Source organism: Herbaspirillum sp. (assembly GCF_035644555.1).
GTDB lineage: Bacteria > Pseudomonadota > Gammaproteobacteria > Burkholderiales > Burkholderiaceae_D > Herbaspirillum.
This window is the reverse complement of record NZ_DASQOH010000035.1, coordinates 1-48568: the sequence shown is the minus strand read 5'-3', so window position 1 is coordinate 48568 and position 48568 is coordinate 1. Positions and strand designations below refer to the sequence as shown.

At 64.6% G+C, this 48568-nt stretch carries 45 protein-coding genes; 18 read left to right on the top strand and 27 right to left on the bottom strand.

From position 1 onward, the window contains the following. Positions 1 to 606: 606 nt before the first annotated feature. The 5 genes from VE092_RS09240 to VE092_RS09220 all read right to left on the bottom strand — a co-directional run bounded on the left by VE092_RS09240 (position 607) and on the right by VE092_RS09220 (position 6015). A complete protein-coding gene (locus VE092_RS09240) occupies positions 607 to 951 on the bottom strand; it encodes a BON domain-containing protein (RefSeq protein ID WP_324875986.1) in 345 nt (114 codons plus the stop codon). A 241-nt stretch (positions 952 to 1192) separates the two neighbouring features. After that, on the bottom strand, positions 1193 to 2587 hold the full coding sequence (locus VE092_RS09235) for a sigma 54-interacting transcriptional regulator (RefSeq protein ID WP_324875984.1): 1395 nt from the start codon (positions 2585 to 2587) through the stop codon (positions 1193 to 1195). A 49-nt stretch (positions 2588 to 2636) separates the two neighbouring features. Continuing rightward, positions 2637 to 3137, bottom strand: a complete 501-nt coding sequence (locus tag VE092_RS09230) for a hypothetical protein (protein WP_324875982.1) — start codon at positions 3135 to 3137, stop codon at positions 2637 to 2639. Next, complete coding sequence (locus VE092_RS09225; protein ID WP_324875980.1) at positions 3127 to 4605, bottom strand: HAMP domain-containing sensor histidine kinase; 1479 nt, start codon at positions 4603 to 4605, stop codon at positions 3127 to 3129. Before VE092_RS09225 ends, VE092_RS09230 begins: the two co-directional genes overlap by 11 nt. A 159-nt stretch (positions 4606 to 4764) precedes the next feature. Next, positions 4765 to 6015, bottom strand: a complete 1251-nt coding sequence (locus VE092_RS09220; protein ID WP_324875978.1) for an ArgE/DapE family deacylase — start codon at positions 6013 to 6015, stop codon at positions 4765 to 4767. A gap of 236 nt (positions 6016 to 6251) precedes the next feature. On the opposite strand from VE092_RS09220, the gene VE092_RS09215 reads away from it, so the two are divergent. Continuing rightward, positions 6252 to 7679 carry an MFS transporter gene (locus VE092_RS09215; RefSeq protein WP_324875976.1) on the top strand — a complete coding sequence of 476 codons (1428 nt, stop codon included), beginning with the start codon at positions 6252 to 6254 and terminating at the stop codon, positions 7677 to 7679. Positions 7680 to 8010: 331 nt separating this feature from the next. After that, positions 8011 to 9240, top strand: coding sequence for an HD-GYP domain-containing protein (locus tag VE092_RS09210; protein WP_324875974.1), 1230 nt, complete (start codon positions 8011 to 8013; stop codon positions 9238 to 9240). Positions 9241 to 9322: 82 nt separating this feature from the next. Here VE092_RS09210 and VE092_RS09205 read toward each other — a convergent pair whose 3' ends face one another. Further along, on the bottom strand, positions 9323 to 9748 hold the full coding sequence (locus VE092_RS09205; protein ID WP_324875971.1) for a BLUF domain-containing protein: 426 nt from the start codon (positions 9746 to 9748) through the stop codon (positions 9323 to 9325). A 2-nt stretch (positions 9749 to 9750) separates the two neighbouring features. After that, complete coding sequence (gene folE / locus VE092_RS09200; protein WP_324875969.1) at positions 9751 to 10500, bottom strand: GTP cyclohydrolase I; 750 nt, start codon at positions 10498 to 10500, stop codon at positions 9751 to 9753. 289 nt (positions 10501 to 10789) lie between these two features. Here folE and VE092_RS09195 point away from each other — a divergent pair, with 289 nt between their 5' ends. Continuing rightward, positions 10790 to 11455: a flagellar basal body L-ring protein FlgH gene (locus VE092_RS09195; protein WP_324875967.1), complete on the top strand. Its 666-nt coding sequence runs from the start codon at positions 10790 to 10792 to the stop codon at positions 11453 to 11455. Between the two features lie 98 nt (positions 11456 to 11553). Here the strand turns inward: VE092_RS09195 and VE092_RS09190 are convergent, their stop codons facing one another. Further along, positions 11554 to 12129, bottom strand: a complete 576-nt coding sequence (locus VE092_RS09190) for a cell division protein FtsI (RefSeq protein WP_324875965.1) — start codon at positions 12127 to 12129, stop codon at positions 11554 to 11556. A gap of 264 nt (positions 12130 to 12393) precedes the next feature. On the opposite strand from VE092_RS09190, the gene VE092_RS09185 reads away from it, so the two are divergent. Further along, on the top strand, positions 12394 to 12834 hold the full coding sequence (locus VE092_RS09185) for a hypothetical protein (protein ID WP_324875963.1): 441 nt from the start codon (positions 12394 to 12396) through the stop codon (positions 12832 to 12834). A 22-nt stretch (positions 12835 to 12856) separates the two neighbouring features. On the opposite strand, the gene VE092_RS09180 is transcribed toward VE092_RS09185, so the two are convergent. Further along, positions 12857 to 14122: a D-amino acid dehydrogenase gene (locus tag VE092_RS09180; protein ID WP_324875961.1), complete on the bottom strand. Its 1266-nt coding sequence runs from the start codon at positions 14120 to 14122 to the stop codon at positions 12857 to 12859. 71 nt (positions 14123 to 14193) lie between these two features. Next, complete coding sequence (locus VE092_RS09175; protein WP_324875959.1) at positions 14194 to 14976, bottom strand: SDR family NAD(P)-dependent oxidoreductase; 783 nt, start codon at positions 14974 to 14976, stop codon at positions 14194 to 14196. 377 nt (positions 14977 to 15353) lie between these two features. Between VE092_RS09175 and VE092_RS09170 the strand changes: the two genes are divergently transcribed. The 4 genes from VE092_RS09170 to VE092_RS09155 all read left to right on the top strand — a co-directional run bounded on the left by VE092_RS09170 (position 15354) and on the right by VE092_RS09155 (position 17517). Beyond that, complete coding sequence (locus tag VE092_RS09170) at positions 15354 to 16019, top strand: amino acid ABC transporter permease (protein WP_234295106.1); 666 nt, start codon at positions 15354 to 15356, stop codon at positions 16017 to 16019. A gap of 10 nt (positions 16020 to 16029) precedes the next feature. Beyond that, a complete protein-coding gene (locus VE092_RS09165; RefSeq protein ID WP_006463392.1) occupies positions 16030 to 16812 on the top strand; it encodes an amino acid ABC transporter ATP-binding protein in 783 nt (260 codons plus the stop codon). Between the two features lie 217 nt (positions 16813 to 17029). Then, the gene (locus tag VE092_RS09160) at positions 17030 to 17326 is read left to right on the top strand and encodes a hypothetical protein (protein WP_324875956.1); all 297 of its coding nucleotides are present in this window, start codon (positions 17030 to 17032) and stop codon (positions 17324 to 17326) included. Further along, positions 17326 to 17517 (top strand): hypothetical protein, encoded by a 192-nt coding sequence (locus tag VE092_RS09155; RefSeq protein ID WP_324875955.1) that lies wholly within the window; start codon positions 17326 to 17328, stop codon positions 17515 to 17517. The genes VE092_RS09160 and VE092_RS09155 overlap by 1 nt, the downstream gene beginning before the upstream one ends. Before the next feature lie 142 nt (positions 17518 to 17659). Here VE092_RS09155 and VE092_RS09150 read toward each other — a convergent pair whose 3' ends face one another. Further along, a complete protein-coding gene (locus tag VE092_RS09150) occupies positions 17660 to 18505 on the bottom strand; it encodes a transporter substrate-binding domain-containing protein (RefSeq protein WP_324875954.1) in 846 nt (281 codons plus the stop codon). Positions 18506 to 18932: 427 nt separating this feature from the next. Between VE092_RS09150 and VE092_RS09145 the strand changes: the two genes are divergently transcribed. Further along, positions 18933 to 19256, top strand: coding sequence for a hypothetical protein (locus VE092_RS09145; protein ID WP_102664024.1), 324 nt, complete (start codon positions 18933 to 18935; stop codon positions 19254 to 19256). Here the strand turns inward: VE092_RS09145 and VE092_RS09140 are convergent. The 5 genes from VE092_RS09140 to VE092_RS09120 form a co-directional block, all read right to left on the bottom strand. Then, positions 19253 to 20596, bottom strand: coding sequence for a DUF2863 family protein (locus VE092_RS09140; RefSeq protein ID WP_324875951.1), 1344 nt, complete (start codon positions 20594 to 20596; stop codon positions 19253 to 19255). The two genes, VE092_RS09145 and VE092_RS09140, sit on opposite strands and share 4 nt — an antisense overlap. 11 nt (positions 20597 to 20607) lie before the next feature. Then, positions 20608 to 21543: a DMT family transporter gene (locus VE092_RS09135; RefSeq protein ID WP_324875949.1), complete on the bottom strand. Its 936-nt coding sequence runs from the start codon at positions 21541 to 21543 to the stop codon at positions 20608 to 20610. A gap of 125 nt (positions 21544 to 21668) precedes the next feature. Further along, positions 21669 to 22490 carry a MetQ/NlpA family ABC transporter substrate-binding protein gene (locus tag VE092_RS09130; protein ID WP_006463399.1) on the bottom strand — a complete coding sequence of 274 codons (822 nt, stop codon included), beginning with the start codon at positions 22488 to 22490 and terminating at the stop codon, positions 21669 to 21671. 121 nt (positions 22491 to 22611) lie between these two features. After that, positions 22612 to 23991, bottom strand: coding sequence for an LLM class flavin-dependent oxidoreductase (locus tag VE092_RS09125; RefSeq protein ID WP_324875946.1), 1380 nt, complete (start codon positions 23989 to 23991; stop codon positions 22612 to 22614). Between the two features lie 17 nt (positions 23992 to 24008). Continuing rightward, complete coding sequence (locus tag VE092_RS09120; RefSeq protein ID WP_324875944.1) at positions 24009 to 25265, bottom strand: SfnB family sulfur acquisition oxidoreductase; 1257 nt, start codon at positions 25263 to 25265, stop codon at positions 24009 to 24011. A gap of 309 nt (positions 25266 to 25574) precedes the next feature. Here VE092_RS09120 and VE092_RS09115 point away from each other — a divergent pair, with 309 nt between their 5' ends. The 3 genes from VE092_RS09115 (at position 25575) to phaP (ending at position 27912) form a co-directional block, all read left to right on the top strand. Continuing rightward, entirely contained in the window at positions 25575 to 25781 is a 207-nt protein-coding gene (locus VE092_RS09115) for a DUF3717 domain-containing protein (protein ID WP_324875942.1), read from the top strand. 109 nt (positions 25782 to 25890) lie between these two features. Then, positions 25891 to 27105 (top strand): patatin-like phospholipase family protein, encoded by a 1215-nt coding sequence (locus tag VE092_RS09110; protein ID WP_324875940.1) that lies wholly within the window; start codon positions 25891 to 25893, stop codon positions 27103 to 27105. Between the two features lie 237 nt (positions 27106 to 27342). Further along, positions 27343 to 27912 carry a TIGR01841 family phasin gene (gene phaP, locus VE092_RS09105; RefSeq protein ID WP_006463404.1) on the top strand — a complete coding sequence of 190 codons (570 nt, stop codon included), beginning with the start codon at positions 27343 to 27345 and terminating at the stop codon, positions 27910 to 27912. A gap of 100 nt (positions 27913 to 28012) precedes the next feature. Here phaP and VE092_RS09100 read toward each other — a convergent pair whose 3' ends face one another. Continuing rightward, entirely contained in the window at positions 28013 to 29620 is a 1608-nt protein-coding gene (locus VE092_RS09100; protein ID WP_324875938.1) for an NAD(P)/FAD-dependent oxidoreductase, read from the bottom strand. A 254-nt stretch (positions 29621 to 29874) separates the two neighbouring features. Here VE092_RS09100 and VE092_RS09095 point away from each other — a divergent pair, with 254 nt between their 5' ends. After that, complete coding sequence (locus tag VE092_RS09095; protein WP_324875936.1) at positions 29875 to 30879, top strand: helix-turn-helix domain-containing GNAT family N-acetyltransferase; 1005 nt, start codon at positions 29875 to 29877, stop codon at positions 30877 to 30879. Between the two features lie 224 nt (positions 30880 to 31103). Continuing rightward, positions 31104 to 31442 (top strand): YXWGXW repeat-containing protein, encoded by a 339-nt coding sequence (locus tag VE092_RS09090; RefSeq protein WP_324875934.1) that lies wholly within the window; start codon positions 31104 to 31106, stop codon positions 31440 to 31442. Here VE092_RS09090 and mnmC read toward each other — a convergent pair. Then, positions 31417 to 33306 (bottom strand): FAD-dependent 5-carboxymethylaminomethyl-2-thiouridine(34) oxidoreductase MnmC, encoded by a 1890-nt coding sequence (gene mnmC, locus VE092_RS09085; protein ID WP_324875932.1) that lies wholly within the window; start codon positions 33304 to 33306, stop codon positions 31417 to 31419. The two genes, VE092_RS09090 and mnmC, sit on opposite strands and share 26 nt — an antisense overlap. 135 nt (positions 33307 to 33441) lie before the next feature. On the opposite strand from mnmC, the gene VE092_RS09080 reads away from it, so the two are divergent. Both VE092_RS09080 and VE092_RS09075 read left to right on the top strand, forming a co-directional pair. Then, entirely contained in the window at positions 33442 to 34140 is a 699-nt protein-coding gene (locus VE092_RS09080) for a GntR family transcriptional regulator (protein ID WP_324875988.1), read from the top strand. A 54-nt stretch (positions 34141 to 34194) separates the two neighbouring features. Beyond that, positions 34195 to 35130, top strand: a complete 936-nt coding sequence (locus tag VE092_RS09075; RefSeq protein ID WP_324875930.1) for an AEC family transporter — start codon at positions 34195 to 34197, stop codon at positions 35128 to 35130. Between the two features lie 33 nt (positions 35131 to 35163). On the opposite strand, the gene VE092_RS09070 is transcribed toward VE092_RS09075, so the two are convergent. The 6 genes from VE092_RS09070 to VE092_RS09045 form a co-directional block, all read right to left on the bottom strand. Further along, positions 35164 to 38004 (bottom strand): bifunctional diguanylate cyclase/phosphodiesterase, encoded by a 2841-nt coding sequence (locus VE092_RS09070; protein ID WP_324875928.1) that lies wholly within the window; start codon positions 38002 to 38004, stop codon positions 35164 to 35166. Positions 38005 to 38176: 172 nt separating this feature from the next. After that, positions 38177 to 39376 carry a GTP-binding protein gene (locus VE092_RS09065; RefSeq protein WP_324875926.1) on the bottom strand — a complete coding sequence of 400 codons (1200 nt, stop codon included), beginning with the start codon at positions 39374 to 39376 and terminating at the stop codon, positions 38177 to 38179. A gap of 147 nt (positions 39377 to 39523) precedes the next feature. Beyond that, positions 39524 to 40216 carry a GTP cyclohydrolase II gene (ribA, locus tag VE092_RS09060; protein ID WP_324875925.1) on the bottom strand — a complete coding sequence of 231 codons (693 nt, stop codon included), beginning with the start codon at positions 40214 to 40216 and terminating at the stop codon, positions 39524 to 39526. A gap of 180 nt (positions 40217 to 40396) precedes the next feature. Next, a complete protein-coding gene (gene lipA, locus VE092_RS09055; protein WP_006463414.1) occupies positions 40397 to 41395 on the bottom strand; it encodes a lipoyl synthase in 999 nt (332 codons plus the stop codon). Positions 41396 to 41435: 40 nt separating this feature from the next. After that, positions 41436 to 42137 (bottom strand): lipoyl(octanoyl) transferase LipB, encoded by a 702-nt coding sequence (gene lipB, locus VE092_RS09050; RefSeq protein ID WP_324875922.1) that lies wholly within the window; start codon positions 42135 to 42137, stop codon positions 41436 to 41438. A 35-nt stretch (positions 42138 to 42172) separates the two neighbouring features. Beyond that, entirely contained in the window at positions 42173 to 42562 is a 390-nt protein-coding gene (locus tag VE092_RS09045) for a DUF2917 domain-containing protein (protein WP_324875921.1), read from the bottom strand. A 187-nt stretch (positions 42563 to 42749) separates the two neighbouring features. On the opposite strand from VE092_RS09045, the gene gcvA reads away from it, so the two are divergent. After that, complete coding sequence (gcvA, locus tag VE092_RS09040) at positions 42750 to 43718, top strand: transcriptional regulator GcvA (RefSeq protein ID WP_006463417.1); 969 nt, start codon at positions 42750 to 42752, stop codon at positions 43716 to 43718. Positions 43719 to 43782: 64 nt separating this feature from the next. On the opposite strand, the gene VE092_RS09035 is transcribed toward gcvA, so the two are convergent. From VE092_RS09035 to VE092_RS09025, 3 genes are all read right to left on the bottom strand, one after another. Beyond that, positions 43783 to 44064 carry an HP0495 family protein gene (locus VE092_RS09035; protein WP_039875317.1) on the bottom strand — a complete coding sequence of 94 codons (282 nt, stop codon included), beginning with the start codon at positions 44062 to 44064 and terminating at the stop codon, positions 43783 to 43785. A gap of 187 nt (positions 44065 to 44251) precedes the next feature. Further along, positions 44252 to 45100 carry a D-amino acid aminotransferase gene (locus VE092_RS09030; RefSeq protein WP_324875917.1) on the bottom strand — a complete coding sequence of 283 codons (849 nt, stop codon included), beginning with the start codon at positions 45098 to 45100 and terminating at the stop codon, positions 44252 to 44254. A 121-nt stretch (positions 45101 to 45221) separates the two neighbouring features. Next, entirely contained in the window at positions 45222 to 47021 is a 1800-nt protein-coding gene (locus VE092_RS09025; protein WP_324875915.1) for an ABC transporter ATP-binding protein/permease, read from the bottom strand. 311 nt (positions 47022 to 47332) lie between these two features. On the opposite strand from VE092_RS09025, the gene VE092_RS09020 reads away from it, so the two are divergent. Beyond that, positions 47333 to 48568, top strand: a 1236-nt coding sequence (locus tag VE092_RS09020; RefSeq protein ID WP_324875913.1) for a methyl-accepting chemotaxis protein, incomplete at its 3' end; no start/stop codon positions are given.

Here is a 48568-nt window from a genome sequence, read left to right as displayed (position 1 = left end):
CTTGTGAGCATTTAATATTTAAAGTTTCCAGAACCGAGGTTCTGTCGCACTTCATTAAACGCCCACGCTTATCGGCTGTTAATTTTTAAAGATCATCTGCATCAAACGCGCCTGGCGCTGTTTGCATCGCTGCGAATCGTTTTGTTCGTCAGCAGCAGAGAAACGAGATTATGTAGCAGTTAGTTCATCGCGTCAACTACTTTTTTGCGATTCGCTTTAAATTTTTTCGTCTTCGCTTTTGCTACCGCTTGACGACTTCCATTTAAAACGCCCTTCCAACTGCCTCACTACTCACCTGCTTCGCCCACTTTCGTCGCTCTGTTTTTCAACTTCGCTTCGTGTGTCGCGTCAGCAGGGGGCGAACTATAGCAACGCCCTCCTCACCGCGCAAGCACTTTTTGAAAAATATTCGAAAATAATTTAGCAACGGGACCGCTACGGTCTGCACAAGCTCCGGCAAACCCGCTACGCGCGCCGATTGCGTCGGATGCAGGGCAATCAGACCACCGCAAAAGCAAGAGGCCATCCCTCGCGGGATGGCCTCTTGCTTCCACTTTCCCATCCGTTCAGAGGAACCGGGCCGAGCCGGGTACCCTGACACTATTCTCAACCCGCCTTCACAGTAAGGTCGCTCTTCACATCGCGCACTCCGTCCACGCCCGCCACCAATTGCAATGCATGCTGGCCAAGTTCGGCGCTAGGAACCGAGCCCTTGAGTGTCACGACCCCATCCTTGGTGCTGACCTTGATCTTCAGCGACGAGATCTGCTTGTCCTCGACCAGCGCAGCCTTCACCTTGGCGGTGATGACGGAATCATCGATATAGGCGCCGGCCTTCTGCGCAGTAGGCATGTCGGCCCGGGTGGTGTCGGCGGCCTGGACCGCCGGCGCGGCGGCAGCGATCAGAAAGCTGGCAGCCAGCAGGCGGGCGGCAAAGATGGTCTTGTTCATGGCGTTCTCCTTATGAATCAGTCATTGTGGCACCGCTCTTCCTTCGACTCCTATATAGAGTGCGACAGAGCGGCATGTGTCACCGGTATCGCAAGGGCCATGCCAGACGGCATTTTTCCCATTGAAATCAATCACTTGGAAATAATGATAGACACGGCAGAGATCACCAGCCGGCGAAAAACGGCGATTTCTGTCGGGTGGCTGCGACTCCGTCCAGGCTAATTCACGCAAGTGCTTGATTTCAAACGGTTCCGTCCTGTCGCTCCATCGCGACAGGCAACGGGACAGGCTCGTCGCCGCCCCGGAAGCGGCGCGGGTCGAGGCCATTCTTCTGCAGCAGGCGATAGAACTCCGTGCGATTGCGATCGGCCAGGCGGGCCGCGTCCGATACATTGCCATCCGTCAGCTTCAGCAGCCGCACCAGGTAGTCCCGCTCGAACTTCTGCTTGGCCTCGGCATAGCGCAGCAGGTCCAGGGTGGGTACGCGCAGCGCGCGCTGCACCAGCGAGGCCGGGATCAATGGCGCGGTCGAAAGCGCACAGACCTGCTCGACCACGTTATAAAGCTGGCGCACATTGCCCGGCCAATGCGCCAGGCTCAGCACCTCCAGCGCATCCGGGGCGAACCCGGTCAGGCGCTTGGGATACCTGGCGGCAATGCTCTTGAGGAAATGATTGGCCAACAGAGCGATGTCCTCACGCCGCTCTTCCAGCGCAGGCAACTGCAGCGTCACCACGTTGAGCCGGTAATACAGGTCCTCGCGGAACTGGCCCTCGGTCATGGCCGCTTCCAGATCGCGATGGGTGGCGGAGATCACGCGCACGTCGACCTCCGTGGCCTGATTGGCACCAACCTGGCGCACGGTCTTTTCCTGTAGCACGCGCAGCAGCTTGACCTGCAGGGCCATGGGCATGTCGCCGATCTCGTCCAGGAACAGGGTCCCGCCATCGGCCGCCTGGAACAACCCCTCCCGATGCTCCACGGCCCCGGTGAAGGCGCCCTTCACATGGCCGAACAGTTCCGACTCCAGCAACTGCTCCGGAATGGCACCGCAATTGACGGCGATGAAAGGCTGGTGGGCGCGCGGACTGGCGCTGTGGATGGCACGGGCCAGCAGCTCCTTGCCGGTACCGCTGTCACCGCGAATCAAGATGCTGGCATCCGAGGCCGCCACCAGCCGGGCCTCGGCCAGCAATTCGTCCACCCGTTGGCTGCGGCTGATGATCCCGGCGCGCCAGGCTTCGTCCGGCGCCTCCTGGGCTGGCGCCGACAGGCTCAGGGCCTGGGCCACCTTATCCAGCAGGACATGGCCATCGAAGGGCTTGGTCAGATAAGCGAAGGCGCCCTTGGTGGTGGCATCCACCGCATCAGGGATGGTGCCGTGGGCGGTCAGCAGGATCACCGGCAAAGCCGGATAGCGACTGCGGATCTCGGCAAACAGCGCCAGGCCGTCCATGCCCGGCAGCCGCACATCGGTGATCACCAGCGCCGGCAATGCAATGGCCAGCTGGGCCAGCGCGGCTTCAGCGCTTTCCACGGCCAGGATGCGGTAACCACTGGCATTGAGCCGCAGCGTCAGCAGGCGCAGCAGGTCGGGATCGTCATCGACCAGCATGAGGGGGGCAGTCTTTCCCATCGGGACTCCAGTTCCAGTCAAAAAGGAACGGACCCCGGCGGGGCTGGCCTCACTTGCCGCCGGCCGGCAGGGTCCGTTCGATATTCTTCAGCGCTTCCAGCTTGTCGTTGAGCTGATCCACCTTGCGCTGGGCTTCCTTGAGCTGCACCGAAGACTTCTCGGCACTGTCAGCCACCCGGCGCAGGTCGGAATAATGACCGACCAACAACTGCGCCAGCGGCTTGAGCTTCTCCGCTTCGACGCTGCGATCGGCCATGACGTTCCATAGCTGGGCTTCGGCCTTGGCCAGGTCGATGCCGTCGCGGGTCAGCGACAGCGCCATCGCACGCCGCACCGTGGTGGCCGGGCCGGCCGGATAGCTGTTCAGGCGTTGCAGCTCGCGCCCCAGTTCGGTTGGGGACATCTTGCGCAGCTGGGCGTTATAGGCCAGCAGTTCGTCGATGTTGCTGCTGGCGTGGATCAGCTGGACGGTGGAGGTCGGTGCTTGCGGCTGCGTCGTGCAGGCGGCCAGCAGCATGCAGGAAGCCAGGATCAGTATCTTATTTTTCATCAGGCAACTCGATTCGGAAATGCGCCCCGCCCTCGCGCGGGACCAGATAGACCTTGCCGCTGTGCGCCTGCACGTACTCGCGCACCACCGACAGGCCGATGCCATTGCCCCGGCGTGCGCCAGGTGGCTGGTGCAGGCCCTGGTAGAACGGTTCGAAGATGCGGGCCGCGTCGGTGGGAGCCACGCCCGGCCCCTGATCGATGCATTCGACCCTGACCATCCCCGGCGCCTCGGCCAGCATGAAGCGGATAAAACCGCCCTGCGGGCTGAAACGTACGGCATTGGACAACAGGTTGGCCAGCACGATGGCCATCTTCTCGGGATCCACTACCACGGTACGGGCGGCCCCCTCAATCTCCACTTTCAGCTGGCGCGCCAGCCATTGCAGGCGCTGGTCGTCGATCACCTTGTGCAGCAAGGCACGCAGGTCCACCGGCACCGGGTGGATGCGCTGGGCATCGAAGGAGACCTCGTTATAGCGCAGCAGATCCTCGATCTGGGTCTGCAACGACTGCGTGTTCTGGCGCAGGATGCGGGCGATCTCGCGCTGGTTATCGGTGAGTTGCCCGGCCACGCCGTCATCGAGCAGGGCCGCGCCCTCGCACAGGGCCGACAGCGGCGTCTTCAGTTCGTGCGAAACGTGGCGCAGGAAGCGCGACTTCTCGGCCTCCAGATCCGCCAGCCGCTGGCGCAGCCAGTCCAGCTGCTGGCCCAGGCGGCGGATGTCGGCGGGGCCGCGCACGTCAATGGGCTGATCGAAGCGGTTATCCCCGAGCCGGCCGATGGCCTGCTCCAGGCGCGCCATCGGCCGCGACAGCCACAGGCCGAAGCAAAACGCCAGCAAGACCGCCAGCACGATGGCGCCCACCACCTGGGCGGTCAGCAACTGGCGCTGCTGTTCCAGCGCCGCAGACAGCGCATTGTTGCGGCGATCGACCTCGCGCCGGCTCTCCAGCGCAATGCGCTCGTTCAAGGCCGGCAGGCGGGCGAAGTCCTGAAACAGCTTGGCCTGCTCGCCCTTGTCCTTGCGCGAATCGGCCTCCAGCACGGCAGCGGCCTCATCGACATACAGTCCCCACTGGCTGAACATTTCCCGCGGCGCCATCGGCAGGGCGTCGGACAGTTCGCCCAGCGCCTGTCGGGCCTGCTCGCGCGCCTCATTGAACCGCTCCTGGAAGGACGCATCGTCGAGTACCAGGAACTGGCGCGCACTGCGCTCCATGGCCACCGTGCGCTCGGCCAGGCGCTGCGCCGCCTCGGTCAGCTGCACGGCCTGCCGGGCGGTCTCGCGGCTGTTGGCCGACATGCGGTCCAGCGTGAACAGGGCATGGATGGAAGTGCCGCTGAGCAGCGCCGCGATCAGCAGGAACGCAGCCAGCAGCAGTTGCCGGAACGACAAGCCGAGATAGCCGGGCTTGCGCGTCGGCGCCGGTGTGGGCGGATGAGTGTGCTCGATGGCGTTCAACATGCGATTGATCTCGGTCCCTCAAGACTTGCTTCGTTACCCGGGTGGGCGCAAGGCCCCACCCGGCCCGGAACATGCCGACAGGAAACGTCGGCCCTCAGGTCGCGGGCACACATTGTAATCATTTGTCGAGCCGGCCGCGATGCGCCGGCCGGGATCGCATCAGGCCTGGTCTTGCGGTCCCAGGAAATCCAGCAGCATCAGCGCCACCACCTTGGTCGCCTTGCGCAAGTCATCCAGGGCCAGGTTCTCGTCGGCCTGCTTGGCATTGGATTCCATCAGCGTACGCGGGCCGGCGCCGAATAGCACCACCGGGATACCCTGCTCGCCATACAGGCGGGCATCGGTATAGAGCGCCGAGCCGTTGGTGGTGAGCGTTTCGCCCATGACCGTCTCGGCATTGCGCAGCAGGCTCTGCACCAGCTTCTCGTGACCCGGCAGCGGGCGCAGTGCACGCGCCAGCAGCAGCCGGCGGATTTCCACGCGGATGCCCGGCAGCCCCGCCACGGCATCCTCGATCAGCTTGCGTACGCCGGCCTCGACCTGCGCCGGGTCTTCCTCGGGGATCATGCGACGATCCATCTTCAGCACCACCTTGCCCGGCACCACATTGGTATTGGTGCCACCATCGATGCGGCCGACGATCATGGTCGGATGGCTGATGCCGGGGATGGAGGAACGGATGTCCTTCAGGCCGGGCAAGGCGCCATAGATGGCGTTGAGGACGGCATTGGCGGCCTGCAGCGCATCGTGACCGGTCTCGGGCATGGAGCCGTGGGTGGCGCGGCCATGCACGGTCACCTCGAACTGCAGGCAGGCGTTGTGGGCGGTCACCACGTTATAGCTGAAGCCGGCTGCCAGCACGTAATCCGGTTTGGTCAGCTTCTGCTCCAGCAGCCAGCCCGGGCCGAGCAGGCCACCGAACTCCTCGTCGTAGGTGAAATGCAGCTCGACCGCACCGCGCAGCGAGGCGCCCAGCGCCTCCAGCGCGCGGGTAGCGAAGATATAGCTGGCGAAATCGCTCTTGGAGACTGCCGCTGCCCGGCCATAGATGCGGCCATCGGCCACTTCGCCGCCGTAGGGGTCATGCGACCAGCCCTCGCCGGGCGGCACCACATCACCATGTGCATTCAGGGCCAGGGTCGGACCGCCCTCGGCATAGGGGCGACGCACGATCAGGTTGGTGATGCTCTGCATGCCGTAGTCCCGCACCTGCTGTTGCGGCACCGGATGCTTCTCGGCATTCCAGCCCCAGGACTGCACCAGCTCGGCCACCGCATCGGCGTGCGGGGCGTTGTTGCCGGGGGGCGTATCGGTCGGGATGCGGATCAACTGCTGCAGCACGCCGACCTCCTCGTCGAAATGCTGATCGATCCATGCGCACAGGCGCTCCGACAACTGCTGTTTGGACATGCTGACGACTCCGTGATCAAAACGCGCCAGCCACGCCGGCGCAAACCGCCATCATAGCGCAGCCGCCCTGCTCGTGGCCGCCGCCAGCGCACTCGGGCGTTCCCCGCTATCATTGTGCGGCGCCGCCTAGCCGAGCGGCATACGTCTTCATTGCAGAATTCCAAGAGCACACCAGCGGCGGCAGACCTCCCGGGCGTCATGCCGGCACGCACGCCTTCGCCCGATATCCAAGACCCATGTCCACCCTGCCCTCCGCCCCCGGCACCACCAGTCCCAAACATCACATCGTCATCGCCGGCGAAGGCCTGCCGCCGGAACAACGCGGCCGCGCCATCCTGGCGCTGGGCATCGCCGTGGGCCTGGCCACGCTGGACACCGCCATCGCCAACACCGCCCTGCCGGCCATGGCGCTGGACCTCAACACCACACCGGCCGCCTCGGTCTGGATCGTGACCGCCTACCAGCTGGCGATGATGGTGTCGTTGCTGCCGCTGGCGGCGCTGGGCGAGATCGTCGGCTATCGCCGCATCTATGTCTGGGGCCTGGTGCTGTTTACCGCCGCTTCGCTGCTGTGCGCGGTGGCCTGGTCGCTGCCCACCCTGGTGATGGCGCGTTTCCTCCAGGGCCTGGGCGGGGCCGGCATCATGAGCGTGAACACCGCGCTGATCCGCTTCATCTATCCGACCCGTTCGCTGGGACGCGGCGTCGGCCTGAACACGCTCATCGTGGCCATCGCCTTCACGGTCGGCCCCTCGGTGGCCTCGGGCATCCTCGCCATTGCGCCCTGGCCCTGGCTGTTTGCGGTCAACGTACCGCTGGGCGTACTGGCGGTCGTGCTGGCCCTACCCTCACTGCCGCATACCAACCTGTCCACCCACGCCTTCGACCTGCGCAGCGCGGTGCTCAACGCGGCGGCCTTCGGTCTGCTGATCCTGGCCATCGGCGAAGGCGCGCACCAGGCCCAGGCCAGCGTGGTCGGTCTGGAACTGGCCGCTGCCATCGTCTGCGGGCTGTTCCTGCTCAGGCGTGAGCTATCGCATCCGGCGCCGATGCTGCCGGTGGACCTGTTCCGCCATGCGATGTTTTCGCTCTCGACGATCACCGCCATCTGCTCCTTCGCCGCGCAAGGCCTGGCCTTCGTCTCACTGCCCTTCTTCTTCCATCACGACCTCGGACGCAGCCAGGTCGAGATCGGTCTGTTGATGACGCCGTGGCCGGTGGCGGTCGCCATCATGGCGCCCATCGCGGGGCGGCTGTCGGACCGCTATCCGGTCGGCATTCTCGGCGGTGTCGGGCTGGCCCTGCTGTGCGCGGGCCTGCTGTCGATGACCTTCATGCCGGCCGCGCCCACGGTGTGGGAAATCAGCTGGCGCATGCTCCTGTGCGGCATGGGTTTCGGCTTCTTCCAATCACCCAACCTGAAGGCATTGATGACCAGCGCCCCCCCGCACCGCAGCGGCGGCGCCTCCGGCATCGTGGCCACCGCACGCCTGCTCGGCCAGAGCGTGGGAGCGGCACTGGTCGCGCTGTGCTTCAATCTTTCCGAAGCTCAAGGCTCGCGGCTGGCACTGGGATTCGGTGCCGCATTCGCAGGGGTGGCGTGCATCGCCAGCTTCCTGCGCCTGCTGACCAAAAACCCCTATGCACCACCGCTGAAAAAATAAGTTTTTCTCACCGTTCCTCACGGCCACCGCCTGGCCAAATTCCCATGCGGTGGCTGTTCCCGACAGCGTTTTGTCAGTTTCCCGGCACACGACGCGCCAAACATTTTCCACGCATAAATATCTGGGAAAACAAACGCAAATTTCCTCGCGCAATTCGTGTGCAGGCGGCCTAAAGCAAAACGCATTCTGTTACGATAAAACCAGACAGCTCAGCCATTGAACCGGAGCTGTCCCATGAGGCATTCACCCATAATATCGGCGTCAATTTCATCAGGGAAATCGAACCGCTTTCAGTACGGTAACCAGCGACAGGCAAAGACCTGAATTCGATATGTTGAAATCCATCGCCTTAGAACAATTGCGTTTGGGCATGTACGTCCATTCCATCCCCGGAGGATGGATCAAACATCCTTTCTGGCGCAAGTCATTCAAGATCGAAAGTCTGGAAGACCTGCAGACACTGCGCGACTGCCCGGTGGATGAGGTCACCATCGATACCGCCAAGGGCCGCGACGTCGCGCCCGAGCATCTGGAAGAAGACGAGGACGAGGAACACGACGGCGAAGCGCTGGCGCTGGCGACCGAAGCCGCCGCTCTCGCAGCTGCCGCCGCCCGTCGGCCGCCGCAGCGCACCGAGACCACCGTGGAACGGGAGCGCGCGGCACGCATCATCTCCTCCTCCAAGTCCACCGTGCTCAACATGTTTTCCGAAGCACGCATGGGCAAGGCGGTGGACGTCAAGGATGCCGCCGAGCTGGTGACCGAGATCACCTCCTCGGTCTCGCGCAATGCCGATGCACTGATCAGCCTGGCCCGCCTGAAGACCACCGACGATTACACTTACATGCATTCGGTGGCGGTCTGCGCAATGATGATCTCGCTGGCCAACCAGCTGGGCATGAGCCAGGAACAGACCCGGCAAGCCGGCATGGCCGGGCTGTTGCACGACGTCGGCAAGATGGCCGTGCCGCTGGACATCCTCAACAAACCCGCCAAGCTGACCGAAGAAGAATTCGCCTCCATCCGTTCGCACACCGTGCAGGGCCACAACATCCTGCAACAGATCGAAGGCATCGGTGAGGTCGCGCTGGATGTCTCGCTGCACCATCACGAAAAGATCGATGGTAGCGGTTACCCCTTCAACCTCAAGGCCGACAGCATTTCCATCATGGCCAAGATGGGCGCGGTATGCGACGTCTACGATGCCATCACGTCCAACCGTCCCTACAAGGCCGGCTGGGACCCGGCCCGCTCGATCCGCCACATGGCCAGCAGCGCCGGGCATTTCGACCCGGTGACCATGCAGGCTTTCGTCAAGGCCATCGGCATCTATCCGACCGGATCCTGCGTGATCCTGCAATCGGGCCGCCTCGGCGTGGTGGTGGACCAGCGTCCCGACCACCTGCTCACGCCTCGCGTGAAGCTGTTCTATTCGACCCTCAGCCGCATGCCACTGAAAACGGAAATCATCGATCTGTCCCACGGCAACGACAAGATCGTGGCTTACGCCGACCCGGCCAAGTGGGGCATCCGCAGCCTGCCCAGCATCGACCTGCTCTAGGGCCTGTTTACTGCCCAAAAAGAAACGGCGCCAGGTTCTCTTCCTGGCGCCGTTCCCATGTCAGTGCTGCCGCAAACCGGTCTCAGTCACGTTGCGCAAATGCCGCCGTCGACGCCAGCTCATTCAACAATGCCACGGTGGAACAGCACGACACCTCGTAGGGGTTGAGTTCGCCGGTGACCGAATACTTCAGCAGCAGGGAACGATTGATCTTGTCCAGCCGGATCTTGCCCATGGTCCAGGAAGAATACTGGCGCTCGTCGATAGCCTCATAGGCCAGCAGGATCACGTCCTGGTGCCGCGCATCGCCCAGCAGCCGGCCATACAGGCGATTGACCTGGTCGCGCCCGCCTTCGAGCACCTGCACGAAGATGGTATCGCTATAGCACAGCACCCCGGTGATGCCCTGTTGCGGATTGCGCTGACGCGACGCCGCCAGGATGCCTTCGATGGTCTCGTGGGTGATGGTCTCGCGTGCGCGGCTTGCGTAGATCAGACGAACCAGCATGATTAACCTCGTTGACGTTGGGAAATCAGCGCCAGGAATTCACGGCGCAGGTTGGCATCACGCAGGAAGGAGCCACGCATGACGCTGTTGATCATCTTCGAATCCATGTCCTTGACGCCGCGCCAGTGCATGCAGAAGTGGTCGGCCTCCATGACGATGGCCAGGCCGTCCGGCTGCAGCTTCTGCATCAGCAGGTCGGCCGCCTGCGAAACCGCCTCTTCCTGGATCTGCGGACGGCTCATCACCCACTCCAGCAGGCGCGCATACTTGGACAGGCCGATCAGGTTGGAGTGTTCGTTGGGCATCACGCCGACCCATACCTTGCCCATGATCGGGCACAGGTGGTGCGAGCAGGCGCTACGCACCGTGATGGGTCCCACGATCATCAGCTCGTTGAGGCGCTCGATGTTGGGGAACTCGGTCACCGGCGGCGCCACCTGATAGCGGCCCTTGAAGACTTCATTGAGGTACATCTTGGCCACGCGCTTGGCGGTGTCCTGGGTGTTGTGGTCGCTCTCGACATCGATCACCAGGCTCTCCAGGACAGCAGCCAGCTTGGATTGCACTTCGGCCTGCAACTGCTCCAGTTCACCCTCCTTGATGAAGGCGGCAATATTGTCGTTGGCGTGGAACCGCACGCCGGCCGCCTTGATGCGCTGGCGGATGCGGGCCGAGACCAGTTGCTCGTGCACGCTCGGTGCGGCGGTGGCAGCCTCGGGAGTGGCCGCGGCCTGGTGTTTTTCTGTTGCCATGATGGTATGCGATCACGCCCGGCGGGACCGCAGAGTTGGGAGTGGCGCCATTATGCACGGAAATGCGCCACCGCATCGACGCCGAACCTGCGTCAAGCCCGAGTCAATCCAGCGCTCCGCAAGGTCGGCACTTAACTACCGTTGATGATAGTTTTCCGCACTTTACAACGACCTAACCGCTGCTTACACGGTTCCCCACCATCATCGCTGCCAGTGCTGCCACGCCCGCCACGGTGTCGGCGGCCATGCGCGCCGGGCATCCAGCCAGGCCGCCCACCGGGGGATCGCCATGACATTCCAGTTTCGCCTTGCCGGCGCCTGCGCGCTGGCCGTTTCGCTGTCGGCCTGCAACAGCCCGGCGCCGATGATCAGCGGGCCCACCAGCGTGCGCCCGGCCTACCAGGTGCCCAACGTGGAAAACAACGGCGCCATCTTCCGGGTCTCCAGCGCCCAGCTGTTCGAGGAACCGACCACCTACAACGTCGGCGACATCATCAAGATCGACATCTCCGAATCGATCAGCAGCAGCAACAAGGCCGCTACCAGCAACAGCCGCGACAGTTCGCTCACGCAGAAGGGCCCAGGTTCGGGCGCGCCGCTGGGCGGCCTGTTCACGCAACTCTACGACGCCAACTATTCGGCATCCGGCAACAACACCTTCAAGGGTTCGGGCGACAGCAGCAACACCAACACCATGAGTGGCACCTTGATGGTCTCCATCGTGGAGGTGCTGCCCAACCGCAACCTGGTGGTGGCCGGTGAAAAACGCATTGGCGTGAACGGCAACATCAACACGCTGCGCTTCTCGGGCGTGGTGCGCACACGCGATATCCGGGGCGGCATCGTGGCCTCATCCAATGTCGCCGATGCGCGGCTGGAACAGGTCGGCGGCGGTTCCATCGCCGATGCCAGCACCGACAACAACTTCTTCCGGCGCCTGCTGACGATCTGGTAAGCACGGCGGCGCGGACCATGAACAACGGCAAGCCAGGCTTGCCGTTGTTCATGGATGCTTCAGGATCGTGATGGGGCCCATCCAGCTCCGCCCTGCCCTCAGAAACCGTTGGCGGCGCTCCGCATATTGTCCGGCGAATTATCCGCCACGATGGGGTTGCCCGGGAACAGCGCATCAATCAGGGGCGCCAGCTTGTCGCCGGCGGAAGCCCACTTGTCCTGGCCGAAGGACCCCAGCCGGTATTGCGCCGTGCCCAGCACGCGACCGTCGCGCCGCAGGGTCAGGGCGGCATAGGTGAGATAGGGGGTGTAAGCATCGGTGAAGACCTTGGTATCCCACTTGACGTAACCGACGTAACTCAGGGTCACCGGGCAGGCCAGCGCCTGGGTGCCGGCATCATAGACCCGGCTTTGCACCCCGTGCTTCTGCAGCTCGCCCTGCAAGCCCGGCACGAAATCGCTCAGAGCCACCGAGCCATTCCACTCGATGCAGACCTCGCGGATCGGATCCTTGCTGTAGACGATGGGATTTTGGGTCGTGTTGGGTGTCATCGCCTTGACGCTGGACGCCGCCGAGCCCACCAGACCGACGGCATCCACCAGAGCATTACCGGAAGTGACGACACAACCCGCCAGCGATGAAACCAGCAAGGTGGCAGTGATGATGGTGCGCATGATGCTCTCCCCCGAGCGCAATCCGATGTGCCGCATCCCGCATGGCGCGGGTGGCCGGATCACAGGCTGCCCATCATAGCGGCGCACGGCAGGGCGGCCGTTCCGTTTTACCTGTATTTACGCTGGCCGCTTGCGTGCTTAACAGCAGGCAGCATGACGCAAAGCGTCCCCGGTTTGAGCGCACTGCGCATAGCCCACGGCGCTGGCAGTGCTGGCACAATAGCCGCCTGTGGCGCCTTGTGCCCTTCCTCCAAGGAGATTTCCATGTCCGCTTTCCTCCCCCGCACCCTGCTGGCCGCGCTGGCCCTGGTCGCGCTGCCGGCCGCGCAGGCCGACACCCTCAAGTCCGAAGCCGAAGTGCGCGCCCTGACCGACAAGGTCATGGCCCAGGCCGGTGCCGGCCGTACCGACGACGCCTACGGCATGCTCTCGCCGTATGCGCTGGTCGATATCCGCGCCTTCGAAACGGCCCGCACCAACGCCCGCAGTTCGCGCATGGCCATCGAAGCCCTGGTCGGCAATTCGGTCGGCTATGAATTCATCCGTTCGGAAAAGGTCGGTGAATCCCTCATCAAGCTGACCTACATCGAAAAGACCGAGCGCCAGGCCATCCCCTGGATGTTCATCTTCTACAAGGCGCCGACCGGCTGGGCGGTCAGCACCTTCAGCAACGGCGCCAACGTCGACGCGCTGTTCGATCGCTGACGCCAGCCCGGCGACGATCCACTCAGATCACGCGCTGCGGCTCCAGGTCGGCACTCTCGATCTCGCTGGCCACACCCGATATCTTGTCGGCGATCAGACGCGAGGAACCGCAGGCCGTGGTCCAGCCATTGGAACCATGGCCGGCATTGAGCCAGAGATTCGGATAACGGGTCGCGCCGATCAGCGGTGCACCATCGGGGGTCATCGGTCGCAGGCCGGCCCAGTATTCCACCTTGGCCAGGTCGGCGCCCTGTGGATAAAGATTCTTCAGCGACTTCAGTGCGGTGGCGCAATCGCGCGGCGTGACGCGCGTGTCCCAGCTGCCGATCTCAGCCGTGCCGGCGGCGCGGATATGCTGGCCCATGCGCGTGATGGCCACCTTGTAGTATTCGTCCATGACGCCACTGCGCGGTGCGCTGGCAGGGTCTGCCACCGGCACCGTGATGGCATAGCCCTTGACCGGATAGATGGGCAGGTCCAGGCCGAGCGGCTTCAACATCGGCACCGAAGCACTGGCGCAGGCCACCACGTAGGCATCGGCGCGCAGCGTGGCGTTCCGTGTGCGCACGCCGCTGACCTGACCACCGGCCACCTCGATGGCCTGCACCTCTGTGGACAAGTGGAACTCCACGCCGTGCGCCTGCAGCCAGGCCGCCAGGGCGCGCGCGAACAGCGGGCAGTTGCCGGTCTCGTCCAGGGGCAACAGCAGCCCCCCCTTCAGTTCGTGACGCGCTGCGTGCAGGCCGGGATCGAAGGCCACGCAGCCATCGGCATCCAGCAATTCGAAAGGCACGCCGGCTTCGGCCAATACCTGGGTCGACAGGCCGGCATTGTCCAGTCCCTCCTGCGTACGGAACAGCTGCAGGTTGCCGCCAGTGGTCTGTTCGTAGCGGATGTCCAGGCGTTCGCGGATCTGCTTCAACTGGCCATGGCTGTAGCGCGCCAGACGCCCCATGCGGGCCTTGTTGATGGCATAGCGCTCAGGCGTGCATTGCGCCAGGAAGCGCTGCAGCCACCTCCACTGGTGCGCATCCAGGCGCGGTGTAAAGCGTAGCGCCGCCTCGATGCCCAGCCAGCTCTGCACCGACCATTTCAGCGACTTGCCCGGCATGCCCGGTGCGGCCCAGGGCGTGGCGTAGGACGGACAGACGTGTCCGGCATTGCCCACGCTGGTCTCGGCCGCCACTTCGGCGCGGCGCTCAACCACGACCACTTCATGGCCGCGCTCGCGGAGGAAATAAGCAGTGGTGACGCCGACGATGCCGGCGCCCAGCACGATGATGCGCATGGTTTGGACTTCTCGAAGAAAGATGAATGACGTAAATCTTATAAATTATTTCGTGGATGACAGCATGTGCACTACAGCGTCAGGCCACCATCCACATGCCACACCTGGCCGGTGACATAGGACGCCGGCGGGCTCAGCAGGAAGCCGATCACATTGGCAATCTCCTGCGGCTGGCCCAGGCGCTGCATGGGAATACGCGCCAATGCCGCCTGCCACGCTGCCGGATCGATGGCCGACTTGGCCGGATCACTCTTCTGAACGTAGCCCGGCGCCACCGCGTTGACCGTCACGCCTGCCGGTGCCAGTTGCACCGCCAGTGACTTGACCAGCGCCTCGATGCCGGCCTTGGCCGCCGCCGACGCCGGGAAGCCCGATTCGCCCAGCCGATACACATGGGCCACGAAGGAACTCACCGCCACCACCCTGCCCTGTCCACTGGCCATCAACGGCTCGCGGCACGCCGTGACCAGACGGAAGAAGCCGCTCAACAAGGCATCCAGCGAACGCGACCAGTCCGCCTCGGAGAGCTCGCCGATGCGCTTGCGATCGGCAAAGCCGGCATTGGCCACCAACGCATCGAGGCGGCCGTGTTGCAGCAGCGCCGTATCACGCAGATGTGCGGCGGTCTGCGGATCGGCCAGGTCGCCCAATGCCAGGGTGCAGCGCGCCCCCAGAGCGCGGCAGTGTTGCGCCACCGCCTGCAGCTCGGGTGACTCGCTGCGCGCATGGAGGATCAAGGCCACGCCGGGCGCGGCCACGGTGGTGGCGACCGCCGCGCCAATGCCGCGGGCAGCGCCCGTGATGAGAATGGTACGGACGGTTTCGCCATCGATGGCGGGGGAAGATGCGCTCATGGTCCTGAAGAAAAGAAGGCGCGTTCCCGGATGCCGGGAATTGACGTGGATGCACGTCGGCGCAATCCCGCCATTTTAGCCAAAGCCAGTCGCGGCGTGGGCTTGCGGGCTGTCGATTGCTGTCCTGCGCGATGTGCCGGCCGACCGTTCTCCATTACAATGGCCGGATTTTCAGGATTCACGGCATGCGCCACCGGCCATGCTGGTCCATGTGATGACGCCCCTTCCCATGTCCGACCTTCTACCTGACCCATGCCAGCATGCGCCCCGGGCGCACAGGGCATGGTTCGTGCATGCGATGCGGGCATCCCTCTTCCACGGAGCCGGCCCCCGCCCTTCGCTGGAATCACGCGTTTCGTAACCAAGGAAAAACACAGATGTATCAATGGGACTTCGGCTCGCTCTGGCAATTCAGGAGCATCATCGGCATCGGCTTCGTCTATACGCTGAGCTATACGGTTGCCTGTATTGCCCTCGGCTTGCTGGTGGGCCTGGTGGTCGGTCTGGGTCGGCTGTCCACCAACCCCTTCATCTCCGGTCCGCTGCGGGCCTTCGTCGAAGTGTTCCGCTGCACCCCGGTGCTGGTGCAACTGGTGTGGTTCTACTACGCGCTGCCGGTGCTGCTGGGTATCGAGATGTCGGCCGGTACCGCCGCCATGCTGTCGCTGGCGCTGTACGGCGGCGCCTTCTATTCCGAGATCATCCGCGGCGGCATCGTCTCCATCGACCTGGGCCAGTCCGAAGCCGGCTGGGCCCTGGGCATGACGCGCTTCCAGCTGATGAAGCGCGTGATCCTGCCGCAAGCCTTCAAGCGCATGACGCCGCCGCTGGTGAACCAGTCCATCATGCAGCTCAAGAACACCTCGCTGCTGTCGGTGCTGGCCGTGCCGGATCTGCTGTACCAGGGCCAGATCATCGCCCACGAAACCTATCGTCCGCTGGAAATCTACACGCTGGTGGCGATCATCTATTTCGTCATCCTGCTGCCAGCCACCATCTGGGCCAAGCGCCTGGAAAATCGCCTGTCGGCGCAGCATGGTTGAGGAGAACAGGATGAACACCCAGGTCAACAACAACGCCAACGCGATGATCCAGATCAGCAATCTCAAGAAGGCCTTCGGCGAGCACGTGGTGCTCAAGGACATCTCCATCCAGATCGGCAAGGGCAGCGTGGTCGCCATGATCGGGCCATCCGGCTCGGGCAAGTCCACCCTGCTGCGCTGCCTGAACCTGCTGACCGTGCCCGACCAGGGCGCAGTACGCATCGGCGAGCGCCACTTCGAATTCGACGGCCGCAAGTCTCGTCTGCCCAAGGATCGTGAACTGGCCGCCTTCCGCGCCCGCACCGGCATGGTGTTCCAGCATTTCAACCTGTTCCCGCACATGACGGCGCTGGAAAACGTGATGGAAGGCATGGTCACCGTGCTGCGCACGCCCAAGGCGCAGGCCCGCACGCAGGCCATGGAGCTGCTGCAGAAGGTCGGCCTGGCCGACCGTGCCGACATGTATCCACAAAAGCTCTCCGGCGGCCAGAAGCAGCGCGTCGCCATCGCCCGCGCCCTGGCCATGCAACCGGACGTGATGCTGTTCGACGAAGCCACCTCGGCACTGGACCCGGAACTGGTGGGCGAAGTGCTCAACGTGATCCGCAGCCTGGCCGCCGACGGCATGACCATGATCCTGGTCACCCACGAAATCGCCTTCGCCCGTGAAGTCGCGGACCAGGTGGTCTTCATGCGCGACGGTGTGGTGGTGGAAGCCGGACCGCCGTCGCAGGTGATCGACAATCCGCAGCAGGCGGCGACCCAGGCCTTCCTGTCACGTTTCAATGCTTGATTACCTGTTACATTGAATTACGTTCAACGTAATTCATGAGAATGGCGTGTCACCTGTTTCGGTGGCGCGCCATTTTCATTTCCGGTGCCATCGACAGACGGGACGGGCGCTGAAAAAAATCGAGTTCTTGCGCAGTTTAGCCAGTGCCGACTCGACATGGTTATCCGGATCAGGCAGCGTACCGCTTTCCCGCAACCGTCCTTTCTGGAGAAACGCAATGAAAACGTCTGCCAACGAAACCATCGTGGTCAGGGCGACCACCCGTGAAAAGCTGGTCATCTCCGCCAAGGCGCGCAGGCTCGGCCTGGATGTACCGGACCTGATGTGCAAGGGCGCACTGGCCTACGAAGGCGGACAGATGGATGAGGCGCTGGGCGAACTGGCCAGCCAGGCCCGACAGGCTGCCGAGCGGGCTTGTGTCGCCATCGATGAGACGCTGGACTTTGTTGCCGCCAGCAACGCCCGCCTGGAGGCACTGGAGGCGCAACGTCAGGTCAGCGCGGCGAGGTCCTGATGTTCGGTCTCACCGGGCGGCTGTGGGCAGCACTGACAGCCATCATCAAACTGGAAGACAAGGTCACGCGACAAAGCGAAGCGATCCGCCAGCAACAGGCCAGGATAGAAAATCTGACCGAGCGCATGATCAGGCTCGAGGCCTTGCTGGAAGTGGTGATCCGCTCCAGCGAATTCAAACGTCTCAATTGACGACAAACGCCCGGCCTTCGACGGGCAGTTCCATCCCTTCCCCGAATTAAGCAAAGTTCTCAACCCGGCCCTGCACAGGCAAAAAAAACCACACCATCGCTGGTGCGGTCCGAGTGCTGGCGTGCGGGACGCCGGCCTGCACTTACAGCGGGATCTGCGGCGGCACATCTTCCGGCTTCACGCCGGAGAGCTTTTGCAGGTTGCCCAGCACGGTCGGCTTGATCTTGCCGGCAGCGCGCTCGGCCACAATCCACTTGTTGATGGTCTCGACCCAGGCCTTGTCTTCTTCCTTGGGCACGCCGATGTTGGTGGAGGTCGCCTCCAGCGGTTGCGGCACGTACATCTTGCCCAGCGAAGGGTTCTTCTTCAGGATGTTCAGCGCCAGCAGCCACACCAGCACCTGCGCATCGACACGCCCGGTCTGCAGCGCCAGGGTGGCGTCATCGGCCTTCTCCAGGCGCACGATGGTGGCATTGGGGCAGACGCGGCTGATCATCTGGTCGTGCGAAGAACCGATGTCCACGGCAATCTTCACTTCCGGCTTGTTCAGCTCGGCCCAGGTCTTGAATTCCTTCTTGGAGACCACGGTGAAGGCATTCAGGAACAGCGGTTCGGTAAAGCCGATCACTTCGCGGCGTGCCGGGGTCGGATTCATGCCGAAGAACAGGTCGATCTTGTGGGTCTGCAAATCCAGCACCGAGTTGCCCCAGGTGGTTTCGGTGATGTCCAGCTTGACGTTCAGGCTGGCCGCCAGGCTCTTGGCGAAGTCGATCATGAAGCCGCCCCATTCACCGCTGGCCAGATCCTTGTTGTAGTAAGGTGCAGCACCACGCACGGCGCCGATACGCAGGGTCTTGGTACGCTGCACGCGGGCCAGGGTCGGTTCGGTTGAGCCGGTCGCAGCGGCGGCCTGGGCGAAGACGTTCGGAATCGCGCTGGCAGCGGCAAGGCCGGCCACGCTGGTGATGAAACTGCGACGGTTGGTCATTTCTCTGTTCTCCCTGATTTGGCGGATGGCGCCGCCACCGCGTGGACGGCAGCGTTGCGCAAGTGGTCTGCGCCCGGCCCACGCCGGACGGCGTCAAGGATTTTAGCCCAGCCGCAGGCGGCCCGCCCGGGCAATTGCCAGCCGCAGGGACCCGAGTGCGGCTGCCTCCCAGCAGGCAGGAAAATCTTCCCGGCTACCGCACAAACAGTCGCGGACTCACACCGTTGAACGAAATCTGACAGCCTGCGCATGCGTGCAAGCCCGGTTGAAGATTTTCTTACAGCCACGCCATCCGGGTAAAACCGGGTAAGGCCGACGCTGCACGGAAACCCGCAAGCTTAATCTGGGACCTCTCGCATCGACGCCGCACGGCAATGCCACGATTGCCATGCACACGCACGCGAGGACCAGTCAACGGGGGGATTTCATGCGTATTGAACAAACCAGCCAGCGTAGGGGCGGCATCGTGCTCGCCTGCCTGAGCGCGGTCGCCCTGGGCGGCTGCGCCAACTTCAGCGAAGTCAGCGCCGGGCAGGACGAGCTCTATCAGGTCTCGGCCACGGGCGTGAGCTACACCATGTCCATCCCTGCCCTCACCGCGGCAGCGCGTGAAAAGGCCCGCGACTTCTGCGGCCGGCAGCAGATGCAGGCCGACCTGCGCCAGCTGGTGCGCGGTTGGCGGCCGATGCAGGTGGACCTGTATTTCCGCTGCCAGCCCACGGGTGTGAGCTTGCAGGCGCTGCTGGACTAGGAGCCCGAGGCCGCCGGGAAATCGCGCTCGCACAGCGGCTGGCCATCGGCATCGATCGCCTCGGCCAGCTTCACTGCGGCTACACCCAGCGAAGCGACGGCATCGGCAGCATCGAACAGGACCACCTGCACATCCCCGTCGACAGGCTGCACCGAACGCGCCAGCAGCCCCTGCGCACCCCGCAGCACGACCTGCAACTGGATCTCGCCCTCTGCATCGTCGATGGCAAAGAAGGCGCTGGCCTGCGCGGCCTGCGCACCTGCCTGCGCCAGCCCAGCCTCCAGTTCCGACAGCATCTGCAACGTACGATATTCCGCATTGCCGGTCTGCTTGGCACCGTGGAACAGGTCCTGGTACAGGAAGTGCAGCTGGCACTGCGCCGCCTCGCCGGATTGCCCGGTCAGGCATTGCTGCATCAGCGGCGTGATCTGCTCGCTCCACTGGCGGAAGCGCTGCGCGCGCGCTTCGAAATAGGCATCGGCTGCCGCCTCTTCCGCCGGAATGGCATAGAAGGGATCGTCCACGTCCTTCAAGGCGAAGCCCAGCAGGAAGCGTAATTCGAGCGCCTCATCGTCAGCTCCGAAAGCGCTCTCCGGCCAGCCGCGCATGCTGCGCTCGATGGCCGGCACGCTCAGTATCTTCTTGTCGGTGAGCGAGGCGAAGGCGTCGCGGTTCATGGCCTCGACTTCGCTGAAGCTGAGCGCATTGATTTCTTCAGGGTGATAGAGATGGTGCACCAGCACCACGCGCGCGCCGGTGCTTTCCAGACCGGCCTCCTGCAGGCTGGTACGCAGCGCATCGAAGGCATCGCCATCGGCCAGTGCCAGCGCTTCCTTCAGGCCGCCACGGGTGCGCACCAGCAGCGGGATCAGGAAGGCGTTGATCTCCAGCTCCTTCTCTCCCCGTCGCAGCACGATGATGTCCGCGCCCTCTTCCACCACCTCGCGCAAGAAGGCATGACCACGCTGGTCGTCGTAGCGCAACTGCTCCAGGGCCTCGTAGAGGGTATCGTCGTCGCGCTCGCGCAGGGTATTGCGCACCATGCGCTCCAGCTCATCCTGGCCGGTACGGCGACCGCGATGGTCTGGCGCACTGGCGGCCACGGCGCTGGCCAGGGCCACCATCTGCTGCACACGCAGTTCATCTTCGTCCAGGCTCTGCGAGGCCGCGTGGGCCTGATGCTGGCGCCGACGTGCCGCTTCGGTGGAGACGTGGGTGCGGGGCTTGTCGCGCACCGGACCCTGGGTGGCCGGCTTGGCCGCCGGGCGGGACTGGCTGGCAGCCGGTTTCCGGGCTGCGTTCGAGGGTGATTTGCCGGAGGGGCGCTTGGCTTGATTCATGTCTTCCTCGCTCAATGCAGCGGTAATTTTTCAGAACTGGAACGGCCAGGCAAGGTCGCCAGGAACATCCCCGCCAGGGCCACCGCAAAGGCCGTGGCCTGTAGCGCCGACAGGCTCTCGCCCAGCGCCAGCACACCGACCACGGCTGCCGATATCGGCAGCATCACCGTGAACACGCCCGCACGCGCGGCCGGCACCACCTTCAGGCCGGTCATCCACAGCCACACGGTCCACACACTGGCGGCCAGCGCGTAGAACACCAGCAACAGCCAGATGTTGGCCGGCACCGAGACGAAGTCGAACTGCAGCGCGGTATAGAGGCCCATGGGCGTCATCAGCAACAGCCCCCACAGGTTGATGACGGCGCTGATGCGCTTGGGCGTGAGCACGGCGGTCAGCTTCTTGCCGATGACGGCATAGGCGGCCTCACACAGCACCGCACAGAACACCAGCACATTGCCCAGCCACGCGTACTGGCCGTGGCTGGCTGCGGCCGCTGCTCCGTGATGATCCTTGGCCAGCGACAGCAAGCCGATGCCGATGGCGCCGCAGGCCACCGCACCCCAGACGCGCAGGCTGATCTTCTCCTTCAGGAAGACCCAGCTCATCACCGCCACCACCGCCGGAATCGCCGACATGATCACACCGGCCGAGACCGCATTGGTCATCGACACACCGGTGATCATGCACAGCGTGAAGAGGAAATTGCCGAGGAAGGATTCGAGGAAGACCAGCCAGCGCGATTGCGAGCTCAAGGGCTTTTCATCGGCAGGTTTCTTCAGCCAGCGCAGCATGGCGATGGCGCCGATGCCAAAGCGCAGCCAGGCCAGCAGGAACACCGGCAGCATCGCCGCCAGCGGTTTGGTCAGCGCAACGTAGGCGCCCACCATGGACATGCTCAGGATCAGGCAGCCGTAGCCCATGGGGCGGCTGGGGGTGTAGCTCATGTGCGGTTTGATGTTTGTCTCGGGACCAGGCGCCGTGAAATGTGGCGCGCTGGGGGAGCCAGCATTTTACCCGCTCAAGAGCTACCGACCGAAACGTGACGCACGGTGGCATTCGCCGCTCATGTTTACCACGCCGCCAGAATCCCGCCCTTGAACTCCGTCTCGATGTACTGCTTCACCTCCGGCGACTGATAGGCCTGCACCAGCTTGCCCAGCCAGGGCTGGCCGCGATCCTTCTCGCGCACGGCGATCAGGCAGGCGTAGGGGCTGTCGCCGCTTTCCACCACCAGGCTGTCGCGGGCGGGATTGAAGCCGGCCTTGGAAGCGTAGTCGGCGTTGATGGCGGAGGCATCGAGGTCATCCAGCGTGCGTGGCAGTTGCGCGGCGTCGATCTCGACGAACTTCCACTTCTTCGGATTTTCGGTGATGTCGATGGGGGTGGCGTTGGTGCCGATGAGCGGGTCGATGCCGGCGCGCAGTTTGATGACGCCATGCTTCTGCAGCAGCAACAGCACGCGGCTTTCGTTGGCGGGGTCGTTGGGGATGCCGATCTTGGCACCGGTGGGGACGTCCTCAAGCTTACGGTACTTCTTCGAATAGATCGCCATCGGGCCGATCATGGTCTTGCCCTCGGCATACAGCTTATAGCCGCGTGCCTTGATCTGGGCATTGAGGAAGGGGCGATGCTGGTAGCTGTTGGCGTCGAGTTCGCCCGCATCGAGGGCGGCGTTGGGCTGGATGTAGTCGTTGAACTCGATGATCTTGACCTTGTAGCCTGGATTGTCGCGTTCGAAGACGCGTCGTGCCTGCTCAAAGATCTGTGCGTGCGGACCACTGGTGACGCCGACGCGGATCACCTGATCCGGTGCGGCCTGTGCCGTCCCGCCAATGCTGGCGAGCGCGCACAGGGCGATGCCGGAAATCCATTTCGCTGCGTTGAATTTCATTGTCTTCCCCGATTGAAAAAGGTCCAATGTAGCGACCGCTCAAGCGGGGCGGAAGGAATGATTTCCGCTTTGCATATGTGCTGCGCGCATGTGCCAACACGCGCCAGCCCCCGTGATGGAATCAGGCGTGTTCGACTGCCGCCACCTTCCGGAAACCCGCGCCTACGTGCTCTTGCGGCAGGGTCGCGGCACGCTGGAAGAGTTTTTCGCGCAGGCTGCCCTGCGCGTATTCGCGCTTGTAGGAGCCGCGCTCCTGCAATACCGGAATGACCAGATCGACGAAGTCTTCGAAACTCTCCGGCGTCACCGTGCGGGTCAGGTTGTAGCCGTCGATGCCGGTGTCGGCGACCCAGCTTTCCAGTTCATCGGCGATGCGATCCGGGGCGCCGACGATGCTGGCATAGCGGCCACCCAGTTCGAGTTGCTGCAGGAGCTTGCGCTTGGTCCAGTTCGATTCCGGTTGCGTGACCGCCTTGGTGAGCGACTGGATGGCGTTGGTCTTGGCAGGGCGGATCGGTTCATCCAGGTCGTAACGCGAAAAGTCGATACCGGTGCCGGCCGAGAAGTGGGCCAGGCCGGCTTCCGGGCTGGCGTAACTGGCGTATTCGCGATAGCGGTCCTGGGCTTCCTGCTCGGTGCGGCCGGTGACCACGGTCAGGCCCATGAAGATCTTGATCGCCTCCGGATCGCGCCCCTCGCGCACGGCGCCGTCGCGTATGCTCTGCACCAGCTTGCGGGTGGCATCCTTGCTCTGGCTGGAGATGAAGACGCACTCGGCATGACGCGCGCCGAAGGCCTGACCACGCCCGGAGGAACCGGCCTGGTACAGCACCGGCGTGCGCTGGCGCGAGGGTTCGCTCAGGTGGATGCCCTCGACGTGATAGTAGTCGCCATGGTGGGCGATCTTGTGCACCTTGGCCGGGTCGGCATAGATGCGGCGCGCGCGGTCGCGCAGCACGGCACCGTCTTCCCAGCTGCCTTCCCAGAGCTTGTAGACGACCTCCATGAATTCGTCGGCGCGGTCATAGCGCTGGTCGTGTTCCAGCTGTTCGTGCAGGCCCATGGCGCGGGCGGCGCTGTCGAGATAGCCGGTGACGATGTTCCAGCCCACGCGTCCCTTGCTCAGGTGATCCAGGGTGGACATGCGGCGTGCGAACAGGAACGGGGCTTCGTAGCTCAGGTTGGCGGTGATGCCGAAGCCCAGGTGGTCAGTCACGGCAGCCATGGCCGACACCAGCATCATGGGATCGTTGACCGGCAACTGGATGGTTTCGCGCAGGGTGAGGTCGGTATTGCCCTGGTAGACGTCGTAGACGCCGACAATGTCGGCCAGGAACAGGCCATCGAACTTGCCGCGTTCCAGCAGGCGCGCCAGACCGGTCCAATAGGCGATATCGGTGTAGTCCTGCGAACGATCGCGGGGATGCGTCCACAGGCCGTGATTGATGTGACTGACGCAGTTCATGTTGAATGCGTTGAGGCGGATTTCCTTCCTGCTCATGATGGCTCCCGGATGGCTCAGAGCGCGCCGTGACGCGGTGGCTTCTGGCCGTTGAGCACGTAGTTGCCGATGGCGTGGTATTTCCAGCGCACCGGATCATGCAGGGTGTGGGTACGGGCATTGCGCCAGTGGCGATCGAGGTTGTGCTCCGCCAGAGTGGCCTGCGAACCGGCCAGTTCGAAGAGCTTGCTGCCGGCGGCCAGCGAGACATCAGTGGTCAAGACCCGCGCCTCGGCCACGGCGATGGAGGCAGCGGCCACACTGTCCTCGGTCGGCTCTGCGGCGGCGGTGTCGAGCCGGTCACCGGCACGCTGCAGCAATGCTTCGGCGGCATGCAACTGGATGGTCAGGTCGCCTACTTCGCGCAGGGTCAACGGATCGTCACCGGCGCGTTCGACACCGCTGTCGATCCAGGGACGCGATCGGGTTCGCACGAATTCCAGCAGGTCGGCATAGGCGGCGCGGGCGATGCCCAAGTCGATGGCGGCGTGCAGGATCTGCGCCAGCGGGCCGATCTGGGTGGGGCGCGTGAAGGCCGAGGCAAACCCGATCACGGCGTCGGCCGGGACCTGTACGTTGTCGAATACGGCGCTGCCGCTGCCGGTGGTGCGCTGGCCGAAGCCGGACCAGTCATCGATGACAGTCAGGCCGGCGGCATGGCGCGGAACGATGGCCAGTTGCTGCACGCCCTGTTCGTCGATCACCGAGGTCGGAACCCAGTCGGCGTAGAGTGCGCCGGTGGCGTAGAACTTGCGACCGTTGATGCGGTAGCCGGGGCCGTGTGGGTTGGGTGCGAGGCTGGTCTTGCGGTCGTGCGAGGTGCGTGTCCCCAGCTCGGCCAGGGCATTGCCGAAGCGGTCGCCCTGCAGTACGCGCTCGAAGAAGAAACGCTTCTGCGTTTCGTTGCCGTTGACGCGGATGAGTTCCACCGCATAGAAGTGATTCTGCGGAATCTGTCCGAGCGAGCCATCGGCAGCGGAGATGATGGCGATCACTTCAGCCAGCGTGCCATAGGACACACCGGCACCACCGTATTCACGCGGCACGCTGATGCCCCACAGGCCGGAACGCACGTAGCGCTCCAGCTCGTCCCAGGGGAGCTTGCGTTCGCGGTCGCGCAGGCCGGCTTCACGGCGGAAATCCTCGGCCAGCTTGCGGGCAGCGGCCAGCGCCTCGGCCTCGTCGCGGATGCGGGCGACCAGGCGGGTGGAGGTGGCCGAGGGCGGCGGCAGGGTATCGATCAGGGAGGTGGAAGCGGCAGCAGTCTGGGTCATGGCGGGCGATAAGGTTCGGGGAGAAGTCAGGGCTGGTCGGGGCAAGCTCAATGGAAAATGGGAGACCAGTGGCGCAAGCCTTGCGTCAGCAGACGTTCATTAGAGCAAAGCGACCTGTGAATCCGAACGAAGCATTACGCATGTGCTTGTTTGCTTTTCGCATGCTGTCCATGGCGCGACCAGCGCCGGGCCATGGGTTGATGCCCTCGGGCAAGCGCGGCAGCACTGTATTTCCAACCAGTATTCGGGGGCGAAATGCGTTAGAATGCGCCGACGTTTCAGCTTAAGTCTTTATCAAGAATCACCGCCATGCTCACCCTCACCGAACTCGAAGATGCAATCAACTACTGGCGTCAGCAGCGCCCGGCCAGCGGAGAGGAGTGCGCACTATCCCCCGAAGTCAATGCCCTCGCCGGGCTGTACGCGCTGATGATCTTCCATCGCCGCCACGAGGTCGACCTGGACCAGATCGATACGCAGGCGCGCCAGCTGATCGAGGCGTGGCTGGCCAGCTGAGCCGCCGCCGGCAGATCGATACGGTCACGTGGCCGTAAGCGCGTTATCCTAGACTCCTTGATGATGTGTCTGCCCGCTTCGCAACGGGCACTCCCTGAAAGGATCGACAATGCGCAAGGACCCCGAACAGACGCCCCCGTCCGCTCCCCGCAAACCCGCCAGCCGCTCAGCCGCGCCGGCGGTCAAGCCGCGCGTGGCACTGGTGCTGCAAGGTGGTGGCGCGCTGGGCGCCTACCAGGCAGGGGTGTACCAGGCCCTGCATGAGCACGACCTCACGCCGGACTGGGTGGTAGGAACCTCAATTGGCGCCATCAATGCCGCCCTGATCGCCGGCAACCCGCGCCAGACCCGGATCGCCCGCCTGCGGGAATTCTGGGAGACGGTGGCCCATCCCGACCTGTTCGACCTGCGCCAGGTTCCGGACGCACTGCGTCCCTGGGCCACCCGCGTGACCACGCTGGATACCTTCCTGCGGGGTGCACCCGGCTTCTTCCGGCCGCGCCCGCTCAATGCCTTTTCGCTGGGCCTGCCGGTGTCACCCGAGGACGCCAGTTTCTATAGCACCGCCGAACTGGGCGAGACCCTGGCGCGGCTGGTCGATTTCGATTACCTCAATAGCCAGTCGGGTATCCGCATGACGGTGGCGGCGGTCAAGGTCACCTGTGGCACGCTGGTCAATTTCGATTCGCGCGAGCAACCGCTGGGACCGGAACACGTCATGGCCAGCGGCGCCCTGCCCCCGGGTTTCGCACCGGTGCGGGTGGATGGCGAGCTGTACTGGGACGGCGGCCTGTATTCCAATACACCGCTGGAGGCCGTCCTCAACGATGAACCGCGCACCAACCTGCTGTGCATGATGGTGGACCTGTGGCACTCCGACGGCCCCGAGCCGCGTACCCTGGAAGAAGTGCAGACGCGGGAGAAGGATGTCACCTTCGCCTCGCGCTCGCAGCGCCATATCGATGCCTACCTGCAGCAGTATCGGCTGCGCCGCGCCGCCCATGCGCTCTACAAGCGCTTGCCACGCGAACTGCTGACCCAGCAGGACAAGCAGATGATGGCCGAACTGGGCGCCGACAGCACCATCCACATCGTGCGCCTGGCCTACGCCGGACGTGACTGGAACATGGCCTCCAAGGATGTCAACTTCGCCCGCGGGTCGGTGATGTGGCGCTGGGAACAGGGTTACCAGGATGGGCTACGCGCCATCGCGCTGGGCAAGGGCTGTCCGTTCGGCGAGAGTGATACCGGCATCGTGGTGCATGACCTGCCCAGCGGGCAGACCCATGTGCGCCCCGGCAAGAGCGCCGCGGGCGCGACTTGATGGCCCGCAATACGGCCGGGGGCTGGCCGTCGCATAATGTCCACGCGCGCCGGACTATTTTTGTGCGGCGCACAAATAACCCTTGATTTCACCAAAGAAGTGCATAAAATAGGAATTGTTGCGGCGCACAAAATCAAGATTGTCAGTTGATTCTGGTCGAAAGCCGCTCTCGAACGCCGATTGTTTAACGTCACGCGCGTCGGCACGCTCATTTGTCATATCACCTAGGAGATGAACATGTTTTCGTACCAAGATCAGTTTTCCGCCGCCACCAAGGCCAACCTGCAAGCCCACCTGGACCTCATCAACAACCTGACCGCCAAGGCCTTCGAAGGCGTGGAAAAGATCGTTGAGCTGAACCTGTCGGCCACCAAGGCCACCCTGGAAGAAGCCACCGCCGCCGCCAAGCAGCTGGCCGCCGCCAAGGACCCGCAGGAACTGCTGTCGCTGGCCGCTGCACAGGCCCAGCCGGGCGCCGAGAAGGCTACCGCCTACAGCCGTCACCTGGCCGGTATCGTGTCCTCGACCCAGGCTGAATTCACCAAGGCGGCCGAAGCCCAGATTTCCGAAACCAGCCGCAAGCTGTCGGCCCTGATCGACGAGATCAGCAAGAATGCGCCCCCGGGTTCGGAACAGGCCGTGTCCATCCTGAAGGCCACCCTGACCAACGCCAACGCCGCCTACGAGCAACTGTCCAAGAACTCCAAGCAGGCCGTGGAAACCCTGGAAGCCAACCTGGCCAACGCCACCAAGCAATTCACGGCTGCGGCTGAAAAGACCGTCGCTTCGGCCCGCGCCAAGAAGTAAGCCAGGCAGCAAGCCAAGGCGTCAGGCAATACTGAGCAAGGCAAACGAAAAACGCCGCTCCGGGCAACCGGAGCGGCGTTTTGCTTGGGCGGTCCGACAATCAGCCCTGCGCCACCATGTCCAGCGCCAGCGCCTCGGCCACGCGGATGCCATCGATGGCAGCCGACATGATGCCACCGGCATAACCGGCCCCCTCGCCGGCCGGATACAGACCCTTGGTGTTGAGGCTCTGCAGCGTGTGGTCATCGCGCTTGATGCGGATGGGTGAAGAGGTGCGGGTCTCAATGCCGGTCAGCACGGCGTCGTGCATGGAATAGCCGCGGATCTGCTTCTCGAAGGCCGGCAGCGCTTCGCGGATGGCCTCGATGGCGTAGCTCGGCAACGAAGGATTGAGGTCACCCAAGGTCACGCCCGGCTTGTAGGAGGGTTCCACGCTGCCCAGTTGCGCCGAAGGACGGTTGGCGATGAAGTCGCCCACCAGCTGGGCCGGCGCATTGTAGTTGCCGCCGCCGAGCTCATAGGCGCGGCTTTCCCATTCACGCTGGAAGGCCACGCCGGCCAGCGGATGCCCCGGATAATCGGCCGGCGAAATGCCGACCACGATGCCGCTGTTGGCGTTGCGTTCGTTGCGGGAGTACTGGCTCATGCCATTGGTGACCACCCGGCCCGGCTCGGAGGTGGCCGCCACCACCGTGCCGCCCGGGCACATGCAGAAGCTGTACACCGAACGGCCGTTGGAGGCATGGTGCACCAGCTTGTAATCGGCCGCGCCGAGGATGGGATGGCCGGCGCCGGGGCCGAAGCGGCACTTGTCGATCAGCGACTGCGGATGTTCGGCGCGGAAGCCGATGGAGAACGGCTTGGCCTCGATGTAGACACCACGTTCGTAGAGCATCTCGAAGGTATCGCGGGCACTGTGGCCGATGGCCAGCACCACATGGTCGGCCTCGATCTGTTCACCGGTGGCCAGGGTCAGGCCACGGATGCGGCCATCCTCGATCAGTACATCCTCGACCCGCTGTTCGAAGCGGAATTCACCGCCCAGCTTCTCGATCTTGTCGCGCATCAGCTGGATCATCTTGACCAGGCGGAAGGTGCCGATGTGGGGCTTGCTGACGTACATGATTTCCGGCGGCGCATCGGCGGCCACGAATTCGGACAGCACCTTGCGACCGTAATGCTTGGGGTCCTTGACCTGGCTGTAGAGCTTGCCGTCGGAGAAGGTACCGGCGCCGCCTTCGCCGAATTGCACATTGGACTCGGGCTTGAGATCGCGCTGGCGCCACAGGCCCCAGGTGTCCTTGGTGCGCTCGCGCACGGTCTTGCCGCGCTCCAGGATGATCGGGTTGAAGCCCATCTCGGCCAGGATCAGCGCGGCGAACAGGCCGCAGGGGCCGAAGCCGATCACCACCGGGCGCTGCTTCAGCGTGGCCGGGGCACGGGTGACGAAATGGTAGGAGGTATCCGGCGTGGGACCGACATTGCTCTTCTTCGCATGGCGCTGCAGGACCGGCGCTTCGTTGCGAAGCTCGACATCGATGGTGTAGGTCAGGGTGATGGCCGTCTTCTTGCGGGCATCGTAGCTGCGCCGAAACAGCGTGAAGGACAGCATCTCGTCGGCCGTGATGCCCAGGCGTTCGAGGATGGCGGCGTTCAGTTCGTCTTCCGTATGGTTCAACGGCAGGGTGAGCTCAGAGATGCGCAACATGTGCGGGGACTTTCAACAAGGCTGGGGATGCAGGAGGTGGCGCGCCACGGCGGCCGGCAGGGTCACGGCGGGCGGGCTGCGCGAAAGGCGACATTCTACTCCAGCAGGCTGGCCGACCCAACCCGCTGCCGCCCGAGGCCAGTTGCGCCGGCGAGACAGGGGCCGGGCCGACCGCCAAAACAAGTTGCACTTCGCAATCATGTGGCGGTAAATTAATTGCACTTCGCAACCATATGCCTTTTCTGGAGATCCCCATGGACTACGACGGCCTGCAGCTTCCCGCGCGGGAACAGACCATCCGCCAGTTGCGGGAGCTGTCGCGCAAGCTGGTGCGCGAACTCGGCTTCATGCGCAGCACGCTGGCGGGCAGCGACATGGCGCCTTCGGCGGTGCACGCCATCATCGAGATCGGGCTCAACCCTGGCATCCAGGCCCGTGACCTGGGCGAGCTGCTGTGTCTGGACAAGTCCAATACCAGTCGCCAGGTAGCCAAGCTGGAAGCACTGGGTCTGGTGCGCCGTGCGCCGCTGGAAGCGGATGGGCGGGCCTTCAGCCTGTCGCTGACGGAGACGGGCCAGGCGCTGCGCAAGAAGATCGACCGCTTCGCCACCGACCAGGTCTCGGCGGCGCTGCGACGGATCATGCCGGAAGACCAGCAAGGTCTGCTGCGCGCCCTGGCCCTGTATTCGCAGGCCCTGTCACGCGACAACCCCAACCTGGCAGCACCACAAGGCCCGGCGCCGGCAGCCTTGACGACCGGCTACCAGCCCGGCTGCATCGGCGATATCGCCGGACTGCATGCGCGCTATTACGCGGGCACGTCGGGCTTCGGCGTGTTCTTCGAGCACAAGGTGGCCAGCGAACTGGGCGCGTTCGCACAGTCCCTGCCGGCCGCCGGCAAGCAGCTCTGGACCCACGTGGAACAAGGGCGCACCCTGGCCTCGATCGTCATCGACGGCGATCCCGCCAGCGGCGTGGCCCATCTGCGCTGGTTCATCGTCGATGACAGCCTGCGCGGCAGCGGCGTGGGACGGCACCTGCTGGACCAGGCCATGGCCTTTGTCGATGCGCATGGATTCGAATGCTATCTGTGGACGTTCAAGGGGCTGGAGGCGGCGCGGCATCTGTATCTGGCGGCGGGTTTCGCGCTGGCCGAGGAAGCGCCGGGCGAACAATGGGGCAGCCGGGTGGTGGAACAGCGCTATGTGCGTGCGGCGCGCGCAGTGCCGCTGGGGGAGCCTGCGGACGGGTCGGACTGAGCGCTCACGTATCGCAAAGTATCGGTCTGCCGGCGTTTGTTACCGGTCGCCACCGCAATCGGGCCGCGGCGCCGGTGCCGGCGGGTCCCGCGCCAAGCAGCGTGACACAACTGGAAACACAACATTACAGCTTTAAAGAGGCACGGCTCCTAGAGTGGATTCACGGCGCGACCTTCGCGACGCGTCTCATCCACCGCCAAACTGTTTCATGACAGGAGTCCATGATGAAAACCACAACAAGCCGCATCGCCTTCGTCCTTCTCACCACCTTCTCCGCCCTCGGCGTCACCCTGGCCACCGCCCCTGCCGCGCAGGCGCAGGTGGTCGGCGTGGACGTACGCATCGGCACGCCACCGCCGGCACCGCGCTATGAAGTGGCGCCCCCACCGCGCCACGGCTATGCCTGGGCACCAGGCTACTGGGCCTGGAACGGCCATCGCCACGTGTGGGTAGGTGGTCACTGGGAACGCGTACGCCGCGGCTATGCGCGCTACGAGCCAGCGCACTGGCAGCAAGGTCCGGGCGGCGGTTGGCACTTCATTCCGGGTCACTGGGCGCGTTGAGCGCACTGGCTGAGAGGCCGGCAAAGCGGGCCGGGTCCAGCGCGGCCACCAGGTCGCGCGGCAGCGGCAGCGGCTCGCGCTCCATCATCGAGGCCAGCAATTCGGCCATCAGCGGCGCCCAGATCAGGCCGCGCGACGCATAGCCCAGCAAGCCGTAGAGCCCGTCCTCGCCGCCCGGCAGCGCCCCCACCAGCGGCAAGCGGTCGGGGGCGATGCAGCGCTGGCCGACCCGCCCCCCCAGCCCGGGATCGGTGGCGTCGGGCAAGGCATGGTGCCGGTCGATCTGCGGCAGCATGTGGCGCAGGCGGGCCAGATTGTCGCCATGGCTGTCGGCGCGCAGGGCCGGATCGTCAAAGCGGTCGTAGCTGGCGCCCATGCAGACTTGTCCGGCAAAGGGCCGGGTCAGGTAGCCGTCGCCGCACAGAGCGTAGGGTAGCTCGGGAAATCCCTCGGCCGGCAGATGCGTGACCTGGCCGCGCACCGTGTTCAGCGGCAGTGCGGCGGCCTGGGCCAGCGTCCCTGCCTGCGCGCCGGCGGCCAGGATCAGCGCCGGGGCCTCGGCCATCACCGCGCCGGCCGCATCCAGCGCCTGCCATTGCAGGCCGGCGCGCTGCAGGCGCGTCACGGCGCGTCCGAAATGGGTCTGCACTTGCCCTTCGGCCTGCGCCACCGCCAGCAGGCGACGGCATACCGAGGGCGGGTTGAGCCAGCCGGCCTCCGGAAAGAAATAGCCTCCACCCATGGTCTCCATGCCCAGCGCGGCAGCGGTATCGGCGGCCGACATCCAGCGCGCATAGCGCGCCGGGTATTGCCATTGCCGGGCGCCCTGCTCGAAGGACCAGGCCTGCCTGGCATCACGGCCGAACTGCAGGATGCCGCAGCATTCCCCGATGATCGCCGCACCCTGCTCCACCCCCACCCCGCCCAGGGCCTGCCAGCGTTGCGCCGCAAACAGGAACGCGGCACGGGTCAGGCGCGCCAGGGGACTGTCGTCGCGCGCCAGTGCCGGCATGAAGAGGCCGCCATGATTGCCCGAGGCACGTGTGGCCACATCCCGGCCGGCGTCGATCAGGTCGATGTGCCAGCCGCGCGCGCAGAGGCGTTCGGTGATGGCGGTACCGGCCAGCCCGGCACCGATCACGATCGCATGGCGGGGCTGGCGCGGCTGGCGCGGCTGCGGCGTGTCGCTGGTCGCCACGTGCGATGCCGGACGTGCCCAGGCCGGGGCATAGCGCAGGACCAGCACGCCTTCCTGCAGGCTGCCGCTGAAACCGACCTGGCGCATCGCCGCCGGCAGCGCCGGGGTCAGATCTGCCGCCCATACCCGCGCCTGGGCACCGGTCCAGGCCAGGCGCGCCAGCCGTTTGCAGGCGTGGGCATGCCAGGCCGGGGCCGCAGCGTCGAAGCGCGGCGCGTCGGCATGCAGGTAGAACAGATCGACCGGCGCTTCCAGCCTGGCCAGCTCTTCCTCCAGCGCGCCCCAGATCAGCGTCAGGCTCACCCTGCCCTCATCGAGCAGCAGGCGATGCGTGCCCGGCAGCGGCAAGGGCCAGGCCGCGCGCAGCGCCTGTGCATAAGTCGGATCGGGATGGAGCGCGTCAGCCTCGGGAGGATGCGGCAGGATGACGATGTAATGAAGGCGCTGGCAGGCGCGCGCCCCGCCCTGCGTCCGCTGGCAGGCAAAAGCATGCCAGGTGGCGAAGAAAGCATGGCCCAGGCCGAAATGCAGGTCCAGCACCACGGCCGTATGCTGCTCCCTCAGGCCATCGGGCAGAGCCGTCAGTCCGGGCGGACGGGTTGCCGCGTCGGCGCGCCAGGCGGCGAGCAATTCCGGGGAGGCAGCTTGGAGGGGACAGGCAGGCATCGTCAGGACATCCAGGAGGGAGCGAACAAGGCCGCCATTCTACGCCGCCTGCCGGAACCGGCCTTGCGTCTTGACAAAGCCCGCCATGCTCCATAATCTGCATACAGAACACAGAAAAGACGAACATTGCGTACCATGCTCAAGATCGACGCCCCCGCACAGCTCATCGAACAGGTCTACCACGCCATCCTGGATGCGATCTGCACCGGAACCCTGGCGCCCAACAGCAAGATCACCCAGGAAGGCCTGGCCGAACAACTGGGGGTGTCGCGCCAGCCCATCCTGCAGGCGTTCCAGATCCTGCGGCGCGAGGGCTTCATCACCGATGCCGGTCGCAAGGGTGTGATGGTGACCGCGCTTGATCCACAGCGCCTGCTGCAGCTCTATCAGGTGCGCGCCGTCCTGGACGGCCTGGCCGCACGTGACAGCGCGGCGCACTGCCGGCACGACGTCGCCCGGCGCACGATGCTGGCCACCGAGGGGCGGGCCCTGATCGCGGCGGCCCGTGCCATGCCAGACCTGGACGACCTGTCGGCGCGCATCCGGGCCGACATGGATTTCCACCAGCTCCTCTATCGCAGCAGCGGCAATCCGGTGATCGCGGAGACCACCGCGCTGCACTGGCACCACATCCGCCGCGCCATGGGCGCCATCCTGGCCGGCGATGTCCGTTCGCACCGTACCGTCTGGGATGAGCACGAAGCGATCCTGCAGGCCGTGCTTGACGGCCAGCCTGCGCTTTCCGACAAGCTGGCACGACAACACGCCGAGGGCGCGGCCGAACACCTGGCGCGGGCGCTGGGCGAGGCCCGGCAGGCAAGACAGCAGGCCTGAGCGGCCTGCCCCCTCCTTCCCTTTCATCCGTACGCAGCACGGCTGCGCCCCGCCATGCTCGCCATCTTCAATATTGTCTTTCCGATCTTTTCGCTGATCTTCCTGGGCTGGATCTGCCGCCGGCGCAACGTCCTGTCGGCCGCCGCGGCCACCGAGCTGAACCGCTTCGTGATCTGGCTGGCGCTGCCGGCGTTGCTGTTCGATTCCATGTCGCGGCTGACGGCCGCCGACTTCGCCAACCTGCGTTTCATCGCCGTCTTCGCTGCGGGGGTGGCGCTGGTGTTCCTGCTCACCGCATGGCTGCGCCTGCGCCAGAAGGCGGCGGCGGCCGACGTCATCATCGACAGCCTGGGCAGCTCCTATGCCAATGTCGGTTTCATCGGGATTCCGCTGTGCTACCTGGCCTTCGGCCGCGACGGCCTGCCGCCCTCGGTGATTGCGATGGTGATGACGGCCTGTCTGCTGTTCGCGGTGGCCATCGTGTTGCTGGAGACCTGCCTCCACGCGCGCGCCGGGCTGGGGCAGACGGTCACCAAGGTGGGCCGCTCGCTGCTGCGCAATCCCATCATGATCGCGCCGGTGGCGGGGATCGCGGTGGCCTTGAGCGGCGTCGGCATCCCCGGCGGGGTGCAGCAATTGTTCAAGCTTCTGGGAGGGGCCGCCGGGCCGTGCGCGCTGGTCTCGCTGGGACTGTTCCTGGCGCAGCCGGTGCAGCGGGGCGCGGGCGCGCCGGTGTGGCTGCTGGTGGCGTTCAAGCTGCTGCTGCAACCGGCGGTGACGGCGGTGCTGGCCTACTGGGTACTGCCGCTGCCGCGGATATGGGCCGACAGCGCAGTGCTGCTGGCGGCCATGCCGATCGGCACCGGGCCGTTCATGCTGGCCGAGCTGTATCAGCGTGAGGTGACGGCGATGTCGCGCGCCATCCTGATCTCGACTACCTTGTCGCTGCCCACCATCGCCGTGATCCTGGCCTGGATCGCGCACCATTGAGCAGCCGGCAGGCGGCCGGGCCGCCCGCTGCGCTTACAGCATGGCGCGCTCTTCGCGCAGGATCTGTTCGAATTTGTCAGCCGGTACCGGCGGGCTGAACAGGTAACCCTGAATCTCGTCGCAACCGTAGTGGCGCAGGTAATCCAGCTGTTCGTCGGTTTCCACGCCTTCGGCGATCACGCGCAGCTTCAGGTGGCGCGCCAGCGAGATGATGGAGGCGGTGATGGCGGCATCGTCGGCGTCGATGGTGATGTCGCGCACGAAAGAGCGGTCGATCTTGAGTACGTCGATGGGGAAGCGTTTCAGGTAGGCCAGCGAGGAATAGCCGGTGCCGAAGTCATCGATGGACAGGCGCACACCGAGCTTCTTCAAACCCGCCAGGATGCCGATGGCGTGCTCGACGTCGGTCATCATCAGGCTCTCGGTCAGTTCCAGCTCCAGCGAGGCCGGCGGCAGGCCGGTGTCTTCCAGCACATCGGCAATGGAAGAGACCAGGTCCTTCTGCAGGAACTGGCCCACCGAGAGGTTGACCGAGACGCTGATGTCTTCATGCCCCTTCAGCTGCCACTGGCGGCACTGCACGCAGGCGGTACGCAGAACCCAGGCGCCGATGGGCAGGATCAGCCCGGTCTCCTCGGCCAGGCCGATGAAGCGCGCCGGCGAGACCATGCCCAGTTGCGGATGCTGCCAGCGGATCAAGGCCTCGCTGCCGATCACGCGGCCGCTGGCCAGGTCCACCTTGGGCTGGTAATGCAGCAGGAATTCGCCGTGGTCCAGCGCATTGCGCAGATCGCCTTCGATGCGCAGGCGTTCCAGCGCCTGCTCGTTCATCGCCGGGGTGTAGAACTGGAAATTGTTGCGACCGGTCTGCTTGCCGCGATACATGGCGATGTCGGCATGCTTGATCAGGGTCTCGCCATCGGTGCCGTCGTTGGGATAGCAGGCCACGCCGATGCTGCAGGTCATGAAGAGGGTATGCCCGCCCAGGGTCACCGGTGCCGCCACCGCATCCATGATACGTTGCAGGCTGCGCGTATCCAGTGACAGTTCATCCTGCTCCGGCAGGATCATGATGAATTCGTCGCCGCCCAGACGCGCCACGGTATCGGCTTCGCGCACCGCCGCGCGCAGTCGCCCGGCCACCGTGCGCAGCAGGGTATCGCCGGCCTTGTGGCCCAGCGTGTCATTGACGAACTTGAAGCGGTCCAGGTCGACGAACACCACCCAGAGGGCCTGCTTCTGCCGCTCGGCCGCGCCGATGGCCTGTTCCAGGTGATGCCGCAGCATGTGGCGGTTGATCAGGCCGGTGAGCGTATCGCGGCTGGCCTGGAATTCCAGTTCGGCTTCGTAGCGCTTCATGGAGGTGATGTCGTACAGCGCCGCCACGAAATGGGTGACCTCACCGCTTTCATCACGCACCGGCGCGATGTAGAAATCGTTCCACAGCTCCGAGCCATCCTTGTGGTAGTTGCGCAGGACCACGTTGTGCTCGCGCTGCTCGCGCATGGCGATCCAGACGGTCTCGAATCCCTCGGGATCGCTGTCCCGGCCTTCCAGGAAGCGGATGCTCTTGCCCACCGCCTCCGCGCTGCTGTAGCCGGTGATGCGGGCAAAAGCCGGGTTGACGTATTCGATGGTGTAGTCCGGCTGTTGGGCCGACAGGATCAGGATGGCATTGGCGCTGGCCTCGATGGCCTGGTGACGCAGGCGCAATGCACGCTCGGCCAGCCGGCGCGCCTTGATGTCGTCGGACAGCAGGGCATTGGTGGTGCGCAGCTCGGCAGTCTTGTCTTCCACCAGTTGCTGCACCCGGTGCGAACGCATGGACAGCGCCCGCATGTAGGCCGCGCCCAGCAGCGAGGCGATCACGCCCACCAGCAGGATCAGCAGCGAACCGTAGTGGTCGGCAAAGACCGAACGTGGCGGGATGCTGATCTCCATGTGCCAGGTCTGGCCGCCGATGTCGAAACTGGTGACGGTGGTGGAAGGATGGCGAAACAGGGTGCCGGGCTTGAGCAGATGGTCCAGCCAGTGCTCCTCGTGCGGCGCACTGTCGTGGCTGAACACCAGGTTGCCGGGTGCGGCCTGGGCGCCGACGTAGATGCGCAGGCCGATTTCGTGATCCGACATCAGGCCGGCGCCGTCCAGGATCTTCTGCACCAGGCCGTCGAGCTCCAGCACTGCCGTGGTATCCCCCACCAGTAGTGCGCGCCGGGCTGCGTGATCGGTGGGCTGCACGCCGCCCCGATAGACTGGCTGGATCACCAGCAGGCCGCGCTCGTCGGGGCCGGACTGGGCCAGCTGCAGCGGCGGCGTCGACGCCGGCCGGCCGCTGACCAGCGCGGCATCCAGGGCGCTCCTGATGGCGGCATTGCCGGAGACGTCCAGTCCCAGCGCGGCTTCATTGCCGGCCATCGGCTCCACGTAATCCACCACCAGATAGGACGGCTGCTGTGGCGCGCTCTGCACCCGACCGTCGCGCAGCGTGGTGATCTCGAAGCCCGGCTTGGCGCCCTGGCGCAGGGCTTCGAAGACCGGCCGGTCCTCGTCGGAAACGAAGCGCTGCACGCTGAAGGCGCGGACATAGGGATAACGCTCGAGCAGCGGGCGGGTGAAGCTCTCGAACTGCTCGCGGCTGGGGTCTCCCACAGTGGCATAGAAGTGGTTCACCACCGACTGCACCTGGACCGCCTCTTCCAGCCCGCGCTGGATGGTAAAGGCACGCAGTCCGGCCCGGCGCTCGAAGTCCAGGTTGACCGCATCCTCTTCCAGGTGGCTGGTGGCGACGAAGACCGTCACGGTGGCGCACAAACCCAGCATCAGCGTGAGCGATGCCGACAACGTTGCCCCCAGCTTGTTGATCACACGCTGCATAAACGAATCGTTATATCTCTAGTGAGCCCGATCATAATCCGGACTATCCCTCGTTATCGGCCGTAGCGGGTTTATTTTTAATCGTCACACTCCCGGCGGGCGCTGATCCCATCGCCGGGGCGTTTCATGTTTCCCCACGGGAACATACGGCCGCCTGCGCGGCCGGTCCTGCTCAATAGGCGGCCGGCGCCGCATTGCGCTTCTGCTGCGCCTCGCGGGCCTCCCGCTCGATCTGCTGGGCCTGCATGAAGGCATCGAAGGAACGTTCGATGGTGGCGCGCTCGACGTCGCGGGTGATGAAGACGATGCGGCTGCGGCGGTCCTCCGAAGGCCACTGCGGCAGAGTGGCGGTGGGATGGAAGATATGCTGCACGCCATGGATCACGGTGGGCCGCTCCTCGCCCTTGAGGTTCAGGATGCCCTTGATGCGCAGGATATTGGGTCCCTTGAAGCCGACCAGCAAGCTCAGCCATTCGTCGAACAGCACCGGATCGATGGGCTCATCGAAGGTGAAGCAGAAGGCGCGGATATGGTCGTCGTGCCGGTTCACGTCGTGGGCGTGATCATGCTCGTGATGATCGTGTGCATGCGCGTGGCCGTGATCATCATGTCCATGGTCATGATGACCGTGGTGATGGTGGTCGTGGCCGTGATGGTGGTGCTGGGCCGCTTTCTCGGCGAAGGCTTCCTCGTTGAGCCAGCGCGCCACGTCGGGCATCTTCTCGCCCGGCTTGAACAGGCCCGCATCCAGCAGCTCGGCGGCCGCGATCTGGCCCACCTGCGGCTGCAACTGGCGCGCACCGGGGTTCAGGGTGCGCAGGCGCGCCTGCAGGGCCGACAGCGTGGCGGCGTCGGCCAGGTCGGTCTTGGTCAGCAGCAGGCGGTCGGCGACCGCCGCCTGTTGCACGGCTTCCGGATGATTGTCCAGGGTCGACATGCCATTGACCGCGTCCACCGTGACGATCACGCCATCGAGGCGGTAGCGGGCCGAGATGAAGGGGTCGGTCATCAGCGTGTGCAGGATGGGCGTGGGCGAGGCCAGGCCGGTGGTCTCGATGACCACGCGGTCGAACTTGCGCTGGCCGCCTTCGGCGAAGCGCCAGGTGATGTCCTTGAGCGTCTTCTTGAGATCGCCGCGGATGGTGCAGCACAGGCAGCCGCTGCTCATCTCGACGATGGTTTCTTCCTGGCTGTGCGCCACCAGCAGGTGATCCAGGCCGATCTCGCCGAACTCGTTGATGATGACCAGCGTGTCCTTCATTTCCGGCTGGGTGATCAGGTGATTCAACAGCGTGGTCTTGCCGCTGCCCAGGAAGCCGGTGAGCAGGGAAACGGGAATCGGCGCAGCGCCGGCGGGTACGGATGGGTTCATGTTGTAAAGACGGGATGAGAATGGACAGTCCAGCCATCATGCTAACCGATGCGTCAAGGGGGCAGGCCGGAACCGGGCAAAAAAAAGACGGACCGTATCGGCCCGTCTGGTGTTGTGCGATTCAGTCGCGCAGCTTACCCGTGCAGTTCACTCATTGTCATGCGCATCCAGCGGCACCTTCTCCGGCTGCGGCTGGGCCTCGCCCTTGCCCAGGCCCGGCAGCAGGTGGCCCAGCTTGCGCGCCTTGGTCCCCAGGTAGCCGATGTTGAAGGGATTGTGGTTGGCGATCAGGGCAATGCGCTCGGCCACGGTGATGCCGCTCTCTTCCAGCGCCTTCACCTTGCGCGGATTGTTGGTCATCAGGCGCAGGCTGGTGATCTTCAGGTGGGCCAGCATGGGCAATACGATGGTGTAGCGCCGCATGTCCGCCGGGAAGCCCAGGCGTTCATTGGCTTCCACGGTATCGGCGCCCTGGTCCTGCAGGTGGTAGGCACGGATCTTGTTCAACAAGCCGATGCCACGGCCTTCCTGGCGCAGGTAGAACAGCACGCCACGGCCTTCCTTGGCGATCTTCTTGAGGGCGGCCTCCAGCTGGGCGCCGCAGTCGCAGCGCTGGGAGAACAAGGCGTCCCCGGTGAGGCACTCGGAATGCACGCGGCCCAGCACCGGCGCGCCATTACCGACATCGCCCAGGGTCAGGGCCAGATGTTCCTTGCCGGAAACTTCATCGTAGAAGGCGTGCAGCTCGAAGGTGGCCCAGGGCATGGGCAACTTGCACGAACTCACGAAGACCAGTTTTTCTTCCGGCACGGCGGCGGCCGGAACGATGGGTGAAGACATGACAACCTGCTTTCGAATCGAATGCTCAGAACCGCGTATCTTACCTTGCGGCCGGGTTTCTTTCAGCGCGCCACGATCCCGTACAAGCCCCCTGAGCGACTTGTACGGGGAATTTGAATTGCTCTCAACCAAGAAAAAGCCCCGCACACGGCGGGGCCTTGCAGTGCGAAGCCAGCCGGCTTACACCAGCCCGTGCGCCTGCTGGTCGGCGTGATAGCTGGAACGCACCATGGCGCCCACGGCGGCGTGGACGAAGCCCATCTTGTAGGCCTCTTCCTCGTACATCTTGAAGGTGTCGGGGTGCACGTAGCGGCGTACCGGCAGGTGGTCGCCGCTGGGCATGAGGTACTGGCCGATGGTGAGCATGTCGACGTTGTGGGCGCGCATGTCGCGCATGACCTGCAGCACTTCCTCGTCGGTCTCGCCCAGGCCGACCATGATGCCGGACTTGGTCGGCACTTCCGGATGCAGGTCCTTGAAGCGCTTCAACAGGCTCAGCGAATATTCGTAGTCGGAACCGGGGCGGGCTTCCTTGTACAGGCGCGGCGCGGTTTCCAGGTTGTGGTTCATCACGTCCGGCGGGGCCATCTTGAGGATTTCCAGGGCGCGGTCCATGCGGCCACGGAAGTCCGGGGTCAGGATCTCGATGCGGGTCTCGGGCGACAATTCACGTACACGCTGGATGCAGGCCGCGAAGTGGGCGGCACCGCCATCGCGCAGGTCGTCGCGGTCCACGCTGGTGATGACCACGTAGGACAGGCGCAGCTGGGCGATGGTCTTGGCCAGGTTTTCCGGCTCGTTGGGGTCCAGCGGGTCGGGACGACCGTGACCGACGTCGCAGAACGGGCAGCGGCGGGTGCACTTGTCACCCATGATCATGAAGGTCGCCGTGCCCTTGCCGAAGCATTCGCCGATGTTGGGGCAGGAGGCTTCCTCGCAGACCGTCACCAGGTTGTTGGCGCGCAGGATGTCCTTGATCTCGTAGAAGCGCGTGGTCGGCGAGCCGGCCTTGACGCGAATCCAGTCCGGCTTCTTCAGCTTTTCGGCGGCCACCACCTTGATGGGAATCCAGGCCGTCTTGCCGGCGCCCTTCTGCTTGTCCAGCGGGTTCACGCGGGCCGCACCGGCGGCATTGGCATTGGAGGAAGAATCTGCTGCGGGAGTGATTTCGGTCGTCATGTCGGTCGTTCCGGCCCCGGGCGCGCTCAGCGCGTGAGGCTCAAGCCATGCCCGCGAAGCGGGCGATCAGTTGGTCGGCAAGCAAGTCCTGGACATCGGCCAGGCGGGCCTGTCCGGCCCCCAGGGTCTGCATGTCCACGGTGGCCAGGCCTTCGTAGCCACAGGGGTTGATCCAGGAAAACGGTGCCAGGTCCATGGCCACGTTGAGCGATACCCCGTGGTAGGTGCAGCCGTTGCCCCGTATCTTCAAGCCCAGCGCGGCCACCTTGGCGCCCTGCCAGGGGCCGTCGGCGGCGTAGATGCCAGGCGCCCCTTCCTTGCGTACACCGGCGAGATTATACGCCGCCAGCGTGGCGATCACCGCCTCTTCGATGTTGTGCACGAATTCCCGGGCGAACAGGCGCGCCCCGCTGCGATTGCGGCGCAGGTCCATCAGGAGGTAGATGACCACCTGTCCGGGGCCGTGGTAGGTGACCTCGCCTCCCCGGTCGGTCTGTACCACCGGGATGTCGTGCGGAGTCAACACATGGGCGCGGTCGGCGCCCAGGCCCAGGGTATAGACGGGGGGATGTTCGACGATCCAGAGCTGGTCAGGGCTGTCGGCGGTGCGCGCATCGGTGTAGGCGCGCATGGCGGCGAAGCTGGTCTCGTAGGACTCGACGCCGCGCCGTACGATCTCTGGACGGCGGGCCGGGGCGGCGGGCGTGGTGCTGGCGCTGGCGGGGGGTAGTGCGGTTTGCATGCCCGCCAGTGTAGCGAAATTCGGACAGGGCCGTGTCAGAACCAGCGGATCAGTCCGTGCGGCAACAACTTGCTGATGCTGCTGATACGCACCGTGTCGTTACCCTCAGCCACCGGCAGCAGCGGTGCCTGCGGGGCGATGGGAGAACCGGCACCGGACAGCCAGCTGCGCCAGCCCGCGACGCGCAGGGGCGACACCGTGAACTCGGCCGCTCCGTGCACCGCTTCGAGGATCGCCAGCCCGCGTCCGTGGTAGTCGAAGCAACGTCCGGCCGTGAGCCAGATGTCCTGCCGGCAACCGGCAATGGTCAGCCACACCAGGCCGCTGGTGACGCGGATGCGCACACCACCGCGCAGGCGGCGGGTCTGCGTCTGTCCTTCCAGAAGCCGTTCCGGAGTCCTCTGATCTGCGAATGAAATTGCCATGGCGGGTGCTCCCTTGCGAAAATCCAGACAAGCCGCGTCCCTGCCGCACTGTCCGATCGGGTGCGGCTTTCAGAGGGAAAATGCCTGGAGTGATGGTGAATGAGTCACCATTGTAGGAAAACCCTGCAGCGCGACAAAACGATATATATTGCGTTTCTTTGCGAATGGAATTCACAAGGAACCCACCATGGCCGATCTCCGGAAACTGCCCAACCTGGCCGCCCTGCGCGCCTTCGACGCGGCCGCCCGCCACGAATGCTTCTCGCGCGCGGCCGAGGAGGTGCATGTCACGCCCGGCGCCATCAGCCACCAGGTGCGCGCGCTGGAAGAAGACCTGGGCCTGCAGCTCTTCAAACGCCACGGCAAGCGCATCGCCATCACCGAGACCGGCCAGCGCTTCGCCGCCACCATCCGCAAGTCGCTCGGCGAAATCGCCCAGGCCGCCGAACACCTGCGCAGCCTGAACCGCCAGCAACGCCTGGTGATCTCGGCCACGCCCTCGTTTGCCTCGCGCTGGCTGGCGCCGCGCCTGTGGAAGTTCATCGATGCCCATCCGGAAATCGAGGTGGTGCTGCAATCGGGCAGCCACCTGGCCGACCTGCGCCTGGACGGGGTGGACGTGGGCATCCGCTTCGGTCGCGGACAGTACAGTGGCGTGGTCACCGAAAAGCTCAGCGACGATTACTACTACCCGGTGGCCGCCCCCGGCTATCGCGGCGACGGTGGCCGTAGCCGCAAGCTCACCCGCCCGGCTGACCTGGCCCATTGCACCCTGTTGCGCATGGATACCCGCGAGTCCTGGCAGCCCTGGCTGACCCTGGCCGGGCTGGATCTGCCGGAACCCAGCGGCACGCTGGTGGTGGAAGACTCCTCACTGACCCTGCGCCATGCCGTCGAGGGCAAGGGCGTGGCGCTGTCGCGACACACCATCGCCTGGCAGGAAATCGCCAGCGGCACGCTGGTGCGTCTGTTCGACGTGGCCCAGCTGTGCGAGGAAGCGCATTACCTGGTGCACCTGCCGGAAGGACTGGAAAAGCCCGGCGTGGTGGCCTTCCGCCAATGGATCTTCGAGGAGATGCAACGCTTTCAGGCCATCCCCGGCTGGCCGGGCGATGTGCCGAAAACGCCAGCCCGCAAAAAAGCGAAAAGCCCATGAAAAAACCGGCGCATCCCGAAGGACTGCGCCGGTCTTTGCCGACCTTGCGACACCGCGAACCGGATCAGAGCACGAACTTGACCATCTCGTGCGTGGATAGCGCGCGATAGATATTGTCGAGCTGGGTGCGGCTGGTGGCGCGCACGGTCAGCGTCAGCGACAGGTACTTGCCCTGGGTGGACGGCCGCATCTCGACCTTGCCCGCATGAAACTCGGGATCGTGCTCGATGACCATGGCGACGATGGTTTCGGCGAAATCGTCATGGGTGATCCCGACCACCTTGATGGGGAAGTCGCTGGGATATTCGATCAGGGATTCTTCAGGGGAAATAGTGGGCATAGTCATGGCAAACCGCCTTGGCGTTGTCCGCTTCGGCGCTCCTGGTTTCAATGCTCCCAGATGGGGATGAACCGGCGGGCTTCAAGCGGAGGGTCAGGTGAATACGGGTGGGGGATGCCTGCATTCTACGCCATGCCGACGACCCGACGTGCAGAAAACGTCAAGGTCGCCGTTGACCACATTGCCGTCCCGCTTACAGACGGGCCTTGGCCGCCTGGTAGGCCGCATAGACCTTGCCGAACACCGGACCCGGACGTCCGCTGCCCACCGGCTGGCCGTCCAGCTTGACCACCGGCAGCACTTCCTTGCTGGCCGAGGAAATGATGAGCTCGTCGGCGGCCAGCACTTCCTCGCGGGTGATGCGACGCGACTGCAGCACGATGCCCTCTTCGGCACACAGCTCTTCCATCAGGCCATAGCGGATGCCTTCCAGGATCAGGTTGTCCTTGGGCGGCGCCGATATCTGGCCATCCTTGACCACCCAAACATTGGAGGACGACGCCTCCGACAGGAAACCGTCACGGAACTGGATCGCCTCGGTCACCTGGTTTTCGGCGGCGAACTGCGCGGCCAGCACATTGCCCAGCAGCGAGGTCGACTTGATCTGGCAATTGAGCCAGCGGCGATCTTCCATGGTCACGCAGGCCACGCCCTGTTCGATGGCCGAAGCCGGCGGCAGTGCCATGGGGTTGGTCATGATCAGTACCGTCGGCACCACTTCCTTGGGGAAGGCGTGGGCGCGCTTGGCCACACCCCGGGTGACCTGCAGGTAGATCATCTGGTCCTCCAGACCGTTGGCCTGCACAACCTGGTCGATCAGGGCGTTCCAGCCGGCCTCGTCATGCGGATTGGGAATACCGATGCTGTCCAGGCTGCGGAACAGGCGCGCCAGGTGCTGGCGACCACGGAAAGCCTTGCGGCGATACATGGGGATCACCTCGTAGATGCCATCGCCGAAGATGAAACCGCGATCCAGCACCGGGACGCGGGCTTCGGACAGCGGCGTGAGTGCGCCATTGAGATAGACGATGGGATCGTTCATGGTGGGCTTTCCAGTAATCGTGGGTGAGCGGGTGGATGCGGCAGACCGTGCCGCGATGAATCCATTCTGTCACGCCGCCCCGGGCAATCCTATGCAAAAACGGTATAAGGTGCAGGCACCCTCACGAGGCCATCGCTTCCATCTGTACGCGATGCCCCGCACCCTCGCCCGCTGCCGCCGGCACGAACTTCCAGCGCACATCGTGGAAGCGCGCCAGCGTCTCGCGGTGCGCGATGCTGATCACGGTCACGCCCGGCAGCTCGCGCGGCAAGGCGGCATAGAGCACCTCTTCGGTTTCGCCATCCATGGCGCTGCTGGCCTCGTCCAGGAACACGATGCGCGGACGGTTGAGGAATACCCGCACGAAGGCCAGCCGCTGCTGCTCGCCCGGCGACAGCGCCTGGCTCCAGTTGGCCGCCACATCCAGCCGGTCGGCCAGGTGCGACAGACGACACAGGGCCAGGTAACGGGTGATGAGATCATCCTTGAAACTGCCCTCGGCCGCCGGATAGGAAAGCGCCGCCCGCAGGGTACCGATGGGCAGATAGCTGCGCTGGGGCAGGAACATCGCCGGTGCATCCTGCGGCAGGCCGACCTGGCCATGACCATAGGGCCAGACATCGGCCATGGCGCGGATCAGCGTGGACTTGCCGCAGCCGGAAGGGCCGCTGATGAGCACATGCTCGCCGGATTCCACCCGGGCATCGAGGCTGCGCATCATCGGCGCACCATCCGGGAAGGACAGCTGCAAACCCGACACCGTCACCGCACTGCCCGCATGCGGCGTGACCTCGATGGTGCGCGCCATGCCGGCCGCACGCTCCACATCGGCATGGAAGCCCGCCAGCCGGTTGATACTGGCCTTCCAGCTGGCCAGCGTGGTGAAGGCATTGATGAACCATGACAGCGCATCCTGCACCTGGCCGAAGGCATCGCTGATCTGCATCAGCACGCCCAGTGAGATGGCGCCCGAGAAGTAGCGCGGCGCCGACACCAGCATGGGGAAGATCACGGCGAACTGGCCATAGAAATTGACGGCTACGTTGAGCTTCTTGGTCAGCCGCATGATGTCCCACCAGTTGCGGCGGATATCGTCCAGGCGTGCCGTGAGCTGCGTGCGTTCCTGCGTCTCGCCGCGATACAGGGCCACCGCTTCGGCATGCTCGCGCACGCGGATCAGACCGAAACGGAAGTTGGCCTCGAAGCGCTCCTGGTTGAAGCTCAGTCCCACCAGCGGACGGCCGATCCACCACACCAGTCCGGACCCGACGGCGGCATAGGCGATGACGAACCAGACCATGTAACCGGGAATGACCCAGCTGTGACCAGCGGCCGAAAAACTCAGCGGGCCACTGACCGACCACAGGATATGGATGAAGGAAAACAGGGTGACGCTGCTGGAGATGAATCCGAGCACCAGCGACAGCGTATCGGAGGTCAGTGCATGCAGGTCTTCGGCGATGCGCTGGTCGGGGTTGTCCGAGAGCCGGCCCTCCTGCCCCTGCTCGATGCGGTAATAGGCGCGATGCGCCAGCCACTGGTCGAGATAGCGGGTGCTCATCCAGTAGCGCCAGCGGATCTGCAGCGCCTGCTTCAGGTAGACGCTGTAGATGGCGATGGCCACGAACACGAAGGCCAGGCCCGAGAATTGCCACAGCAGTGATTTGAACTGCGGATAGTCGCGCGATTGCAGCACGTTGTACATGTCGCGGTTCCACGAGTTCAGGCGCACGTTGATGTAGACCATGCCCAGGTTCAGGGCAATGATGGACAGCAGCAGCGCCCAGGCCTTCCACTTTTCTTCGGATACCCAGAACGGCCGGATGAGCCGCCATATCTGGGCGCGGGTGGCACGGTTGCCGGCATGGGCAGCACCGGCCGGTGGCGTGGAAGCGACTGCAGGGGACGGGCGTTCGGTCATGTCGTGGTCCTGGCGATGAGTTTGCTGCCCAGCTTGCCGCAGAAGACTTAACGCAGGCTTAAGCACCCTTCCCCGCCCCATACGGTGGGCCACGCTGCGGCTATCGCTGCCATCGGAAGATTCAATCCATGGACAGGATGATTGTCGCTAGACTGCCCTCTTTGAACCATGTTGCCAGTCATCAACGCCATGTCGAAGGGTCGACTAATACCATCGTCTAGTAGGCGCCCAAGGACTGGCCCGCAATAATCGGCAGCATCGGTCACAAGTCACTGTCGCGTCACCAGTCCATCATTCCAGGGAGCCCTACCATGCACAATCTCACCCCCAAGCGTCGCTCGCTGAGCGTCGCCGCCCAATTGTCGCTGAGCTTTGCGCTGGTCCTGGCGATGATGCTGGTGCTGACCGTGGTCAGCATTACCAAGGTCAATGCCATCGAGGGCAGCCTGGCGCGGGTCAGCGAAGACAACAACGTCAAGCAGCGCTACGCCATCAACTTCCGCGGCAGCGTGCATGACCGCGCCATCGCCCTGCGCGACCTGACCCTGGTGGGGGATGCCGAGGTCAAGGACGTGATGGCACTGATCGACAAGCTCGAAGCCGACTACCAGCAATCGGCCAAGCCGCTGGACGCCGTCTTCGCCAGCATGAAGGTACGCCCGGACGAGCGCACCAGCCTGGAACGCATCAAGGCCGCCGAGACACACGCCATGCCGCTGGCCGCCAAGGCCATCGCGGCACGCAAGGCGGGTGACATCGAGGGTGCGCGCCAGTTGATGCTAGGCCAGGTCAAGCCGGCCTTCGTCGAATGGCTGGCCGCGATCAACCAGTTCATCGACCTGGAAGAAGGCATGAGCCAGGCCGAATCAGCCAAGGCCCGCAGCACCGCACGCGGCTTCCAGGCCTTCATGCTGATCCTGCTCAGCGCCGCGCTGGTGGCCGGGGTGGTGCTGGCCACGCTGATCACCCGCTCCATCCGTGGCGCACTGGGCGCCGAGCCGGACGAGGTCAAGCACGTGGCGCTGGCGGTGGACCGTGGCGAGCTGTACCACGAGGTGACGCTGCGCCGTGTCGGCAATGGGCGTCGTCAGAGCATCATGGAAGCCCTGGCCGAGATGAGCGGCAACCTGCGCAACACCGTCAGTGAAGTGCGCGATGCCGCCGCTGGCGTCGCCACCATCAGCGCCCAGATCGCCGCCGGCAACAGCGACCTCTCGGCCCGCACCGAAGACCAGGCCGCCTCGCTGGAAGAAACCGCTTCAGCCATGGAACAACTGACGGCGACCGTCAAGCAGAACGATGGCCATGCCCGCGAAGCCAACCAGCTGGCCCGCAATGCCTCCGACATCGCCAAGCAGGGTGGCGCCATCGTCGAAGAGGTCGTCGATACCATGGCCGCCATCAACACCTCGTCGCGCAAGATCGTGGACATCATCGGGGTGATCGACGGCATCGCCTTCCAGACCAATATCCTGGCCCTGAATGCCGCCGTGGAAGCGGCCCGCGCCGGCGAACAGGGTCGCGGCTTCGCGGTCGTCGCCACCGAG

Excerpts from the sequence above, each read along its gene's own strand:
- VE092_RS09090 (WP_324875934.1), top strand. The coding sequence starts at position 31,104 with ATGAAAACCACAACAAGCCGCATCGCCTTCGTCCTTCTCACCACCTTC.
- mnmC (WP_324875932.1), bottom strand. The coding sequence starts at position 33,306 with ATGCCTGCCTGTCCCCTCCAAGCTGCCTCCCCGGAATTGCTCGCCGCC.
- ribA (WP_324875925.1), bottom strand. The coding sequence starts at position 40,216 with ATGTCTTCACCCATCGTTCCGGCCGCCGCCGTGCCGGAAGAAAAACTG.
- VE092_RS09185 (WP_324875963.1), top strand. The coding sequence starts at position 12,394 with ATGTCCGCTTTCCTCCCCCGCACCCTGCTGGCCGCGCTGGCCCTGGTC.
- VE092_RS09170 (WP_234295106.1), top strand. The coding sequence starts at position 15,354 with ATGTATCAATGGGACTTCGGCTCGCTCTGGCAATTCAGGAGCATCATC.
- VE092_RS09210 (WP_324875974.1), top strand. The coding sequence starts at position 8,011 with ATGTTGAAATCCATCGCCTTAGAACAATTGCGTTTGGGCATGTACGTC.
- VE092_RS09070 (WP_324875928.1), bottom strand. The coding sequence starts at position 38,004 with ATGCAGCGTGTGATCAACAAGCTGGGGGCAACGTTGTCGGCATCGCTC.
- VE092_RS09230 (WP_324875982.1), bottom strand. The coding sequence starts at position 3,137 with ATGAAAAATAAGATACTGATCCTGGCTTCCTGCATGCTGCTGGCCGCC.
- VE092_RS09150 (WP_324875954.1), bottom strand. The coding sequence starts at position 18,505 with ATGACCAACCGTCGCAGTTTCATCACCAGCGTGGCCGGCCTTGCCGCT.
- VE092_RS09175 (WP_324875959.1), bottom strand. The coding sequence starts at position 14,976 with ATGAGCGCATCTTCCCCCGCCATCGATGGCGAAACCGTCCGTACCATT.
- VE092_RS09145 (WP_102664024.1), top strand. The coding sequence starts at position 18,933 with ATGCGTATTGAACAAACCAGCCAGCGTAGGGGCGGCATCGTGCTCGCC.
- VE092_RS09140 (WP_324875951.1), bottom strand. The coding sequence starts at position 20,596 with ATGAATCAAGCCAAGCGCCCCTCCGGCAAATCACCCTCGAACGCAGCC.
- VE092_RS09160 (WP_324875956.1), top strand. The coding sequence starts at position 17,030 with ATGAAAACGTCTGCCAACGAAACCATCGTGGTCAGGGCGACCACCCGT.
- VE092_RS09190 (WP_324875965.1), bottom strand. The coding sequence starts at position 12,129 with ATGCGCACCATCATCACTGCCACCTTGCTGGTTTCATCGCTGGCGGGT.
- VE092_RS09215 (WP_324875976.1), top strand. The coding sequence starts at position 6,252 with ATGTCCACCCTGCCCTCCGCCCCCGGCACCACCAGTCCCAAACATCAC.
- lipA (WP_006463414.1), bottom strand. The coding sequence starts at position 41,395 with ATGACGACCGAAATCACTCCCGCAGCAGATTCTTCCTCCAATGCCAAT.
- VE092_RS09030 (WP_324875917.1), bottom strand. The coding sequence starts at position 45,100 with ATGAACGATCCCATCGTCTATCTCAATGGCGCACTCACGCCGCTGTCC.
- VE092_RS09135 (WP_324875949.1), bottom strand. The coding sequence starts at position 21,543 with ATGAGCTACACCCCCAGCCGCCCCATGGGCTACGGCTGCCTGATCCTG.
- VE092_RS09035 (WP_039875317.1), bottom strand. The coding sequence starts at position 44,064 with ATGACTATGCCCACTATTTCCCCTGAAGAATCCCTGATCGAATATCCC.
- VE092_RS09120 (WP_324875944.1), bottom strand. The coding sequence starts at position 25,265 with ATGACCCAGACTGCTGCCGCTTCCACCTCCCTGATCGATACCCTGCCG.
- VE092_RS09095 (WP_324875936.1), top strand. The coding sequence starts at position 29,875 with ATGGACTACGACGGCCTGCAGCTTCCCGCGCGGGAACAGACCATCCGC.
- VE092_RS09235 (WP_324875984.1), bottom strand. The coding sequence starts at position 2,587 with ATGGGAAAGACTGCCCCCCTCATGCTGGTCGATGACGATCCCGACCTG.
- VE092_RS09115 (WP_324875942.1), top strand. The coding sequence starts at position 25,575 with ATGCTCACCCTCACCGAACTCGAAGATGCAATCAACTACTGGCGTCAG.
- phaP (WP_006463404.1), top strand. The coding sequence starts at position 27,343 with ATGTTTTCGTACCAAGATCAGTTTTCCGCCGCCACCAAGGCCAACCTG.
- VE092_RS09195 (WP_324875967.1), top strand. The coding sequence starts at position 10,790 with ATGACATTCCAGTTTCGCCTTGCCGGCGCCTGCGCGCTGGCCGTTTCG.
- VE092_RS09125 (WP_324875946.1), bottom strand. The coding sequence starts at position 23,991 with ATGAGCAGGAAGGAAATCCGCCTCAACGCATTCAACATGAACTGCGTC.
- VE092_RS09240 (WP_324875986.1), bottom strand. The coding sequence starts at position 951 with ATGAACAAGACCATCTTTGCCGCCCGCCTGCTGGCTGCCAGCTTTCTG.
- VE092_RS09045 (WP_324875921.1), bottom strand. The coding sequence starts at position 42,562 with ATGGCAATTTCATTCGCAGATCAGAGGACTCCGGAACGGCTTCTGGAA.
- VE092_RS09130 (WP_006463399.1), bottom strand. The coding sequence starts at position 22,490 with ATGAAATTCAACGCAGCGAAATGGATTTCCGGCATCGCCCTGTGCGCG.
- VE092_RS09220 (WP_324875978.1), bottom strand. The coding sequence starts at position 6,015 with ATGTCCAAACAGCAGTTGTCGGAGCGCCTGTGCGCATGGATCGATCAG.
- VE092_RS09100 (WP_324875938.1), bottom strand. The coding sequence starts at position 29,620 with ATGTTGCGCATCTCTGAGCTCACCCTGCCGTTGAACCATACGGAAGAC.
- VE092_RS09025 (WP_324875915.1), bottom strand. The coding sequence starts at position 47,021 with ATGACCGAACGCCCGTCCCCTGCAGTCGCTTCCACGCCACCGGCCGGT.
- lipB (WP_324875922.1), bottom strand. The coding sequence starts at position 42,137 with ATGCAAACCGCACTACCCCCCGCCAGCGCCAGCACCACGCCCGCCGCC.
- VE092_RS09225 (WP_324875980.1), bottom strand. The coding sequence starts at position 4,605 with ATGTTGAACGCCATCGAGCACACTCATCCGCCCACACCGGCGCCGACG.
- VE092_RS09065 (WP_324875926.1), bottom strand. The coding sequence starts at position 39,376 with ATGAACCCATCCGTACCCGCCGGCGCTGCGCCGATTCCCGTTTCCCTG.
- VE092_RS09110 (WP_324875940.1), top strand. The coding sequence starts at position 25,891 with ATGCGCAAGGACCCCGAACAGACGCCCCCGTCCGCTCCCCGCAAACCC.
- VE092_RS09165 (WP_006463392.1), top strand. The coding sequence starts at position 16,030 with ATGAACACCCAGGTCAACAACAACGCCAACGCGATGATCCAGATCAGC.
- VE092_RS09155 (WP_324875955.1), top strand. The coding sequence starts at position 17,326 with ATGTTCGGTCTCACCGGGCGGCTGTGGGCAGCACTGACAGCCATCATC.
- VE092_RS09075 (WP_324875930.1), top strand. The coding sequence starts at position 34,195 with ATGCTCGCCATCTTCAATATTGTCTTTCCGATCTTTTCGCTGATCTTC.
- VE092_RS09180 (WP_324875961.1), bottom strand. The coding sequence starts at position 14,122 with ATGCGCATCATCGTGCTGGGCGCCGGCATCGTCGGCGTCACCACTGCT.
- VE092_RS09205 (WP_324875971.1), bottom strand. The coding sequence starts at position 9,748 with ATGCTGGTTCGTCTGATCTACGCAAGCCGCGCACGCGAGACCATCACC.
- VE092_RS09080 (WP_324875988.1), top strand. The coding sequence starts at position 33,442 with ATGCTCAAGATCGACGCCCCCGCACAGCTCATCGAACAGGTCTACCAC.
- folE (WP_324875969.1), bottom strand. The coding sequence starts at position 10,500 with ATGGCAACAGAAAAACACCAGGCCGCGGCCACTCCCGAGGCTGCCACC.
- gcvA (WP_006463417.1), top strand. The coding sequence starts at position 42,750 with ATGGCCGATCTCCGGAAACTGCCCAACCTGGCCGCCCTGCGCGCCTTC.